This is a genomic window from Streptomyces sp. SID13726 (assembly GCF_010548375.1).
Lineage (GTDB): Bacteria > Actinomycetota > Actinomycetes > Streptomycetales > Streptomycetaceae > Streptomyces.
In genome coordinates, this window is the sequence record NZ_JAAGLY010000029.1 from 1 (window position 1) to 57,671 (window position 57,671).

A 57,671-nucleotide genomic window follows, 5' to 3' on the forward strand; every position below is an offset into this window, starting at 1 on the left:
GGGCAAGACGGCACACCTCCTCCAGCGGAAGATCGGCCCACTGACCGGTGAACAACGTGAACTGACGCGGCATATCCCGGAACCCTCCTCAGACAGCGATCGGTGTGTAGACGGAGTTCTTCTCGGCGCTCTCCTCCACCGCCGCCAGCACCCGCTGGACCTGAAGACCGTCGGCGAACGACGGACTCGGGTCAGTGCCGGACGCGATCGCGTGCACGAGGTCGCGGGCCTGGTGCACGAAGGTGTGTTCGTAACCGAGGCCGTGACCCGGCGGCCACCAGGCGTCGAGGTAGGGGTGGTCGGGCTCGGTGACGAGGATGCGGCGGAAGCCGGCGTGGGTGCCGGGTTCGGTGCCGTCGTGGAAGCTGAGTTCGTTGAGGCGCTCCAGGTCGAAGGCCAACGAGCCGCGGTCACCGTTGAGTTCGATGCGCAGGGAGTTCTTGCGGCCGGTGGCGTAGCGGGTGGCCTCGAAGGAGGCGAGGGCGCCGGAGGCGAGGCGGCCGGTGAAGAGGGCGGCGTCGTCCACGGTGACCTGGCCGGTACCGGCCTCGGAGACGGCGGACAGGCCCTTCACGGCACCGGCGAGCGGGCGTTCCCGTACGAAGGTCTCCGTCAGGGCGGAGACTCCGGCCAGCGGCTCTCCCGCGAGGTACTGCGCGAGATCGATGATGTGGGCGCCCAGGTCGCCGAGCGAGCCGGAGCCGGCCTGTTCCCTGCGCAGCCGCCAGGTCAGCGGGAACTCCGGGTCCACGAGCCAGTCCTGAAGGTACGTCACCCGGACGTGCCGCAGCTTGCCGAGCCGTCCCTCGGCCACCATCCGGCGGGCCAGCGCGGTGGCGGGCACCCGGCGGTAGTTGAAGCCCACCATCGCCAACTGGCCGCGCTGGTGCGCCTCTTCGGCGGCGAGGGCCATCCGCTCGGCCTCTTCGACGGTGTTGGCAAGGGGCTTCTCGCAGAGCACGTGCTTGCCCGCGGCCAGGGCGGCGACGGCGATCTCGGCGTGGCTGTCGCCGGGCGTGCAGATGTCGACGAGGTCGACGTCGTCCCGCTCGATCAGGGCCCGCCAGTCGGTCTCGGCGGCGGCCCAGCCGTGCCGGTCGGCGGCCCGGCGCACGGCGTCCGCGTCCCGTCCGCAGATCGCGGCGAGCACCGGACGGCGGGGCAGGTCGAAGACGCGTCCGACGGTCCGCCAGCCCTGGGAGTGGGCGGCGCCCATGAAGGCGTAACCGACCATGCCCACCCTCAGAGGCGCCTTCCCTGCCTCTTCTGACTGCTGCGGCTGTGCCATGCGCGATGTCCTCCTCGTCGTCGTGGCGCGGTGGGGGGTGCAGCCCGGTCCGTCGACGAACCGGGCTCCTGGGCCCTGCCCCGTGGACCGGCTCGGCCGCGGCGCACCGCCGCCCGTGGCCGGCCCGGTCCCGGTGACCGGCCCTGGATCGGTACGCCTCACTTGAAGCCGGTGGACATGTACTGGTCGACGTTGGTCTTGTCGACGACCGCCGAGTAGAGCGTCAGGGAGGCCGGGATCTCGAACTCGGCGAGGCCGCTGACCCCCTTGGCCTGGCCGAGGGCGCGGGCGAGGTCGATCGCCGAGGCGGCCATGGTCGGCGGGTAGAGGACGGTCGCCTTGAGGACGCCGTTGTCCTGCTTGATGGCCTGGAACGCGGACAGGGCGCCCGCGCCGCCGACCATCAGGAAGTCCTCGCGCCCGGCCTGGTCGATGGCGCGCAGCGCGCCCACGCCCTGGTCGTCGTCGTGGTTCCACAGGGCGTCGAAACTCGACTGGGCCTGGAGGAGCTGGGCCATCTTGGCCTGCCCGGACTCGACCGTGAACTCGGCGGCCTGGCGGGCCACCTTCTTGATGTTCGGGTAGTTCTTCAGGGCGTCGTCGAAGCCCTGGGTGCGCTGCTTGGTGAGCTCCAGGTTGTCGAGTCCCGCCAGTTCGATGACCTTGGCGTTCGACTTCCCCTTGAGCTTCTCGCCGATGTAGTGACCGGCGTTGAGGCCCATGCCGTAGTTGTCGCCGCCGATCCAGCAGCGGTACGCCTGCGGGGTGTTGAAGATCCGGTCGAGGTTGACCACCGGTATCCCGGCCCGCATGGCCTTGAGTCCGACCTGGGTGAGGGCCTTGCCGTCGGCGGGCAGGACGACCAGGACGTCGACCTTCTTGTTGATGAGGGTCTCGATCTGGCCGATCTGCTGGGCGGTGTCGTTGGAGCCCTCGGTGATCTCCAGCGTGACGTCCGAGTACTTCTTGGCCCGGTTCTTGGCGTTGTCGTTGATGGCGTTGAGCCAGCCGTGGTCGGCCTGCGGTCCGGCGAAGCCGATGGTGACGGCCTTGCCCGGCTTGTCCTCGGCGGCCGGCTGGTCGTTCGCGGCGGGCGCCTCGTCCTTGGAGTCGTTGCTGGTGCAACCGGCGAGAAGGGCCCCGGCCCCCACGGCGGCGGTTCCGAAGAGCAGTCCTCTACGGCTCGTAAGCTCAGGCATGTCCGTGAACCCTTTCCTCAGGTCGTGCTTGCGGTACGGCGCTGGACCAGCACGGCGGCGACGATGATCGCGCCCTTGGCGATCTGCTGGACGTCGCTCTGCAGGTTGTTCAGGGCGAAGATGTTGGTGATGGTGGTGAAGATCAGGACGCCGAGCACGGACCCTGTGATGGTGCCGCGCCCCCCGGTCAGCAGGGTTCCGCCGATGATCGCGGCGGCGATGGCGTCGAGCTCGTAGAGGTTGCCGTTGGTGTTCTGGCCGGAGCCGGACAGGATGATCAGCAGGAAAGCCGCGATGCCGCAGCACAGCCCGGACAGCAGATAGAGATAGAGCCGCTGCCGGCGTACGTCGATGCCGGCGAGGCGGGCGGCCTCCGCGTTGCCGCCGACCGCGACGGTGCGCCGGCCGAAGGTGGTGCGGTTGAGCACCAGCCAGCCGATGATCGTCACGACCGCGAAGACCATGACGAGCGGGGGTACTCCGAGGACGTAGGCGTCCCGCTCGCCCAGGTCGAGCACGGAGGGGATCGAGACGATCTGCGTCCGGCCGTCGGTGATCTGGAGCGCGAGTCCGCGGGCCGAGGCGAGCATCGCGAGGGTGGCGATGAAGGGGACCATCCCGCCGTACGCGATCAGCAGCCCGTTGACCAGGCCGCAGCCGACTCCGACGAGCACCGCGGTGAAGAGGATGCCCGCGAAGCCGTAGTCCTGGGTGGCGACGGTGGTGGCCCACACCGAGGCCAGGGCGACGATCGCGCCGACGGAGAGGTCGATGCCGCCGGAGGTGATGACGAAGGTCATGCCGACGGTGACGACACCGATCACCGAGGCCTGGGTGAGGACGAGTTGGAGGTTGCGGGTGTCGAGGAACTCGTCGGGCTTGGTGATGCCGCCGATGAGGATCAGTACGGCGAGCACACCGAGGAGGGACAGCGTGCGGACGTCGGCGCGGGCGAACACCCCTCGCCAGGCGGACGGTTCACTCACCGAAGGCACCTTGTCGGCGCTTCCCCTGGGCGGGGACACGGGCTGCGTCATGACGCCGGGCTTCCTTCCATGACGAGGTCGAGTACACGGTGTTCGTCGAGCTCACGGGCGGGCGCGGTGTGCACGACACGCCCCTCGCGGAGCACCAGGACGCGGTCGGCGAGGCCGAGCACCTCGGGGACCTCGCTGGAGACCAGCAGCACCGCGAGCCCTTCGTCGGCGAGGCGCCGGACGACCGCGTACAGCTCGGCGCGGGCGCCGACGTCGACACCCCGGGTGGGTTCGTCGAGCAGCAGGACCCGGCAGCCGCGGAGCAGCCAGCGGGCCAGGACGGCCTTCTGCTGGTTGCCGCCGGAGAGGGTGCGGATCGGCACGGAGGGGTTGTCGGGCCGCAGCGACAGCTCGCGGGTGGCGGTCCGGGCGGCGCCGAGTTCGGCGCCCCGGTCGATCCAACCGCCGCGCGAGAAGCGGGACATGGAGGAGACGGAGACGTTGCGGGTGACCGACTCCAGCATCAGCAGGGCCTGCGCCTTGCGCTCCTCGGGGGCGAGCCCGATGCCGGCCCGTACGGCGGCTCGGACGCTGCCGGGCTTCAACACCTTGCCGTCCACGACGACTTGGCCGCTGCTCGGCCTGCGGGCGCCGTAGACGGTCTCCAGGATCTCGGAGCGCCCCGAGCCGACGAGTCCGGCGAGACCGACGATCTCCCCCGGGTGGACCTCCAGGTCCAGGTGCTCGAACTCGCCCTGCCGGGCGAGGCCCTTGACCTCCAGGACCGGCGATCCACCGGGCGCCGAGACAGGCCGCTCGGGAAACACGTATTCCACGTTCCGTCCCGTCATCAGCGCCACGACCTCACGCGTCGGCGTCGACTTCGCGGGCAGCCCGACCGCGACTGCGCGTCCGTCCTTGAGGACCGTCACCCGGTCGCCGATCCGCCGGATCTCCTCAAGCCGGTGGGAGATGTAGACGACGGCGACACCGCCGGCGGTGAGGTCGCCGACGATCCGGAACAGGTTGTCGACCTCGTCCGGGTCGAGGGCGGCGGAGGGTTCGTCCATCACGATCAGCCGTACGTCGTGGGAGAGCGCCCGCGCCATGGACACGATCTGCTGCTGGGCCGCCGACAACTCCCCGACCAGGCGCGCCGGATCGATCTCCGGGTGCCCGAGTCGCTTCAGCAGCGCGGCCGTCGCGGCCCTGGCCGCCTTTCCCCGTACGACGAAGCCCGCGGCCGTGGGTTCATGGCCCAGGTGGACGTTCTCGGCGACGGACAGGTGCTCCACCAGGTCGAGTTCCTGGTAGATGGTGGCGATGCCGAGCCGCATGGCGGCGATCGGCGAGCGGAGTGCGGCCTCCTCGCCGCGCCAGCGGATGGTGCCGGTGTCGGGCTGGTGGGCACCGGCGAGGACCTTGATCAGGGTGGACTTGCCGGCCCCGTTCTGGCCGAGCAGACAGTGCACTTCACCGGCCTGGACGTCGAGGTCGACGCCGTCGAGGGCCCGGACTCCGGGGAACGACTTGGTGATGCCGGACATGCTGAGCAGCGGTGGTTCTGGTGCCATGAGGTCCCCTTGGCGGGCGTGCGGCCGGTTTCAGGGCAGGGCGAAGCAGGGCGCTGTGCGGGCGGGTCTCGGGAGAGCGGGTGCTTACAGCCGTGGGAGAGGCGGGTGCTTACGCGGGTGAGCCGTAGGAATGGCAGGTATCTACGCGGGTGAGCCGTAGGAATGGCGGGTGCCTACGCGGGCGAGCCGTAGGAATGGCGGGTGCTTACGCGGGTGAGAACAGGTGGTCGCTGATGAGCCGGGCCGCGCCGATCACTCCGGCGGTGGGGCCCAACTCCCCCAGAACGATGGGCAGGTTGCCGGTCGCGAGAGGCAGCGACTGGCGGTAGACCTGGGTGCGGATCGCGGCGAGCAGGGTGTGGCCGAGGCCGGTCACTCCGCCGCCGATCACCACCAGGCCCGGGTTGAAGAAGCTGACGAGTCCGGCGATGACCTGGCCGGTGCGGTTGCCGCCCTCGCGGATCAGGGTGAGCGCGGTGGCGTCGCCGGCGGCGGCCGCCGCAGCCACGTCGACGGCGGTCAGGGTGCCGTTCGCCGTCAGCAGTGCGGCGAGTTCGTCCGAGCGCCCCTGCTCGGCCGCCTCCACGGCGTCCCGGGCGAGGGCCGCCCCGCTGAAGTGGGCCTCCAGACAGCCCCGGTTGCCGCAGGCGCACGGACGGCCGTCGGGCACGGCCTGGATGTGCCCGATGTCGCCCGCGCTGCCGGTCACTCCGCGGTGCACGTCACCGCCGGCGACGATCCCGCAGCCGATACCGGTGCCGATCTTGACGCAGAGGAAGTCGCCCACGGAGCGTGCGACACCCGCGTGCATCTCCCCCATCGCCATCAGGTTCACGTCGTTGTCGACCATGACCGGACAGCCGAGTTCCTGACTGAGCGCCTCCCGCACGGGAAAACCGTCCCAGCCGGGCATGATCGGCGGAGCCACCGGGACACCCTCGGGAAAACGGACCGGTCCCGGGACGCCGATTCCGGCGCCGTCGAAACCCTCCGCGAGCCCGGAGGCCCTCAACTTCGCCGCCATGGACAGCACTTGCTCGAAGACCGCGACCGGGCCCTCGCGGACGTCCAGGGGTTGGTTGAGGTGTCCCAGGATCTCCAGTTCGGCGTTGGTGACGGCGACGTCGACCGAGGTCGCGCCGATGTCCACGCCGAGGAAACGCAAGGCGGGGGCGAGCCGGATGTTGTGGGAGCGGCGCCCGCCGCGGGAGGCGGCGAGTCCGTCGGCCACGATCAGGCCCGTCTCCAGGAGCCGGTCCACCTCCACGGCCAGCTTGGACCGTGACAGGTCGACCTGATCGCCCAGTTGCGCCCGGGAGTTGGGGCCTCCGTCGCGCAACAGCTTGAGCAGCCGGGCCTGATGCGCGTTCGCGGGTCGTGCCGTCATACGTCTCACGAGCCCCTCCCCGCCTCATTCGGCCACCAGTTTCCGGGCTTTCGAGGGGAACGTAGCAGTGGCCGCCGAACCTGGGAAGAAGCTGTGCAGAGATTACTGCCGACTTTCTCCACTCACAGGACAAAGAACGGTCGCCCTCTGGCGCCTGGACCCGCGCCCCCACAGGATGGGCGCTACAGCCGACGAGAGGGGGAGCACGTGTTTCTGGTGACGGGTGCGACGGGGAACGTGGGGGCCGAACTCGTGCGCGCGCTGGCCGAGTCCGGCGAGCGGGTGCGGGCGGTCAGCCGGTCCGGACGGAGCGACGGGTTACCGGCGGGCGTGGAGGCCGTGGCGGGCGATCTCAACCGGCCCGAGACGACCAAGGCCGCGCTGGACGGCGTACGGGGGCTGTTCCTGATGCCCGGTTACGGCGGGCAGCGGCAGATCCTGGCGGACGCGCGGGCCGCCGGGGTGGAGCGGGTCGCGCTGTTGTCCGGCAGGTCCGCGGGCTCGGGCGACCGGGAGAACGCGGTCGCCGGCTATCTCATCGACGCGGAGGACGCCGTACGCGAGTCGGGGCTGGACTGGACGGCCCTGCGGTGCACGAGCTTCATGTCCAACGCGCTGGAACTCGCGGACCAGATCCGCAAGGGCGACACGGTACGGGTGCCGTTCCCGGACGCGTACACCACCGACGTCGATCCCTACGACATCGCCCAGGTCGCCCAACGCGCCCTGGTGACCGGTGACTTCGCCAACCGGGTGCTCGACGTCACCGGCCCGGAGGCCCTGTTGCCCGCCGACCGGGTCCGCGTCCTGGGCGAGGTGCTGGGCCGGGACCTGCGGGCGGTCGGGCTCACGCCCGAGGAGGCGCGTGCCGATCTGGAGTCCCGTATGCCCAAGCCCTATGCGGACGCCTTCGTCAGCTTCTTCCTCGACGGCACGCTGGACGAGTCGGTGGTGCTGCCGACGGTGGAGGAGGTCACGGGCCGGGCGCCGCGCACCTTCACGCAGTGGGCGCGGGCCCGGGCGGACGCCTTCCGGTGAGGTGAAGGACGAGGTGAGGAGTGAGGTGAGGGCGAGGTGGAGCAGGGCGACTACGACCGCTGACGCGCGTGGTACGACGTCCGCGTGTGCTCGGTGTGCTCCCGCATGAGTTCCGTCGCCCGCCGCTGGTCCCGCTCGGCGATCGCGGCGATCAGGGCCCGGTGCTCGATCCAGGACTGGCTGCCGCGCCGGCGGGCGATCGGGGTGTAGTACCAGCGGACCCGGCGGTCGACCTGGGCCGCGAGTTCGGCGAGGACCGCGTTGCCGGCCAGCTCCATGATCTGGGCGTGGAAGCGGGCGTTCATGGCGACGGCGCCGTCGACGTCGTCGGCGGCCACGGCCTTCTCGCCCTCCGAGCACAGCTCCTCAAGGGCGGCGATACCGGCGCTGCCCGCGTTGGCGGCGGCGAGCCGGGCCGCCTCGGCCTCCAACAGGGTGCGCACGGTGAGGAGTTGGTCGGCCTCCTCCTCGGTGGGCTCGTGCACGAACGCGCCCTGCGCGGGCCGCAGATCCACCCACCCCTCGGTGTTCAGCCGCTGCAACGCCTCCCGCACCGGCTGCCGCGAGACCCCGAGATGCCCGGCGAGCTCACTCTCCACGAGATGCTGGCCGGGCTGGAGCGCACGGGTGGTGATGAGTTCCAGCAACGCCTCATAGACCCGGTCCCGCAACGGCCCGGGCCGTTCGAGCTTGGGTACGGCTCCCTGCGGCAGTCCTGTGGACAACATCGCGGTCCCCCTCCTCGGCGGCCCGTGCACAGCAACCGGAATCGATTGCTTTTTGTCTACAGTCTACGGCGCACAGAGGCCAGGGAAACAGGGAGTTGGGATCGTCACACCGCTCATCTCCGGCACAACTCAGGGGCAGCGCACGACCTGGCCCGCGTACGACAGGTTGCCGCCGAAGCCGAAGAGGAGGACCGGATCCCCGGTCGAGATCTCTCCCTGCTCCACCAGCTTCGAGAAGGCGAGCGGAATGCTGGCCGCCGAGGTGTTGCCGGAGTGCACCACGTCCCGCGCGACCACCGCGTTCACCGCGCCGATCTTCTCCGCGAGGGGCTCGATGATCCGCAGGTTGGCCTGGTGGAGCACGACCGCGGCGAGGTCGGCGGGGGTCAGCCCGGCGCGCTCGCAGGCCTGCCGGGCCAGCGGAGGCAGCCGGGTGGTGGCCCAGCGGTAGACGCTCTGCCCCTCCTGCGCGAACCGCGCCGGCTCGCCCTCGATCCGCACGGCGTGCCCCATCTCGGGCACCGACCCCCACAGCACCGGCGAGATCCCGGGGACGTCGGTCCCCTCGACGACCGCCGCGCCCGCCCCGTCCCCGACGAGCACACAGGTCGTGCGGTCGGTCCAGTCGCACACCGCGGACATCTTGTCGGCGCCGATCACCAGCGCCCGGGTCGCCGCGCCCGCCCGCACGGTGTGGTCGGCGGTCGCGAGCGCGTGGGTGAACCCGGCGCACACCACGTTGACGTCCATCGCGGCGGGCGAGGGGATGCCGAGCCGGGCGGCGACCCGGGCGGCCATGTTCGGGGACCGGTCCACGGCCGTGGAGGTGGCGACCAGGACCAGGTCGATGTCGGCGGGGGCGAGCCCGGCCGAGGCCAGCGCCTTGGCGGCGGCGTGCGAGGCGAGCTCGTCGACCGGTTCGTCGGGACCGGCGATGTGGCGGGTGCGGATGCCCACCCGGCTCCTGATCCACTCGTCGCTGGTGTCGACCAGTCCGGCGAGGTCCTCGTTGGTGAGCACCTCGGCCGGCTGGTAGTGGCCGACGGCGGCGATCCGCGAGCCGTTCATGGGGGGTCCCCCTCGTTGCCTTGGGTAGCGGGATCCACCAGTCTGATCAGTGACTCACGGGTACGCGGACACGTAAGGCCACAGGAAACGGGCGCCCGAGTTGTCGGCTTCCCTCAGACCCTCGGACGCCCGAACACCTGCCGAACGGTTACCCGGTGAACAACTGCGTCGCCTTCTGGACGAGCTCGTAGACCCCGTAGGCGAGCGGCGCGCCCACCCACACCCAGGCGAGGGCGATCAGCGGACGCCGGTCAGGCGGGCTCTGACTGCTGTCGGGCTGTGACATCGGCGGCCTCCTTCGGTGCGGGGATGTGGTGACGGGCGTTGACCGGGCGGACCAGCTCGTTGGCGACGAAGCCGACGACCAGCAAGCCGATCATGATCATGAAGGAGAGGCTGTAGAGGGCGGAGCCGCTCTTGCCCGCGTCCTCCTGCCGGTCGGCGATCCAGTTCACGATCAGCGGCCCGAGGACACCGGCCGTGGACCAAGCGGTGAGCAGCCGCCCGTGGATGGCGCCGACCTGATAGGTGCCGAAGAGGTCCTTCAGATAGGCGGGGATCGTGGCGAAGCCGCCGCCGTAGAACGAAAGGATCACCAGCGCGCACAGGATGAACAGCGGCTTGGAGGAGTCGCCGAACAGAGCGATGCACCCGTACATCACCGCGCCCACGCCCAGGTAGACGCGGTAGATGTTCTTCCGTCCGATCAGGTCGGACGTCGAGGACCAGCCGATGCGCCCGGCCATGTTCGCCGCCGAGAGCAGCGCCACGAATCCGGCCGCGGCCGACACCGAGACCGGGGTGGAGGTCTCCTTGAAGAAGTCCGTGATCATCGGGGCGGCCTTCTCCAGGATGCCGATGCCCGCGGTCACGTTCATGCAGAGCACGACCCACAGACACCAGAACTGGGGCGTGCGCACGGCGTTGCGCGCCGAGACCTGCGGTCCCTCGAAGGCGCTGGGGGCGCTCTCGACCGGCTTCTCGCTGCGCGGCACGCGCACCAGCAGGACGCCGAGGAGCATGAAGACGGCGTACGACAACCCGTGCACGAGGAAGGCCAGGGCGATCCCGGAGCTGTCGGAGCCGAAGGACTCCAGCATCTGCGCCGACCAGGGCGAGGCGATGAGCGCGCCGCCGCCGAAGCCCATGATCGCGATGCCGGTGGCCATGCCGGGCCGGTCGGGGAACCACTTGATGAGGGTGGAGACCGGGGATATGTAGCCGATGCCGAGTCCGATGCCGCCGACGAAGCCGTAGCCGAGGACGATCAGCCAGTACTGCTCGGTGGCCGCGCCCAGCGCGGACAGCAGGAAACCGGACGAGAAGCAGATCAGCGCCACGGTCATCGCCCAGCGCGGCCCGTTGCGCTCGACCAGCGTGCCGCCGAACGCGGCGGAGAGGCCGAGCATGACGATGCCGAGCTGGAAGGGCAGCGCGCTCTGGGTGCCGCTGAGGCCGAGCGCGGATTCGAGCGGCGGCTTGAACACGGACCAGGCGTAGGCCTGTCCGATGGAGAGGTGGACCGAGAGAGCGGCCGGGGGGACGAGCCAGCGGCTCCACCCCGGGGGCGCGACAGGGGGACTCATGATCCCGGACGGTAGGAACTAATGAGCGAGTTGAAAAGGCGGCGCGTCGACCGTATGCGATGAGCGGTATGCGAGACGCGACGAACGGTCGGACCGGCCGATGCCCAAGGCCGGTTCAGGTCTTGCGCGAACCCTTGCTGCCCCAACTCCCATACTGTAGACAATATTCCGTCGACAGATTCAGACAGAGTTCGACGGTCCATCAGAGTTCGACGTTCCATCTCCGCGGTATCCCTCGACCGAACGGAGCTCCCTCATATGAAAGTCGCAGTCCTCGGCGCCGGTGCCATCGGCGCCTACGTCGGCGCAGCGCTCCACCGCGCGGGCGCCGATGTGCATCTCATCGCCCGTGGACCGCATCTGGCGGCCATGAGGCAGCACGGTGTACGGGTGCTCAGCCCGCGCGGCGACTTCACCGCCCGCGCGCACGCCACCGACGACCCGGCCGGGATCGGCCCGGTCGACTACGTCTTCCTCGGCCTCAAGGCCAACTCGTACGCGGCGTGCGGGCCGCTGATCGAGCCTCTGCTCCACGACGGCACGGCGGTCGTGGCCGCCCAGAACGGCATTCCCTGGTGGTACTTCCACCGGCACGGCGGCCCTTACGACGGCCACCGCGTCGAGAGCGTGGACCCGGCCGGCGCGGTCAGTGCGGTGCTCGCGCCCTCCCGGGCCGTCGGCTGCGTGGTGTACGCGGCGACCGAACTGGCGGAGCCGGGAGTCGTACGCCATCTCGAAGGCACCCGGTTCTCCGTCGGCGAACCCGACCGCAGTGTCTCCCGGCGGTGTCTCGCGCTCAGCGAGGCCATGCGGGCGGGTGGCCTGAAGTGCCCGGTGGAGCCCGATCTGCGGGCCGACATCTGGATCAAGCTGCTCGGCAACATCTCGTTCAACCCGATCAGCGCGCTGGCCCGCGCCACCATGCGGCAGATGTGTCTGCACGGCGGCACCCGCAAGGTCATCGAGACCATGATGGCCGAGACGCTCGCGGTCGCCGCGGCCCTCGGCTGCGAGGTCGGCGTCTCCATCGAACGCCGTCTGGCCGGCGCCGAACGCGTCGGCGACCACCGCACCTCCACGCTCCAGGACCTGGAGCGCGGCAAGCCGCTCGAACTCGACGTGCTGCTCGCGGCCGTGGTCGAGCTGGCGGAGATCACCGGCGTCCAGGTGCCCACCCTGCGCACCGTGCACGCCATCTCGGACCTGCTCGCGCTGAGGAGTGCCGCATGACCCGCCCCGAGGAGCGCCGCATGAGGAAACGGCAACCGAAGACCTACACGAGGCTCACCCACCCGCTCGTCCGCGACTCCCGCGACGAGCCCTTCCGGCAGGCGAGTTGGGAGGAGGCCCTGGACCGGGCCGCCCGCGGCCTGGAGCGCAACCGCGGTGCCTTCGGGATGTTCTCCTGCGCCCGCGCGACCAACGAGATGAACTACGTGGCGCAGAAGTTCGCCCGGGTCGTCATGGGCACCAACAACGTCGACTCCTGCAACCGGACCTGTCACGCCCCGAGCGTCGCGGGCCTGTCCGCGGCCTTCGGATCGGGCGGCGGCACCTCCTCGTACGAGGAGATCGAGCACACCGACGTCATCGTCATGTGGGGCTCCAACGCCCGCTTCGCGCACCCGATCTTCTTCCAGCACGTCCTCAAGGGCATCCGCAACGGCGCCCGCATGTACGCCGTCGACCCGCGCCGCACCTCCACCGCCGAGTGGGCGGAGAGCTGGCTCGGGCTCAACGTCGGCACCGACATCCCGATGGCGCACGCGATCGGCCGCGAGATCATCCACGCGGGCCTGGCCAACGAGGCGTTCATCGAGCGGGCGACGAGCGGCTTCGAGGAGTACCGGGCCCTCGTCGAACCGTGGACGCTCTCGCTCGCCGAGAAGGTGACGGGCGTACCGGCCGCCGCCATCAGGGAGTTGGCGCACGCCTACGCCCGCGCCGAACGCGCCCAGCTGTGCTGGACCCTCGGCATCACCGAGCACCACAACGGCACCGACAACGTCCGGGCGCTGATCAACCTGTCGCTGCTGACCGGGCAGGTCGGCCGCTACGGCGCCGGGCTCCAGCCGCTGCGCGGCCAGAACAACGTGCAGGGCGGCGGCGACATGGGCGCGATCCCCAACCGGCTGCCCGGCTTCCAGGACATCCTCGACCCCGGCACCCGGCTGAAGTTCGAGTCGGCCTGGGACACCGTCATCCAGCCGCACTACGGGCTGACCCTGACGGAGATGTTCGAGGCGATGGGCGAGGGCACGCTCAAGGCCGTCTACTGCATCGGTGAGAACCCGGCGCAGTCGGAGGCGGACAGCGAGCAGGCCGTACGGCGCTTCCAGGCCCTGGACTTCCTCGTCGTCCAGGACATCTTCCTGACGAAGACGGCCCAGTTGGCGGACGTCGTGCTGCCCGCGACCGCCGGCTGGGCGGAGACCGAGGGCACCACCACCAACAGCGAGCGGCGGGTCCAGCGGGTACGCCGGGCCGTGACCCCGCCCGGCGAGGCGCGCGAGGACATCGACATCATCTGCGACCTCGCGGGACGGCTCGGCCACGCGTGGAAGTACGCCGACTCCGAGGCCGTGTGGAACGAACTGCGGTCGGTCTCCCCGGACCACTACGGGATGACGTACGCCCGTCTGGAGGAGGAGCAGGGCATCCAGTGGCCCTGCCCGGACCCGGAGCGGCTCGAACCGACCTATCTGCACGGCAGGTTGTGGGAGAAGGACCCGGCCAGGCGCGGGATGCCGGCGCCCTTCGGGATCGTCCAGCACGACCCGCCGGTCGACCTCACCGACGAGCGGTACCCCGTGCGGCTCACCACCGGGCGCCGGCTCGACTCCTACAACACCGGTGTGCAGAGCGGGGGTTTCGCCTCCCCGCTGCGGCGCGGCGAGTACATCGAGCTGTGCCCGGAGGACGCCGAGCGCTACGGGGTGGTGGTCGGCGAGGAGGTGCGGGTGTCGTCGCGGCGGGGCTCGGTGACGGCGCCCGTCTGGGTCGACACCGCGCTGCGGCCCGGGCTCGCCTTCATGACCATGCACTTCCCCGACGAGGTGGACACCAACCAGCTGACGATCGAGGCCAATTGCCCCATCGCGGGAACGGCGGAGTTCAAGGCGTCGGCGATCCGCATCGACAAGCTCCCCGTCGCGACCATCGTGAGGTGACGCAAGTGGACCTGCACTTCGGCGACAGCAAACCGACGGACGACGAACGGGCCGCCGTGGACGCCCTGTTGGGCCCCCCGGAGTCCTCCTGGGAGGGCGCGGACCGCTCCGACGCCGACCTGAGGTGGGCCCGCGGCGGCCGCGAGGCACGGGACCGCCGCGACCTGCTGTTGCCGGGGCTGCACGCGATCAACGACCGGATCGGCTGGATCAGCGAGGGCGCCCTCGACTACCTGTGCCGGCGGCTGACCGTGCCGCCGGCGGAGGCGTACGGGGTGGCCACCTTCTACGCGATGTTCTCGGTACGGCCCCGCCCCGCGACCGTCCTCCAGGTCTGCACCGACCTGGCGTGCGCGGCGGCGGGCGCCCCCGGACTCTGCGCCGGGATCGAGGCCCGCCTCGGCCCCGGTGTCTCCGTGGAGCGCAGCCCGTGCCTCGGCCTGTGCGAGCGGGCACCGGCCGCCCTCGTCGTCAGGGCGGGCGACCCGGTGCGTACGGCGGTCTCGGCACCGGCGACGGTGGAGCGGGCCGTGCTCGCCGCGAGCTCGCCCGACTCGGCGCCCGAGGAGCCGCCCGCGGCACTGGCGGTCCCGCAGGCGGGCCGGGACGGCCTGATGCTCCTCGGCCGTGTCGGCGTGGTCGACCCGTCCTCGCTCGACGACTACCGCTCCCACGGCGGCTACACCGCACTGCGCCGGGCCTTCGCGCTCGGTCCCGCCGGAGTCATCCGCGAGGTCACCGACTCCGGCCTGGTCGGGCGTGGCGGCGCCGCCTTCCCCACCGGCCGCAAATGGCAGGCCACGGCGTCCCAGCCCGACCACCCGCACTACCTGGTGTGCAACGCGGACGAATCCGAGCCGGGCACCTTCAAGGACCGGGTGATCATGGAGGGCGACCCGTACGCGCTGGTCGAGGCCATGACCATCGCCGCGTACGCGACCGGCGCGCACCGGGGCTACCTCTATCTGCGCGGTGAGTACCCGCGGGCGCTGCGCAGGCTGGAGCACGCGATCGCCCAGGCACGCGCGCGTGGCTTCCTCGGCGACGACGTCCTCGGCCAGGGCTACGCCTTCGACATCGAGATCCGGCGCGGTGCGGGCGCCTACATCTGCGGTGAGGAGACCGCCCTGTTCAACTCCATCGAGGGCTACCGGGGCGAACCGCGCTCGAAGCCGCCGTTCCCGGTGGAGAAGGGCCTGTTCGGAAAGCCCACGGTCGAGAACAACGTCGAGACGCTGATCAACGTACTGCCCATCCTCACCATGGGCGCACCCGCCTACGCGGCGATCGGCACCGGGAGGTCGACCGGGCCGAAGCTGTACTGCGTGTCGGGGAGCGTGGGCCGCCCCGGGATCTACGAGCTGCCGTTCGGCGCGACCCTGGGCGAGCTGCTCGACCTCGCCGAGGTCCGCGACGGGCTTCGCGCGGTGCTGCTCGGCGGGGCCGCCGGCGGTTTCGTCAGGCCCGACGAACTCGGCGTCCCGCTCACCTTCGAAGGCACCCGGGAGGCGGGCACCACGCTCGGCTCCGGGGTCGTCATGGCCTTCGACGACACCGTGCCGCTCCCCCGGCTGCTGCTGCGCATCGCCGAGTTCTTCCGGGACGAGTCGTGCGGGCAGTGCGTGCCGTGCCGGGTCGGGACCGTGCGCCAGGAGGAGGCGCTGCACCGGATCGCCGAGCGCACCGGGGCGGCGGCCGCCGACGACATCGCCCTGCTCAGGGAGGTCGGCCGCGCCATGCGGGACGCCTCGATCTGCGGTCTCGGGCAGACCGCGTGGAACGCCGTGGAATCCGCCATCGACCGTCTGGGGGCGTACGAATGACCGTGGTACCGCTGGGGATCCCGCGCCGGCTGCTGGAGTTCACCCTCGACGGGGAGCCCGCGCGCACGACCGAGGGCTCGACGATCCTCGACGCCTGCCGGGCCGCCGGGAAGGACATCCCGACGCTGTGCCAGGGCGACACCCTCACCCCGAAGAACGCCTGCCGGGTCTGTGTGGTGGAGGTGGAGGGGGCGCGCACCCTGGTCCCGGCCTGCTCCCGCAGGGCCGAGCCCGGAATGGAGGTGCGGACCGACACCGAGCGCGCCCGGCACAGCCGCAAGGTCGTCCTCGAACTGCTCGCCTCCTCGGTCGACCTGTCGACGACCCCGGGGGTCGCGGAGTGGATCAAGGAGTACGAGGCGAAACCGGACCGCTTCGGCCCGGACGCGGCCCGGCTGAACGAGGAGCCGAAGGTCGACAACGATCTGTACGTGCGCGACTACGACAAGTGCATCCTCTGCTACAAGTGCGTGGACGCCTGCGGGGACCAGTGGCAGAACAGCTTCGCGATCTCCGTCGCCGGCCGGGGCTTCGACGCCCGGATCGCCGTGGAGCACGACGCCCCGCTGACCGACTCGGCCTGCGTGTACTGCGGGAACTGCATCGAGGTGTGCCCGACGGGCGCGCTGTCGTTCAAGTCGGAGTTCGACATGCGGGCGGCGGGCAGCTGGGACGAGTCGGCGCAGACCGAGACGACCACGGTGTGCGCCTACTGCGGAGTGGGCTGCAACCTCACGCTCCATGTGCAGGACAATGAGATCGTGAAGGTCACCTCGCCGCACGACAACCCGGTGACCCACGGCAACCTCTGCATCAAGGGCCGCTTCGGCTACCAGCACGTACAGAACCGGGACTGAGACACATATGGGACGAGTCACGGAACGACGCAAGGTGATCCGCATCCGGGACGGGGCCGTGTCCTCGCGTCCGGACACGCTCGTCGCCGAGGAACCGCTGGAGATCCGGCTGAACGGCAAGCCGCTCGCGATCACCATGCGCACCCCGGGCGACGACTTCGCGCTGGCCGCCGGATTCCTGGTGAGCGAGGGGGTGCTGGGCGCCGCCCCGGAGCTCCAGAACATCGTCTACTGCGCGGGGGCGACGGTGGACGGCTCGAACACCTACAACATCGTGGACGTACGGACCGCCCCCGGTGTGGTGATCCCCGACATCACGCTGGAGCGGAACGTCTACACGACCTCGTCCTGCGGCCTGTGCGGCAAGGCCAGCCTCGACGCGGTGCGCACCACGGCCCGCTGGGAGATAGCCGACACTCCCCCGGTCCGGGTCGAGCCCGAACTGCTCGCGAGCCTCCCCGACCGGCTGCGCGCGGCCCAGCGGGTCTTCGACCGGACCGGGGGTCTGCACGCGGCCGCCCTGTTCACCGAGGACGGCGAACTGCTCGACATCCGCGAGGACGTGGGCCGGCACAACGCCGTCGACAAACTGGTCGGGCGGGCCCTCCAGAACGGCGACCTGCCGCTGTCCCGGACCATCCTCCTGGTCTCGGGGCGGGCCTCCTTCGAGCTGGCGCAGAAGGCCGTGATGGCCGGCATCCCGGTGCTCGCCGCCGTCTCGGCGCCGTCCTCGCTCGCGGTGGACCTGGCCGCCGAGACGGGACTGACGCTGGTGGGCTTCCTGCGGGGCAGCTCCATGAACGTGTACGCGGGCGAGAACCGCATCGCTCTGCGGGCCGCGGCCTCCCAGAGCTGACCGGCTCCCCGCGACACGGCGGCGGGGCCCCGACCGGCGGGGAGCGCCCCCTGCGCCATCGGGGCTCCGCTGGATCGTCCGGTCGCCCGCGGGGGTGCCTCAGCCGGTGCCGAAGCTCACCTCGGCCGCCGTCACCACGGTGCCCAGCCTCGGGAAGTCGAGCCGCACCGACGCCTCGTGCTCCGGTGCCGTGAGCGCCGTCATGGCGTCCTCCACGAAGACCAGGTCGTAGCCGAGATCGCCGGCCGCCCTGGCCGTGGACTCCACGCCCAGGTTGGTGGCGATGCCCGCGAACACCAGGGCGCCGACGCCCAGTTCGCGCAGCCGGGCGTCGAGATCGGTGTGCTGGAAGGCGCCGATGGTGCGCTTCACGATCTCGATGTCGCCGTCGTGCGCGAGTCCGGCCGCGAGGCCGCTGCCGGGCGGCTGTTCGGGGGTTCCCTGCCGTTCGACCCGGACGAGCACCACGGGGGCACCGGCGGAACGGAAGCGCGCCGCCAGTGTCTCGGCCGTCAGGAGCACGTCGGTGCCCTTGCGGGGCTCCAGGGGCAGGGCGACGATGCGGTCCATCAGATCCACCAGCACGAGGGCGGTGCGCGCGGGGTCCAGCGCCAGGGGTGCGGTCATGACGGAACGTTATCCGCCATCAGCCCTCCGTACCGGAGATCCGGATCAACAGGCCCGTGAAACGGTCGCGTTCGGCCGGTGAGAGCGGGGCGAGGAGTTCGTCGTTGGCCTCGCGGGCCGCCTTCTCGCAGCGCTTGAGGAGCCGGGCGCCCTCGCCGGTGAGGGACACGGCGTTCTTGCGGCGGTCGCGGGGGTCGGGTTCGCGTACGACGAGTCCGGCGGACTGGAGGTCGTTGAGGACGCCGACCAGGTCCTTGGGGTCGAGCCGGACCCCGCGGCCGAGGTCGGCCTGGGCGACGGGGGCGAGGTCGCGGACGGCGGAGAGCACCACGTGGTGCCACATCTTCATGCCCTCGGCGGCCAGCGCCTCGGCGACCAGGGCCTGGATGCGGGCGGCGGCCCGGCCGAGGAGCCAGCTGGGCAGGGAGCGGATCTCGGGGAGGGGTGCTTCGGCCATGCGGGCAGCCTATCCAAAAACCGTTGGACTTCCCAATGATTCCGAGGGTACGGTCGGGACCGTTGGGAGCACCAACGAATCCCCTGGAGGTGTGGCCGATGCGCCGCGTCCGCTACGAGTCAACCGGCGGCCCGCTGTTCCTGGAGGAGGCCCCCGTCCCCGAGCCGGGCCCCGGCGAACTCCTCGTGCGCTGCGAGGCGGTCGGCGTCACGCTGCCCGTGGTCCGCAAGGTCACCGAGTCCGCCGAACCGGTACCGCTCGGCGGCGAGATCGCCGGGGAGGTCGTGGCCTCGCGCGGTGACCGCCATCGGCCCGGCGACCGTGTCACGGGGCTGTGCTTCGGCCACGCCTACGCCGACTTCGCGCTGCTGCACGAGTCCATGGCCTCGCCCGTCCCGGCCGGCGCCTCGGCCGTAGACGCGGTCGCCCTGGTCCGCAGCGGCCTGGTCGCGCTCGGCGCACTGGAGGCCGCCCGCCCGGAGCCGGGAGAGACGGCCCTGATCACGGCCGCGGCGAGCGGCGTCGGCCACCTGGCCGTGCAGCTCGCCCGGGCCCGGGGCGGCGCGGCCCGGGTCGTGGGCGCGGTGTCCGACCCGGCCAAGGCGGACTTCGTGCGCGCTCTCGGCGCCGACGACACCGTCCTGTACGGGCAGGAGAGCTGGGGCGAGCCCGCGGACTACGCGCTCGACGCGGTCGGCGGCGAGCTGCTCGGGCCCGCCCTGGCCGCACTCGCCCCGGGCGGGCGGCTCGTGGCGTACAGCTCGGGCGGCGGGACCGTCCGGGCGTACGACCTTCTCGTCGGCGCGAAGACCGTGACGGGCTTTCAGATGGCGCGGATCGCCCGGGAGCGGCCGGAGCTGTACGAGCGGTGGCGCGCGGAGCTGTGGCGGATGTTCACGGAAGGCGCCCTACGGCCCGTCGTGCACGGCGAGTTCGCCCTGGAGGACGCGGCCGGGGCGCACGGAGTGATCGAGGCGCGGGGCAACCTCGGAAAAGTCGTACTCCATCCGTGACGGGACACGCGCGCGGTTCTTGTGGGGCGCGCGGGAGCCGAATTACCGTCCGTGACACGTAGGTCACATTTCCGGATGTACAGACAATTGAAGGGCAGGTTCGCCCGTGCCGTCGAGTCGCGCACGTCTGAGATCCACCCTGACCGCCGTGTTCACCGCCGCCGCACTGCTCGCTCTGCCGACGCCCGCGGGCGCCCGATCCAGCGGCGCGGCACCGGAGTTCGAGCAGCAGATCCTCTTCAAGGCGGACCGGGACCCGGGCTACGCCTGCTTCCGCATCCCGGCCGTCGTCAGGACCACGGCGGGCACGCTGCTCGCCTTCGCCGAGGGGCGGGTCCTCAACTGCGGGGACGCCACCGACATCGACATCGTCCTCAAGCGGTCCACCGACGGCGGCCGTACCTGGGGCCCGCTCCAGGTGGTCAGCGAGGGCGCCGGGGACACCCACGGCAATCCGGCGCCGGTCGTGGACCGGGAGACCGGGCGCATCCTGCTGGCCGAGACGTACAACACGGGCCGTACCGACAGCGGCAGCTGCACCGTGCCCTGTGACCGCACCCCGCACCTCCAGTACAGCGACGACGACGGCGTCACCTGGTCCGCGCCCCGCGACCTGAGCGCCGAGGCGATGCCGTCCACGTGGAACTCCTGGTACGCCACCGGCCCGGTGCACGGCATCCAGCTCGCCCGCGGCCGGTACGCGGGGCGGCTCGTGCTCGGGGTCAACGCCGAGACGTGGGACGGCACTCAGGTCAGCGCCAACCACGCGGCACTCGTCGTGAGCGACGACGGCGGGGAGCACTGGCGGGTCGGCGCCACCGACTCGTGGCCGATCGCCGCCGACGGCACCTTCCGGCAGAAGCCCTCCGAGGTGACGCTCGCCGAGCGCGCCGACGGGACCGTCCTGGTCAGCGGGCGCGAGCAGGACGGCACCGACCTGGGCCACCGCACCCAGGCCGTCAGCCTCGACGGCGGCGACAGCTTCGCCTCGCCGTTCACGGCCCTGCCCGACCTGTACGCCCCGCAGGTGCAGTGCGCCCTGCTGGATCTCGCCGACCGGCTCCTGCTGTCCTGCCCGGGCGATCCCGACCGCCGCAGGACGATGATGATCCGCTCCTCCTACGACGGCGGCCGCACCTGGGACAGCGTCGACCGCGGCACGGTCGTCACCACGGACTGGTCCGGCTACTCCGACATGGCGGCCATCGGCCAGGACACGGTGGGCCTGCTCTACGAGGGCGGAGCCGTCGACGCGCGCGACGAGATCCGCTTCGCCCGCTTCACCGAGGACTGGCTGACCCCACGCCGCGGCGCCGACCCGACCACCCCCGACCGCGCGCCCCTCGCCCCCGAGGCGGCGGTGCTCGGCGGCGCCCGGGAGACCACCGGCGTGCACGACGGGGCCCTGGAGTTCGACGGTGTCGACGACGCCGTACGGCTGCCGTACCGCGCTGAACTCCCGCTCGGCGCCAAGGACTTCACCGCCTCCCTGTGGTTCAGGTACACGGCGGTCGGCGGGGAGCAGCCGCTGCTGTGGATGGGCGGCATCGGCACCGGGCAGCCGCAGGTCTGGCTGCGCGGGGAGCCCGCGAGCGGACGGCTGCGCGGACTGATCACCGTGCGGGACGGCGCGACGGCCCTGCGGACGGCGTCCGTGAGCACCGACGGCGCCTACAACGACGGCCGGTGGCACCACGCGACCCTGCGCCGGGGCGGCGGGCGGCTGACACTCTTCGTCGACGGTACGGCGCTCAGTACGGCGGACGTGTCCGGCTCGGTCAGCCGCAACTCGCCGTTCGGCGTGCACATCGGGCAGCGCATGGACGGCCGGGCCTTCTTCACCGGCGCGGTCGACGACGTCCGGGTCTGGGACCGGGCCCTGACCGACGAGGAGATCGCCGACGCGAGCACCTCCGCGTGGGACACCGTCCTGTGGCTGCCCATGGACCGGGTGGACGAGAGCCGCTAACGTCCGCGCCGTGCCCGAGGACGGACAAGCACGGCAGCGGACGGGCACCGGCGTCGGCCTGCTGCTGACGCTGGTGCTCGCGGCCGCGCTGATCACCCTCGTGCCCGACGACGATGACCGGGGCGGCGGTTGCGAGCCGCGCACCGTCGCCTCCTGGTCCGCCGACGACCGTCTCACCACCGAGTTCGCCCGCTACGGCGACGACGCCTCCCGCACCGACGACTGGACCGGCGGCGACGGCACCCACTCGGTGCGGCTGCCGGACGGCCGGCTGCTGTGGCTGTTCTCCGACACCTACCTCGGCCAGGTGTACCGCCCGCCCAACCCGGTCGGCGAGTCGTACGCCTGGCGGGACACCACCGCGCCCCTGGTGCGCAACTCGGCGGTGCTGATGCGCGACGGCCGCCTGGAGTCCACCCTCCCCGCACCCCTCTTCGCCGACCCCGCCCCGAACCAGTGGCGCTGGCCGGTCGCCGCCCGGGTCGAACCCCGCTCCCCCGGCTCCCGCGAACAGGTCGTACGGGTGCTGCTGTGGGTGCGGACGGCGGGCCGGGCCCCCTGGATCTACGGCGTCCCGACCGCGACCGAGGTCGCCACGCTCTCCCTGCCCGACCTGCGCGTCGAGTCGGTCACGAGGGTCCTGGACGAGCAGCGGGTCCAGGACCCGTCCCGGCGCGTGCTGTTCGGGACCACGCTGGTCGAGGACGGGGAGTGGACGTATGTCTTCGGGGGCGACGACGGCCAGGCCGCGTCCCGGCCCGCGTCCTCCGCCTATGTGGCACGGGTGCCGGTGGGCGGGCTCGGGGAGCCGGGCGCCTGGGAGTACTGGGACGGCTCCGACTGGACGACCGGCGCCCGCCCGCGCCCGGTGCTCGGGGACGGGCGGCGCACCGGGGTGGGCAGCGCCTTCTCGGTCGTACGGCGGGACGGCACGTACGTGCTGTTCACGATGGCCGCCGGGACCAAGGGGCTGGCGGCCGTGACCTCTTACTGGGCGTGCTCCCCCACCGGGCCCTGGCACGGCCCGGCGAAGGACTTCACGCCGTCGCTGCCGGCCGGCCAGGTCGCCGCCTACAACCCGCAGGTGCATCCCGCCACTTCCGGCGACGGGGAGCGGCTGGTGCTGAGCTACGACGTCAACTGGCTGGACGCGGCCGGTGCTTCGGCGCAGCTCAACCGGAACGTGTCGCTGTACCGACCGCGGTTCGTGACGCTTCGGCTGGCTCCGGCGCGGTGACGTCCTCGTCGGCGGGGACGGGGTCGTGGGAGCGGCGCTTGGCGATCACCGCGCACACCATCAGCTGCATCTGGTGGAAGAGCATCAGCGGCAGCACGGCGAGCGAGGCGTGCGCGCCGAACAGGACGCTGGCCATGGGCAGTCCGGAGGCGAGGGACTTCTTCGAGCCGGCGAACTGGATGGCGATGCGGTCCTCGCGGCCGAACCTCAGCGCCTTGCCGCCGTACCAGGTGAGCAGGAGCATCACGGCGAGCAGGACGGCCTCGACGACCAGCAGTCCGCCGAGCCGCAAGGGGCTCACCTGGTGCCAGATGCCCTGGACCATGCCTTCGCTGAACGCGGTGTAGACGACCAGCAGGATCGAGCCCCGGTCGACGAGGCCGAGGACCTTCTTGTGCCGGGTGATGAAGGCGCCGATCCAGCGGCGCGTCAACTGCCCGGCCAGGAACGGCACGAGGAGCTGGAGCACGATCTCCAGGAGCGAGTCGGCCGAGAAGCCCCCGCCGCTGCTGCCGAGCAACGCGGCGGCGAGGAGCGGGGTGATGACGATGCCGACCAGCGAGGAGAAGGAGCCCGCGCAGATCGCGGCGGGTACGTTGCCGCGGGCCATCGAGGTGAAGGCGATGGACGACTGGATGGTGGAGGGGACCAGGGTGAGGAAGAGCAGGCCCTGGTAGAGCGGGTGGGTCAGGAGGACCGGGACGAGTCCGCGGGCGGCGAGGCCCAGCAGCGGGAAGATCACGAACGTACAGGCGAGGACCGTGACGTGCAGCCGCCAGTGCTTGAGGCCGTCCATCGCCTCACGGGTGGAGAGGCGGGCGCCGTACAGGAAGAAGAGGAAGGCGATCGCCGCCGTGGAGGCTCCGGAGGCCACGTCCGCGGAGGTCCCGTGTGCCGGTACGAGGGCCGCCAGGCCGACGGTCCCGAGCAACAGCAGGATGTACGGGTCGACCGGCATCCAGGCCGGCCATTGCAGGCGCTTCACGGTGCTCCACTTGCTCTCGTGCTCGAAGGCGGTACGGGTTCCCCCAAGGCTCGGGGTCCCCTCTCCATCGTCCTCTTCCACCTCTTGATCGGGAATCCGGCATACCACTCTGACTGTCATCACGTTCCGCGATAACCTGGGGCGATGTACGACCCGTCCCAGCTGCGTACGTTCCTCGCGGTGGCGCAGACCCTGAGCTTCACTCAGGCCGCCCGGCGGCTCGGGCTGCGCCAGTCGACCGTGAGCCAGCACGTCCGGCGCCTGGAGGACGCCGCCGGACGGCAGTTGTTCAGCCGGGACACCCACTCCGTGGAGCTGACGGAGGACGGCGAGGCGATGCTCGGGTTCGCCCGCCGGATCCTGGAGGTGCACGACCAGGCGACGGCGTTCTTCACGGGGACGCGGGTGCGGGGGCGGCTGCGGTTCGGGGCCTCGGAGGACTTCGTGCTGACGCGGCTGCCGGAGATCCTGGAGGGATTCCGCTACGACCATCCCGAGGTCGACCTGGAGCTGACCGTCGAGCTGTCGGGGACGCTGCACGAGCAACTGGCCGCCGGGAAGCTGGATCTGGTGCTGGCCAAGCGGCGCCCCGAGGATCCCCGGGGCGAACTGGTGTGGCACGACCGGCTGGTGTGGATCGGGGCCGAGCGGCTGCGCCTGGACCCGGACCGCGCGGTGCCGTTGATCGTCTATCCGCCGCCGGGGATCACCCGGGCGCTCGCCCTGGAGGCGCTGGAGCGGCAGGGGCGGGAGTGGCGGATCGTCTGCACCAGCGGGAGTCTGAACGGGCTGATCGCGGCGGCCCGTGCGGGGCTCGGGGTGATGGCGCACTCCCGGGGGCTGGTGCCGCCGGGGCTGGTGCGGATGCCGGACCGGTCCGGGCTGCCGGAGCTGGGGCGGGTGGACTTCGTGCTGGTGCACGGGGCCCGGCGGACCGCGGCGCAGGGGGCGGCGGACGCGCTGGCCTCCGCGATCCTGGCGGGCGGGGACCGGTTGCACCGGGGGTGAGGTCAGCGCGGGGCGCGCTGGTACGTCAGCTGCTTCACCCGGCGCAGGAAAGGCGTGGCCTCCACATGGCGGACGCCCTCCAGCCAGCCCAGCGGCCCGCTCAGGTAGGCGTACAGCGCGGCGGTGTCCTTCACCACCACCGTCACCACGATGTTGGAGACACCGGCCGTGGCACTCGCGAAGGCGATCTCGTCGTGCTCCGCGAGGGCCCGCCCGACGGGCTCCAGGGCACCGGGCTCCGTCGTGATCCACAGGGCGGCCCCGCGTCCGTATCCCAGCGTCTCGGAGTTGTACTCGATGTCGATGTACACCGCCCCCGAGGCGAGCAGTGCCGTGAGCCGGCGCCTGACCGCGGACTCGGACCGGCCGGTGGCACGCTGGAGTTCGGGGAGGCCGGCCCGGCCGTCGCGCTCCAGGACGGCCAGCAGGGGCTCGTCGTCCGGGTCGATCCGGGCCGGTCCGTCCACCGGGCCCAGGTCGGGGTGCAGGGCGGCGATCTCCTCGGGCGTGAGCGCGTGGAACTTCTGGAGCCACCCGGCCGGGCCGCCGTAGAAACGGTGCAGGAGCTGGTGGGCGCGGATCTCCACGACGCTGGGGGTGCGCGGGAGCCTGCCGAGGAGCAGTTCGTCGTGCTCGCCGGGGCTGCGGGGGCGGGTCATGCAGACGATCTCGGTGCCGCCGGAGGCGAGTCCGATCCAGCCCGTGTCGGGGCGCTTGGCCAGGGCGTCCGAGATGGCCGTGGCGCTGTCGGGGGCGCAGCGCACCCGCAGCATCCACTGGTCCCGGCCGAGCGCCTGGGCGTCCCGCAGCAGGACGACCCGCAGCCCGCCCTCGGCGCACAGCCGCCGGTAGCGGCGCGCGACGGTCTGGTCGGAGACCCCGAGCACCGCGCCGATCCGGCTGAAGGAGGCCCGTCCGTTGACCTCCAGGGCGTGCAGCAACCGGAGGTCAAGTTCGTCGAAGACGTCGGATTCCATCGTCAGCACGCCTGCTCCTGTCGGACTACGGCGACCGGGGCCGGGTTTCCGTTGTGATCGGCCGCGTGGTGGTCATCGTACGGAGACAAGACGCATCCGACACACAGGGAGTTGAGGACATGCGTACGTGGGGACCGCTGACGGCGGTGTGTCTGGGCACGTTCATGCTGCTGCTGGACGTGACGATCGTGGTGGTGGCGCTGCCGGACATGGCGGCGGCGCTGCACGCGTCGCTGAGCGAGTTGCAGTGGGTGGTCGACGGGTACGCGCTCGCGCTGGCCGCGCTGCTGCTGGGCGCGGGGGCCGCCGCCGACATTCTCGGGCGGCGCCGGGTGCATGTGGCGGGTGTGGTGCTGTTCGCGGTGGCGTCGCTGCTGTGCGGGCTGGCGCCGGGGCCGGGGACGCTGGTGGCGGCGCGGGCGGTGCAGGGGATCGGCGCTGCGGCGATGCTCGCGACGACGCTGCCGCTGCTCGGCTCGGTCTACCAGGGGCGGCAGCGGTCGGCGGCGCTCGGGGTGTGGGGCGCGGTCAGCGGCGGGGCGGCGGCGGTCGGGCCGGTGCTCGGCGGGCTGCTCGCCGAGGGGCCGGGCTGGCGGTGGATCTTCTTCGTGAACCTGCCGGTGAGCGTGGTCGCGGTGTGGCTGACGCTGAAGGCCGTACCGGAGTCGCGGGGGCCGCGCGGGATGCGCGTCGACTGGCTGGGGACGCTCGCCTTCGCGGGGTTCGCGGGCGGCACGACCTACGCCGTGGTGCGGGCCGGCGAGGACGGCTGGACGGCGACCGCCACGCTCTCCTCGTTCGGGCTCGCGGCGCTCGCCCTGGTGGCCTTCGTCGTGGTGGAGCGCCGGGTCGCGCATCCGCTGCTCGATCTGTCGCTGCTGCGCAAGCCGGCCTTCGTGGGCGTGATGGCGGGGGCGCTGGCCTTCAACGGCGTGGCGTTCGGGGTGCTGGCGTACACCTCCATCTGGATGCAGACGCTGCTCGGGATGAGTCCGGTGCGCGGCGGCCTGGCGCTGCTGCCGCTCTGCCTGGCCTCGGTGGTGGTCGCGATCCTCGGCGGGAAGCTGCTGCACGGCGTGCCGGCCCGGCTGCTCATCGGGGGCGGGCTGCTGCTGGTCGGCTCGGGCTCCTTCTGTCAGGCCGTCCTCGGGGCGGGTTCGACCTGGACGGCGCTCGTGCCGGGTCTCGTCCTGGTCGGGGTGGGCACCGGGCTGGTGTCCCCGGCGATCGCAGGTGCCGCGCTGGCGGCGGTGCCGGCCGAGCGGTCGGGCATGGCCGGCGGGGCGGTGAACACGTTCCGGCAGCTCGGGTACGCGCTCGGGGTCGCCGTCTGCGGCACCGTACTGACGTCCCGGATGCGGGACGCCCTGCCGCACGACGCGGCGCACACCCTGGCGGGCGGCGGGGCGGCGGCCCTGCGCGGCACGTTCGGCGAGCACGCGCTGCGGGCCGCGTTCGCCTCGGGACTGAACTCCACGTTCACCGTGCTGGGCGCGGCCGGGGTCGCGGCGGCGGCGCTGGTGCTCGCCCTGGTCCGGGCGGAGCGCGCGCCCCGGAGCGGAGTGACGAATGCCGGGCCCGCCACGCTGGAGGAAGGGAGCACGGCGCCCCGGGGATAACCGTTTCACCAGCGTCGCGAAGCGGAGTGGGGTCGTACAGATTCGGTGGAGATTACGCTGCCGAAACTTACTCAACCGTCAGTTTTCTGTCCGACCCTTCCCTATGTGGGCGCATTTTCCCGTACTGACCTGGCCGGACGTGAGCGTCGCTCGGCTTCGGCCCCCCTCCCGTCGGTTCCGTCGGTGGGGTAGCTTTCACGGCGCTGTGCGGAGCGTCACTGAGCGCCAGGGAGAGCGGGGAGCGGGGTTTGCGCGAGTTCACCAACCCTCCGTTGGCGTTGGCACCCCCGGTGGGCGGACTGGCCGACGTCGTCTTCGAGCATGCCCGGAACGACCCGCTGCACATCTCCCTCGGCCGCAAGGACGAGCACGGACAGTGGCGGGACGTGACGTCCGCGGAGTTCCGTGACGAGGTGATGGCCCTGGCCAAGGGTCTGCTCGCGCAGGGCATCCGGTTCGGCGACCGGGTCGCCATCATGTCCCGCACCCGCTACGAGTGGACGCTGTTCGACTTCGCGCTGTGGACCATCGGCGCGCAGGTGGTGCCGGTCTACCCCACCTCCTCCGCCGAGCAGTGCTTCTGGGCGCTGTACGACGCCGAGTGCACGGCCGCGGTCGTGGAGCACGAGGACCACGCGATGACGATCGCCACCGTCATCGACCGGCTGCCGCATCTGCACCGGCTCTGGCAGCTGGACTCGGGAGCGGTGCAGGAGCTGTACGACGCCGGCACCCCCATCGAGGACGAGGTGGTGCACCGCCACCGGCAGGCGGTCACCCCCGACTCGACGGCGACGATCATCTACACCTCGGGCACCACCGGCCGCCCCAAGGGCTGTGTGATCACGCACGGCAACTTCATGTACGAGGCGGACACCGTCATCGACCGCTGGGAGCCGGTGTTCCACTCCAAGAAGGGCGACGAGGCGGCGACCTTGCTCTTCCTGCCGCTCGCGCATGTCTTCGGGCGGATGGTGCAGGTGGCGGCGATCCGCGGCGGGGTCCGCTTCGGCCACCAGCCGCAGATGAACGCCGCCGCCCTGCTCCCCGACCTGGCCGCGTTCAAGCCCACCTTCTTCCTCGGGGTGCCGTACATCTTCGAGAAGGTCTTCAACGCCTCCCGCCGCAAGGCCGAGAAGGAGGGCAAGGCCGGGCCGTTCGAGAAGGCGGTGGACGTGGCGGTGAAGTACGCCGACGCCATGGAGGCCAGGGCCTGGGGTGTGGGTCCCGGTCCGTCGGCCGGGCTGCGGATGCAGCACCAGCTCTTCGACAAGCTCGTCTACTCCAAGATGCGCGCGGCGATGGGCGGGCGGATCCGGCAGGCGATGACCGGCGGCTCGGCCATGGACCGCAAGCTGGGGCTGTTCTTCGCGGGCGCGGGCGTGCACATCTACGAGGGGTACGGCCTCACCGAGTCGACGGCGGCGGCGACCGCCAACCCGCCCGAGCGCACCCGCTACGGCACGGTCGGGCAGCCCATCCCTGGCATGACCGTGCACATCGCGGACGACGGCGAGATCTGGCTGTACGGCGACAACATCTTCCAGGGCTATCTCAACAACGAGAAGGCCACCGACGAGACCCTGCACGACGGCTGGCTGGCCACCGGTGACCTGGGCTCGCTCGACGAGGACGGCTATCTCACCATCACCGGCCGCAAGAAGGAGATCCTCGTCACCTCCGGCGGCAAGAGCGTCTCGCCCGGGGTGCTGGAGGAGCGGGTGCGCGACCATCCGCTGGTCGCGCAGTGCATCGTCGTGGGCAACGACCGCCCGTACGTCGCCGCCCTGGTCACCCTGGAGCAGGAGGCCGTGGAGCACTGGCTGGCGATGCGGGACAAACCGCGGATGCCCGCGGCCCAGCTGGTGCGCGACGCCGACCTGGAGACCGAGGTGCGGCGCGCGGTGGTCGCCGCCAACACCCTGGTCTCACAGGCCGAGTCGATCCGCACCTTCCGTATCCTGGCCCAGCCCTTCACCGAGGAGCACGGGCTGCTGACCCCGTCCCTGAAGCTGAAGCGCAAGGCGATCGAGGCGGCGTACGCCAACGAGGTCGAGGCCCTCTACCGGGCCTGAGCGCCGGCTCACACCAGCTGGTAGCCGCGCAGGTTCGTCAGCAGGAGATAGGTGTCCTGGAGGGACCCCGAGGTGTCGCCGAGCGAGCGGTAGATGCCCCATTTCGGGCGCACCCGGTCGGCCAGGAAGGTGTCGACCCCGGTCTTCGAGGCGTCGACCACCGTGGCGCCGCCGGACTTGAGGATCCAGCGCACCGAGCCCGCCGTACCGTTGCCGACCTTGATCTGGAAGTCGACGTCGGTCCATTTGTCGTGCAGCGGGTCGAGGCTCGTGCGGCCCACCAGGGTGTCGCTGTCGAACAGCTTCAGTTCGATGGTCTGCGCTCCGTTCACCCGGCGCAGGGACTGCACGACGATCGGCGAGGAGCCGGTGCCGGGCTGTTTCATCTGCATGATGTGGGTGAAGCTGGTGGTCGCCTTCAGCGAGCTGGGGATGTACATCGAGTACGTGACCCGCCAGGTCTGGCCTTGTGTCCACTTGAGGTAGCTGCTGCCGCTGGTGCGCAGCCCGGTGACCTCCTGGCGCTGGCGGTCGGTCGAGGTGTCGCGGTCGGCCATGTGCATGTTGAAGCGCCAGTTGCCGCCGGTCGCGTAGATGTGCGGCTGTCCGCCGGGGTGGGAGTCGGCGCGGTCGTCCTCGACGGTCTCGAAGGCACCGAGTCCGTCGCCGCTCGCGGAGGGCGCCCACTTCTGCTGCCAGGAGGCGGCGTGGGCGGTGGTGGCGCCGGGGAGTCCGGCCACGGCTCCCGCCGCACCGGCGAGCGCGGCGCCCAGCAGGGCCCTTCTGGATGCGTTCATGACAAATCTCACCTCACGGGTAGGCGTTCACATGCATACACGATGTTCAGTGACGCAATCCAGGGTCGCCGCAGGGCAGTTGGCGGTCAATGGTCCGAACCAAAGAGACCGGACTGATTTCCCGGTCAGGAATGCATCACGGCTCGTGATCGTTGACGATGGGAGTACCACCTGACGACAACCGTAAGGATCAAGAGCTCGTGAGCAGCAAGGTCCCCCCGATCATCCTCAACAACGGCGTGGAGATGCCCCAGCTGGGCTTCGGCGTCTGGCAGGTGCCGGACGACGAGGCGGAGCGGGCGGTCGCCATCGCGCTGGAGTCCGGGTACCGCAGCATCGACACAGCGGCGATCTACGGCAACGAAGTGGGCACCGGCAAGGCGATCGCGGCCTCCGGCGTGGCCCGTGAGGACATCTTCGTCACCACCAAGCTCTGGAACTCCGACCAGGGCTACGACGCCACCCTGCGCGCCTTCGACACCTCGCTGGAGAAGCTCGGCCTGGACTACGTGGACCTGTACCTGATCCACTGGCCGACCCCCTCCCGCGACCTGTACGTCGACTCCTACAAGGCGTTCGAGAAGCTGCACGCCGACGGCCGGATCAAGGCCATCGGCGTCTCCAACTTCGAACCCGACCACCTGGAGCGGCTGATCTCCGAGACGTCCGTCATTCCGGCCGTCGACCAGATCGAACTGCACCCGCAGCTCCAGCAGCACGCGGCCCGCGAGTACCACGCGGAGCAGGGCATCGCGACCGAGGCCTGGTCGCCGCTCGGCTCCGGCAAGGGCCTCCTGGAGGTCCCGGCCGTCGTGGCCGTCGCCCAGAAGCACGGCCGCACCCCGGCCCAGGTCGTGCTGCGCTGGCACCTCCAGCTCGGCAATGTCGTGATCCCGAAGTCCGTGACGCCGTCGCGGATCAAGGAGAACATCGAGGTGTTCGACTTCAGCCTCGACACCGAGGACCTGGCGGCGATCAGCGCGCTGAACGAGGACCGGCGTCTCGGCCCGGACCCCTCGACGTTCAACGCCGCCTGACGGCACCGCGGTCCGGCCGGTGGTGAGCCCCTGTCGCGAGGGGGTTCACCACCGGCCGCCGTGTGTCAGACAGGCTGCCCGATCAGGCGTACGACCACGGTGTTGATGTCGACGCCCTCCGGCTGCCGTACGGCCCACATCACCGAGTCGGCGATCTGGTCTGCGGTGAGCAGGTGGCCGGGCGGCAGGCTGCCGTAGCCGTCCCAGAACGGCGTCTCCACGCGTCCCGGGGCGACCAGGGTGACCCCGACGCCGAACTCCGTTACCTCGCGCCGGGCGTTCTCGGCGAGGCCGGTCACCGCCCATTTCGTCGCCCCGTAGATGTTGCCGGGCCCGTGGACGAACCCGGCGACGCTGCCGATCAGCACGATCCGGCCGCGGGTCTCCTTGAGCGCGTCGATCGAGGCGCGGATGAGGAGGGCGGGGCCGAGGACGTTGGTCAGCACCATCTCGCTCCAGCCCGCCGGGTCACCCCCGGCGACGGTGTCGTGCGTGGCGAAGCCCGCGTTGGCGACGACGGTGTCCAGTCGCCCGAACTCCTTGAGCGTGCCGTCGACGGCGGCCTTGACGTCCGCGTACTCGGCGGCGTTGCCGACGAACGTCAACAGGCCGTCCGGGTCGTCGAGTTCCTCGGCGAAGGCCCGCAGCCGGGCCTCACCGCGGCCGGTGACGGCCACCCGGTGGCCCGCGTCGAGCAGTTGCCGCGCGACCGCGGCGCCGATACCGCTGCCGCCGCCGGTGATGAGCGCGACCGGTGCTTCGGACATGGCTTCCCCCTGTGTTCCGCTGAGTTCTCGCGTCCGCTGAGTTCTCGCGTCCGCTGTGTTCGTGTGGATGCCGGGGAGTACATCAGTTGGAGCATTCTCGAAGTCAAGTGCCGCACGTCCGGCGGTAGTCGGCCGAGGGGAAGTAGCGCCGCTACCCCGTCTCGCCGAGCCCCGTCGACACCGTCCCGCCGCCGCGTATGGACTCTGCGTCGGCAACCTCAACCGACCCGAACCGCCGTATGCACGGTATGAACCGCCAGCACGAACAGATCTCCCCGCCGATGCACACTCGCCGCGTCCTCAGGGTCGAGCAACCGATCCAGCACCTCCCGGTCCCCCGCCTCCAGTTCCTCCCCGAACACATCCCGCAACCGCCCCAACGAAGCCGCGATGTACGCCCGGGCCCGATCAGTCGTAGGCGCCGGAAGATCCAGCAGGAAACTACGTGTCCCGGTGTGCCGAAGCCCCGCCGCGGCCATCAGCCCCGGCCAGTCCTCCACCTCGGAGACGGAGTCCGGCAACCCCGACCGCATCTCGGCGAACCACTTCTCCTCCAGCGCGTCGAGCCGCGCCTGGAACCCCGGCCGCCCGATCCCGATGTCCCGCGGCAGGAACCGCGCGGGCAGCCCGCCCTCCATCAACGCCAGCGTGCCACCGCGCGCCAGCCGCGAGGCGAACGCGGCGATCCCGGCCCGCTGGTCGCCGAGGTGGTGCAGGCTCCGGCTGGCCCAGAGCAGATCGACGGGGTAGTCCAAGTCGTCGAGGACACCCGGCAGTTCACCGGCGAGCGTGCCGAACCGGTCGGCGACACCGAGCCGTTCGGCACGGGCCTGGGCCCGCTCCAGGAGCGGTTCGGCGCCGTCGACGGCGACCACGCGGGCCCCGGGGAACGCCTCGGCGAGCAGACACGACAGCACCCCCGGGCCGCTGCCCGCGTCGACGATCATCCCCGGCTCGGTCTGCTTGTGCCCGAGCCAGGCGAGGGCCCGTTCGTACAGGGGCGTGAACAGCTCGGCCTGGGTCTCCAGGTGCGTGGCCATCCGGGCCCAGTCGATGTCGGTGTGGTCGTGGTGGTGGTGCCCGTGGCCGTCACCGTGCCCGTGGCCGTCACCGTGCCCGTGGCCGTCACCGTGGTCGTGGTCGTCGTGTCCGTGTGTGCCGTGATCGTGCGCCATGCTGGTCAGCCTCTCGTCGGGATGCGGCCAGCGTGCGCCGACGCACCGGGAAGAGGCCAGCGGTGTTGCCATGACGGCAAAAATCAGCGGCAAAAGCGCAAGCCGGACCGGACGGCAAAGCGGACGTAAAGAAAATGGGATGCGCCCACCCGGGCGACTCCTCCACGATGACCCCATGGACGACGAACTGGTGGAGCGCTTCCTTGAAGACGGCTTCGTGAAGATCGAGGGCGCCTTCCCACCGCGCGTCGCCCAGCACTGCGCGTCGCTGCTGTGGCGGGAGACGGGGTACGACCCCGAGGACCCGGCCACCTGGAAGGACCCGGTGGTACGGGTGCCCGGAATGGCCCAGGGGCCGTTCGCCGCGGCCGCCAACTCCCCTGCCCTGCATGAGGCGTTCGACCTGCTGGTGGGCGAGAATCGCTGGCAGCCCCGCTATTCGCTGGGCACCTTCCCGCTGCGCTTCCCGCACGAGGAGGAACCCGACGACGCGGGCTGGCACATCGAGGGCAGCTATCTCCCCGAGGACGCCCAGCCCGGGATGTACCACACCAATCTGCGCTCCAAGGACCGCGCCCTGCTGATGCTGTTCCTCTTCACCGAGGTCACCGAGGCGAACGCCCCGACCCGCATCAGAGTCGGCTCCCATCTCGACGTACCGCCGATCCTGGAGCCGTACGGCGAACAGGGCGCGTCCTTCCTGGAGTTGGGACCGCAGGTGGACAAGGCCTCGGCTCATCGGGAACTCGCCCACGCGACCGGCAGCCCGGGCGACGTCTACCTCTGCCACCCCTTCCTGGTCCACGCGGCCCAACCCCACCACGGCACGACCCCACGCTTCATGGCCCAACCTCCACTGCTCCCGGCAGTTCCCTACGAGCTGGACAGAGCAGACGGCGACTACTCGGCGGTGGAGTTCGCGATCCGCCGGGGCCTGGCCAAGGAGAACTGACCGGACCCCGGCGGTTTTCAGGGGCGCGGGGAACTGCGCGACCAGCCACGACGGACCCGCGGCCCGAAATCGCACAGCACCCCGCGGTCACTCAGAGCGCCGGATACGCGTTCTGCATCAACTGCTGGAACTGCGCGGAGAACCAGTGCCCGGACAGCGGCGCGTTGGGCAGCGCCCCGGACATGCTGTTCCCGTTCCGGGGGTTCCCGGTGTACGTCGGGTCGCACATCCGGTCGAACCCCTTGCCCTCGTCGTTCGGGATCGCGGAGCTGGACCCGTCCGACTCCCCCGGCGGCTTCATCCACACATACGCGTCGATGCCCGCGGCGGGACTGGCCTTCGGCCGCTCACCGAGACCGGCCCCGGACTGGTTGCACCAGTTCCCGACATGGATGCGCCGGTCGTAGCGACCGCCGTTGACATAGGTGTCGACGTCGGTCATGGCGCCGGGCCCGGACGGCCGCGCGCTGCCGCCCCAGCCGTTGCGGGAGGTGTCGATCAGCATGCCGATACCGGAGTTGAAGCCCGTGGAGACGAGCTGGTTGCGGAAGGCCTGCGCGAAGGACAGCTCGTCGACGTACCGGTTCCAGTCGACCCACTTCGACTCACGGACCGACTTTCCGGCCACGGACTCGTTGATGGTGAAGTTGTTCTCCTTCAGGGCGCTGTAGTTGGCCGTGTTGGCGATGAACCCGTGGACGTCGTCGACGGTCGCGCCCTCGGCGGTGGCCGCCTGCTTCATGATGGTGGCGCTGGCGGCGAAGTTGTCGTCCCAGCCGATCCAGCCGTGGTGGCCGGCGTCGATGTAGTTGTAGACGTTGGGGATCGCGCCGAGCTTGTTCAGCGCGTAGCCGACGCCCTTCACGTAGTTGCCGTTGGCCAGCATGGTGTCGCAGGCGGCGGTGGCGGTGGGCCGACTGCCCGTGTTCGTCACGAGGTTGGGCAGCGAGTCGATCTCGATGGTGGTGACGATCCGCAGCGAGCTGTACTTGCTGTCGGCGAGGATCGCGGCGATCGGGTCGATGAACTGGGTCTTGTACTTGTCGATCTCAGTCGGGCCGAGCTCGCCGTTGGAGGCGAGGGCCGCGCAGTCACGGCCGGGCAGGTCGTAGATCACCAGCTGGATGACCTCTTCGCCGGAGCCCTTCTGCGCGAGGGCCGCGTCGAGGTGGGCGCGCAGCCCCATGCCGCCGTTGACGCCGTTGATGGCGGCGATCCGGTCGAGCCAGACGCCGGTGGGCTGGTTGGAGATCCGGCTGCCACCGGTCTCGGCGGCGGCCTTCGCGGACCACTCGGGGTTCACGTACACCTTGGCGCCGGCGTACGGGTTGTCGACCTTGGTGCCGCCCCCGGGGTCCGGCGGGTCGGTCGGGCCGCTGCCGCCGTCGTCGACGTTGCAGGTCACGCCGTCGAGGGTGAAGGTCGTCGGCAGGGCATTGGTGCCGCTATAGGTCCCGTTGAAGCCGAAGCTGACCGAACCGCCGGTGGCGAGCGTGCCGTTGTAGGTCTCATTGGTCGCGGTGACGGTCGTACCGCTCTGGCTGATCTTGGAGTTCCAGAAACTGGAGACCTTCTGGTTTCCGGCGTACGACCACTTCAGCGCCCAACTCGACTTGGCGGCGCTGTTGTTGGTGATCGTGACGGCGGTGGTGAAGCCGGTGTCCCACTGATTCTGCACCTTGTAGTCCACGGTGCAGGGGATCGCGGCGATGCCGACGTCCGCGGGGGCCACGGCGAGGGCGGTCCCGGAGGCCCCGGCGACGAGCGCCAGGGCAGCGAGGAGCGCGGTTCTCGTACGACTCATGAGTGCGGGTTTCCTTCTCGGTCGCGGGTGTTGTCCGTCAAGCGGGTGCTGTGAGCTGGAGAGCAGGTGCTGTGCTTCGGAGCGAGTGCTGTGCGTCGGAGCGGGTGCTATCCGTTCAGGGCGCGCAGATGGTCACGCAGCCCGGTGCCGAACGCTGTGGGTGTGCCGTCGTAGCCGCTGATCAGGGCGGGCCCGGAGGAGCAGTCCCAGGTGTTCCAGGTCCAGCCCAGATACGACAGGCCGCGGGCGTCGAACCACTTCATGACCTGGTCGATGAATCCGTGTGAGCAGGTGTTCTCGCCGATCTCCCCGGCCACCAGGGGAACTTGGGCGGCCACCGGGGCGAGCGAGGAGTTCCAGCAGCTCTCGTTCGAGCAGGTGTTGAAGTTGTACACGTGCCAGGCGGCGGCGAGATTGCCCGCCGGGTCGGCCGGCTTGTACGTCAGCCACTGGCTGAGGTCGTTCGAGTACGCGATCCCGCCGGCCAGGATCAGGTTGGTGGCGCCGGTGCCCCGGACGCTGTCGACGAGGTCCTGCATGCCGGCGACCTGGTATCCGATGCCGGGGCAGGTGCCGCCGTCCCGCCAGCACTGCCACGCCTGGGTGGTCGTGGAGGTCGCGCGGTCCGGGTAGGGCTCGTTGAACAGGTCGAAGACGACGGTGCGGTCGCTCTTGAAGGTGTTCGCCACCGACGCCCAGAAGGCGGGCGTGTACTGCATGTCGGGCATCGGCTTCTGGCAACTGGCGTGCACGTCGGAGCAGCCGGCGGAGTTGCCGGTGTACTGCCCGTAGGTCCAGTGCAGTTCGACCACGGGTGTCATGCCGTGCGCTTTGACCTTGTCGACCAGGCCCTTGACCGCGTTGATGTAATTCGCCCCGGCGTAGGCCGGGTTGATGTTGGACAGGCCGAGCCAGCACTCCTCGTTGAGGGGGATGCGGACCGTGTTGGCCTTCCAGTCGGCGATCGCCTTCACGGAGGCGTCGTCGACCGGCCCGTCGAAGATGCCCCGGCCCTGGACGCACATGAACTCGCCACCGGACCGGTTCACGCCGAGCAGCCGGCGGGTGGCGCCGCCGGAGTCCACGAGCTTGTTGCCGGACACGCGCAGCGCGGGGGCCGTGCCGTCACCGGGGTCCGACGGCGGGTCCGTGGGCTCCGGTGTGGGTTCGGCCGCCGTGTTGCAGGCGGTGCCGTTGAGCTTGAACGAGGTCGGTACGGCGTTGCTCCCCGACCAGGACGCGATGAATCCGGCGCTGACGCTCGCGCCGCTGCCCAACGAACCGTTGTAGCTCTCGTTGGCCGCGGTGACCGTCGTACCGGACTGGGACCACTTCGCGTTCCAGCCCTGGGTGAGCCTCTGACCGCCGGCGAAGTCGAAGGCGAGGCTCCAACTGCTCACGGCAGCGGTGTTGTTGGTGACCTTCACGGTGCCCTGGAAGCCGCTGTCCCACTGGCTGGTGACGGTGTACTCCACCGAGCACGCGGGGGCGGCGCCGGACGCCGTGACCGCCGGAACCGTCACGGACCCGAGAAGGGCGACCGCACCGGCAACGGCTAAAAGTACTGAACGCGGGGGGTGTCGCATGAGCGACTCCTTGCAGATCAGCGTGTCCGTGACGGACGCGTCGACTGATGGAATCGCTCCCACTGGTGTCAAGGAAGGTAGCGCCAAGTGACGGCAAAGAACAGAGGGGTCACTTGACTTTCCTTCAGCCGCGTTCGTCGAATCTTTTCGACTCTTCAAGAGCCTTGACCACTTGAACCCTCGTCCTCACTATGGGAGCGCTCCCACTGGTTCAAGCCTTGACTTCTCCGAGCCGCACAAGGAGGAACCAGCAATGCCCCCCACCAGGAGACGCCGGGCCGTCCGGCGAATATGGACCGCTGTCGTGGCGGCCCTCGCCCTCCCGTTCGCGATGCTGAGTGCGGCTTCAACTCCCGCACAGGCAGCGGCAGTTCAGTGCAGTGTCGACTACAAGACCAACGACTGGGGCTCCGGTTTCACCGCGGATCTGACGATCACCAACCGCGGCACGGACGCCATCAACGGCTGGACGCTGACGTACGCCTACACGGGCAACCAGAAGCTCAGCAACGGCTGGAACGGCACCTGGTCGCAGTCCGGCCAGACGGTCACCGTCAACAGCGCCACGTACAACGCGAACATCGCGGCGGGCGCGGCCGTCTCCACCGGGGCGCAGTTCACCTACAGCGGCACCAACGCGGCCCCGGCCAACTTCGCGATCAACGGCACGAGTTGCACCGGCGCCCACCAGCCGCCGATCACCGTGCTGACCAGCCCGGCCGCGGGCGCGGTCTACACCCAGGGCGACGCGGTCCCGCTCGCGGCGACAGCGGCCGCCGCGGACGGCGCCACGATCAGCAAGATGGAGTTCTACGACAACACCACGCTGCTCGGCACGGACACGACGGCGCCGTACTCGCTCTCGGTCTCAAGCTTGACCGTGGGCAGTCATTCGCTCCTCGCGAAGGCGTACGACAGCCTGGGCGCCTCCGGTGAGTCGACGCCGGTCGGCATCACGGTCGCCTCGGGTCCCGCGGTCGTCGCCTCGGCCACTCAACTCGCCGTCCAGCAGGGCAAGACGGGCACGTACACCGTGAAGCTGTCGACGCAGCCCTCGGCCAACGTGACGGTCGCGACCGCCCGCACGAGCGGCAACTCGGGTCTGACGGTGACCGGTGGGGCCTCGCTCACCTTCACCCCGTCGAACTGGAACACCGCGCAGACGGTCACCATCACCGGCAACGCCTCCGGCACCGGCGCGGCGACCTTCGAGTCGACGGCGACCGGTCACGCCAAGGCCGCGGTGACGGTCACCCAGATCGCGGCGACGGGCACGTACAACGCCCGCTTCCTGGATCTGTACGGCAAGATCACCAACCCGGCGAACGGCTACTTCTCCCCCGAGGGCATCCCCTACCACTCGGTCGAGACACTGATCGTCGAGGCGCCCGACCACGGCCACGAGACCACCTCGGAGGCGTACAGCTACCTCCTGTGGCTCCAGGCCATGTACGGCAAGGTGACCGGCGACTGGTCCAAGTTCAACGGCGCCTGGGACATCATGGAGAAGTACATGATCCCCACCCACGCCGACCAGCCGACCAACTCCTTCTACAACGCCTCCAAGCCGGCGACCTACGCGCCCGAGCTGGACACCCCGAACGAGTACCCGGCGAAGCTGGACACCGGGGTGTCGGTCGGCGCGGACCCGATCGCGGGCGAGCTGAAGAGCGCGTACGGCACGGACGACGTCTACGGCATGCACTGGCTCCAGGACGTCGACAACGTGTACGGCTACGGCAACTCGCCGGGCAAGTGCGAGGCCGGACCCACGGACACCGGACCGTCGTACATCAACACCTTCCAGCGCGGTGCGCAGGAGTCGGTGTGGGAGACGGTGCCGCAGCCGACCTGTGACCAGTTCAAGTACGGCGGCAAGAACGGGTACTTGGACCTCTTCACCGGTGACGCCTCCTACGCGAAGCAGTGGAAGTTCACCAACGCCCCGGACGCCGACGCGCGCGCGGTGCAGGCCGCGTACTGGGCCGACACCTGGGCCAAGGCGCAGGGCAAGGGCGCCGATGTCTCCGCGACCGTGGGCAAGGCCGCGAAGATGGGCGACTATCTGCGCTACGCCATGTACGACAAGTACTTCAAGAAGATCGGCAACTGTGTCGGTCCGACCGCCTGCGCGGCCGGCAGCGGCAAGAACTCCTCGCACTACCTGCTCTCCTGGTACTACGCCTGGGGCGGTGCCACCGACACCTCGGCGGGCTGGGCCTGGCGCATCGGCTCCAGCCACACGCACGGCGGCTACCAGAACCCGATGGCCGCGTACGCGCTGAGTTCCTACGCCGACCTGAAGCCCAAGTCGGCGACGGGCGCGGCGGACTGGAACACCTCGCTGACCCGGCAGCTGGAGTTCTACCGCTGGCTGCAGTCCGACGAGGGTGCCATCGCGGGCGGTGCGACGAACAGCTGGGCGGGCCGCTACGCGACTCCCCCGGCCGGTACGTCGACCTTCTACGGCATGTACTACGACCAGCAGCCCGTCTACCACGACCCGCCGTCCAACCAGTGGTTCGGCTTCCAGGCGTGGTCGATGGAGCGGGTGGCCGAGTACTACCAGCAGACGGGGAACGCGCAGGCCAAGACGGTCCTCGACAAGTGGGTCAAGTGGGCTCTGTCCAAGACCACGATCAACCCGGACGGCACGTACCAGATCCCGTCGACGCTTCAGTGGTCGGGCCAGCCCGACACCTGGAACGCGTCAAGTCCGGGCGCCAACAGCGGACTTCACGTCACCGTCGCCGACTACACGAACGACGTCGGTGTGACGGCCGCGTACGCCAAGACGCTGACGTACTACGCGGACCGGTCCGGGGACTCGGCCGCCGCCACGACCGCGAAGGCGCTGCTGGACGGCATGTGGAACAACTACCAGGACGCGCTGGGGATCGCCGTCCCGGAGAACCGGGCGGACTACAACCGTTTCGACGACTCGGTGTACGTGCCGAGCGGGTGGACCGGGACCATGCCGAACGGTGACGCGATCAACTCGTCGTCGACCTTCGACTCCCTCCGGTCGTTCTACGAGGACGATCCCGCCTGGTCGAAGATCGAGGCGTATCTCGCGGGCGGTGCGGTGCCGTCGTTCACGTATCACCGGTTCTGGGCTCAGGCGGACATCGCCTTGGCCATGGGTTCGTACGCGGAGCTTCTGGAATAGCCCCCGCCGGGCGCTCCGCGGGTGGGGCCGTGTTCTGGCTGCGGGTCCGTTGTGGCTGGTCGCGCCCACGCGGCGGAGCCGCAAATGGATACAGCCCCGCGCCCCTGGAGGACGCGACAGTGCACGGCCCTCCCCGGAACCGCCTGAAAGCCTCCGCGTACGAGGCCCCGTCACCTGACGGCGGGGCCGAACTGCCGGGCGGCCCCCTCCCGCACTGGGGGTCGCCCGGCACCTCTCGCACCGTACGGAAAGCGCTTACCCCCCACGCTCTCTCCCCCTTTCCGGAAAGGACTCCCCCCGTGCGAAGAACCCGCATTCTCACGGCCGTGCTCGCGCTCGCGGCCGGGCTGCTCGCCGGTACCCCGCCGGCGCTGGCGGCCGACGGCACCGCGAAGGTCGCGCTCGCCGCCGACACGTACACGTGGAAAAACGCCCGGATCGACGGGGGCGGATTCGTCCCCGGGATCGTGTTCAACCGCAAGGAGAAGAACCTGGCGTACGCCCGCACGGACATCGGCGGGGCCTATCGCTGGCAGGAGTCGTCGAAGACCTGGACGCCGCTGCTGGACTCGGTCGGCTGGGACGACTGGGGGCACACGGGTGTCGTCGGTCTGGCCTCGGACTCCGTGGACCCGAACAAGGTGTACGCGGCCGTCGGGACGTACACGAACAGCTGGGACCCGAAGAACGGCGCGGTCATGCGGTCGTCGAACCGGGGGGCGAGCTGGCAGCGGACCGACCTGCCCTTCAAGCTCGGCGGGAACATGCCGGGGCGGGGCATGGGCGAGCGGCTGGCGATCGACCCGAACAAGAACAGCGTGCTGTATCTGGGGGCGCCCAGCGGCAAGGGGCTGTGGCGGTCGACCGACTCAGGGGTCAGCTGGGCGCAGGTGGCGAACTTCCCCAACGTCGGCAACTACCAGCAGGATCCGAGCGACACCAGCGGCTACGCCAGTGACAACCAGGGCGTCGTCTGGGTCACCTTCGACGAGCGGACGGGCACGTCCGGGAGCGCGACGCAGACGGTGTACGTCGGGGTCGCCGACCTCCAGAACTCGGTGTACCGGTCGACGGACGGCGGCGCGACCTGGAGCCGGCTCGCCGGGCAGCCGACGGGGTACCTCGCACACAAGGGCGTGCTGGACCCGGTCAACGGCTATCTGTATCTCTCCTACAGCGACAAGGGCGGGCCGTACGACGGCGGCAAGGGCCAGTTGTGGCGGTACGCGACGGCGACCGGGACCTGGACGAACATCAGCCCGGTCGCGGAGGCGGACACCTACTACGGCTTCAGCGGGCTGACGGTGGACCGGCAGAAGCCCGGCACGGTCATGGCCACCGCGTACAGCTCCTGGTGGCCGGACACCCAGATCTTCCGCTCCACGGACAGCGGGGCGACCTGGACGAAGGCGTGGGACTACACGTCGTACCCCAACCGCGCCAACCGCTACACGATGGACGTCTCGTCGTCGCCCTGGCTGACCTGGGGCGCGAACCCGTCGCCGCCCGAGCAGACGCCCAAACTCGGGTGGATGACCGAGGCGTTGGAGATCGACCCGTTCAACTCCGACCGGATGATGTACGGGACGGGGGCGACCGTCTACGGCACCGAGAACCTCACGAACTGGGACTCCGGCGGCCAGTTCACCATCAAGCCGATGGTGCAGGGCCTGGAGGAGACGGCGGTCAACGACCTGGCGTCACCGCCCTCGGGGGCCCCGCTGCTGAGCGCCCTCGGTGACGTGGGCGGGTTCCGGCACACGGACCTCGCCAAGGTCCCGTCGATGATGTTCACTTCACCGAACTTCACCACGACGACCAGTCTCGACTTCGCCGAGACCAACTCCAACACGGTGGTCCGGGTGGGCGATCTGGACTCGGGGCCGCACATCGCCTTCTCGACGGACAACGGGGCCAACTGGTTCGCGGGGACGGACCCCTCGGGCGTGAGCGGCGGCGGCACGGTGGCCGCGGCTTCCGACGGCAGCCGGTTCGTGTGGAGTCCGGCCGGCACGGGGGTGCAGTACGCGACGGGGTTCGGCTCGTCGTGGTCGGCGTCGAGCGGGATACCGGCGGGCGCGATCGTGGAGTCGGACCGGGTGGACCCGGGGACCTTCTACGGCTTCAAGTCCGGGAAGTTCTACGTCAGTACGAACGGCGGCGCGAGCTTCACGGCGTCGGCGGCGACGGGGTTGCCGAGCGGTGACAGCGTCCGCTTCAAGGCGCTGCCCGGGGTGAAGGGCGATGTGTGGCTGGCGGGCGGGGCTTCCGACGGGGCGTACGGGCTGTGGCACTCCACGGACTCCGGTGCGAGCTGGACGAAGCTGTCGAACGTCGACCAGGCCGACTCGATCGGCTTCGGGAAGGCGGCGACGGGGGCGTCGTACCAGGCGCTCTACACCAGCGCGAAGATCGGCGGGGTCCGTGGCATCTTCCGCTCCACGGACAAGGGCGCGACCTGGGCCCGCATCAACGACGACGCCCACCAGTGGGGTTGGACCGGCGCGGCCATCACGGGCGACCCCCGCGTCTACGGCCGTGTGTACGTCTCGACGAACGGCCGGGGTGTCGTCTACGGCGACAGCTCCGACACGAGCGGCGGCGGAGGCGGCGGCACCGACCCGACGGACCCGCCTCCCACGGGTGCCTGCGCGGTCACCTACAAGATCACCAACCAGTGGACCGGCGGCTTCCAGGCCGACGTCCAGCTGACCAACACGGGCTCAAGTCCCTGGAACGGCTGGTCACTTGCCTGGTCCTTCCCCAACGGCCAGACGATCAGCCAGACCTGGAACGCGGAGACCTCGCAGTCGGGTGCGGCGGCGACGGCCAAGAACGTCACCTGGAACGCCAACGTGGCGGCGGGCTCGTCGGTGGGCTTCGGGTTCACGGGGAGTTGGTCGGGGACGAACGGGAAGCCAGCGGTGTTCAAGGTGGGCGATCAGAGCTGCACGGTGAGCTGAACCGCGCGCGAAGACGCCCCGCCCGGGATCACCGGGCGGGGCCTCCCCGTGTCCGCGTCAGGGTGTGTACACCGTCGGCCGAGGCGCCGTAGGCATCCCGTTGCCGATGAAGAAGCTCGGGTGCGGGGGCTGGTTGTAGGCGGTGTTCTGCCAGGCCAGGCCGGTGCGGTACATCGTGTCGTGGAGGAGGGTGGTGATCTTCGTCGTCGTCTCGACGGGGGTCGAGTAGATCCTGAGGGCCGTGTTGTCGGAGGTGGGCCAGACGGCCTCCTCGCGCCAGTCGCCGAGGATGTCGCCGGAGAGGGACGGGGTGGCCTTGGTGCTGTTGTTGGAGTGGACGCCGGAGGCGGTCAGGAGACGGGTGTCCGAGGAGGTGCCGTACTTGTCGATGTGGGTGCCGTCGAGGAGTTCGCGGACCGGGTCGCCGTCCCACCAGGACAGGAAGTTGACGGAGGACGGCTCGCGGCCCTTCGTGGCGCCCGCCTCGTCGCGGATCGAGGAGTCGGAGGCGGACCAGACCTCGGCGCCGTCGTTCCCGGCCCAGATGTCACCGGCGACTCCGCGGCCGTTGTCGCAGCACGCGGCCAGTTTCCAATTGACCGTGCCGTTCGCCGGGTTGATGTACAGCTCCGCCGGCTGGGACGTCGACTCCGAGACCTTGAAGTACTCCAGGCCCGCGTGGGCGGGGTCGAGGTCGCCGAGGTGCTGGGCGTCGCCGTGGCCCGTCCTCGTGGTCCACAGCCCGTTGCCGTTGTCGTCGACCGCCATCGCGCCGTAGACGATCTCGTCCTTGCCGTCGTTGTCCACGTCCCCGACGGACAGACTGTGCGAGCCCTGGCCGTCGTACCCCTTGCCGCTGTTCGTCGAGGAGTTGGTGTCGAAGGTCCAGCGGCGGGTGAAGGTGCCGTTCCGCCAGTCCCAGGCCGCGATCACCGTGCGGGTGTAGTAGCCGCGGGCCATGATCAGGGACGGCCGGGCCCCGTCCAGGTACGCCGTGCCCGCCAGGAAGCGGTCGACGCGGTTGCCGTACGAGTCGCCCCACGACGACACCGTGCCGCGCGCCGGGACGTAGTCCACGCTCTGCATCGCCTTGCCGGTCTGGCCGTTGAACATGGTCAGGTACTCGGGGCCGGACAGGACATAGCCGCTGGAGTTGCGGTAGTCGGCCGAGGAGCTGCCGATCACCGCGCCCGTCCCGTCGACCGTGCCGTCGGCCGTCTTCATGGCGATCTCGGCCTTGCCGTCGCCGTCGTAGTCGTACGCCTGGAACTGCGTGTAGTGCGCGCCGGAGCGGATGTTGCGGCCCAGGTCGATGCGCCAGAGGCGGGTGCCGTCGAGCTTGACGCCGTCGAGGATCGTGTTGCCGGTGTAGCCGGACTGGGAGTTGTCCTTCTGGTTGGTCGGCTGCCACTTGAGGACGAAGTCCAGTGCCCCGTCGCCGTCGAGGTCGGCGACGGAGGCGTCGTTGGCCTCGTAGGTGTAGGCCACCCCGTCGGGGGTCGTGCCGCCGGACGGCGGGCTGATCGGAACGTCCTTGTATCCGGTGCGGAGTTGGACCGCGTGGACCGAGTCGGCCTGCTCGACCCCGCCGACGATCGCGCGGACCGTGTAGTCGGCCTGGGCGGGCGCGCCGGAGTGGAAGTAGTTCGTGGAGCCGCTGACCGGGGTCGAGTTGACCTTCGTACCGGCGCGGTAGACGTTGAACGAGACGTCGTTGGGGTCGGTGCCGAGCCAGCGCCAGCTGACCAGGTTGCCGGCGTCGGTGTGGACGCTGACGACGCCCCGGTCGAGCTTCTCGACCTGGCGGGCGGTGGCCGCCTCGGCCGTGCCGGGCGACAACGCGGTCAGACCGGCGGCCACCAGGGCCGCGACGGCGGTCGTCGCCGAGAGCAGGACTCGGCGTCTGCGGTGCGGGTGCGGGTGCTGCACGGGGTGAACCTCCGAAGCAGAGAGGACGGACGGGTTCCGCCCACTCAGTCGCCGCTCGGGGAGGGCGAGTTGCCGTATCTTTCGGCCAGTTCGGCGATCGTTCGGGCCATCAGTCCGCGCAGCTCGGCGGGTTCCAGGACCTCGATGTCCGTGCCCAGGCGCAGGAATTCGCCATGCGCCCGCGCCACGGACTCGATGGGGACACGGGCCACGCTCCAGCCGTCGGGGTCCGTGCGCTCCACGGCCGCCTCCGGCAGCCGCACGTCCGGGGCGAGGCGTACGACCGCCTCGCCCCGGTGGAGCCGGTCGTGGAAGTCCCTCTGGTAGGCCGTCCAGTACGCGGCCAGGTCGAAGCCCTCGGGGCGGCCGAACTCCTCGCCGCAGGAGGTGAGTTCGAGGATCTGGTCGACCCGGAAGGTGCGCGGTCCCGGGCCCGCGACGACGTACCACCGCCCCGCCTTCAGGACCAGTCCGTACGGCTCCAACCGCCGCCGTACATCGGTCGGTTCGGCCCAGCGGCGGTACAGCACCTCCAGCACCCGGCTGTTCCACACCGCGTCCGCCACGGCCGGCAGGAACGGCGCCTCCTCGGTCCGCGCGTACCACCCGGGGGCGTCCAGGTGGAAGCGTCCGCTGATCCGGTCGGCGTGTACCCGCAGCTCCACCGGCAGCGCGGCCCGCACCTTCAGCTGGGCGGCGGCGAGGACCGAGCCGAGGCCCAGCTCGGCGGCGGCCCCGGGGGCCCCGGCGAGGAACAGGGCCTCCGCCTCGTCCGCGGTGAGGCCGGTCAGCCGGGTGCGGTAGCCGTCGAGCAGGCGGTAGCCGCCGGCGTGGCCCGCGTCGCCGTAGAGCGGGACGCCCGCCGCGCCCAGCGCCTCGACGTCCCGGTAGACGGTGCGCACGGACACCTCCAGCTCCTCGGCGAGCTGGGCGGCGGTCATCCGGCCCCGGGTCTGGAGCAGGAGGAGGATCGAGACGAGTCGGCCGGCCTTCACCGCTCCAGAATCCCAGACTCCACTGACAGAAGATGTCAGTGGAGCGGGCCTAGCGTCCCGCCATGGGCTTCACCGAGAAACTTCTGACCGTGCCCCCTCCTATCGAGGTCGCCGGGCGGCACATCAAGCGCTACCACGTCACCGCCGACCCGGCCGGCATCGCGCCCGACGTCGAGAAGGCGGCGTACGAGATCCTTCCGGAGCTGCTGCCGGAGCCGGACGGCACCCCGGCCGCGACTTTCGTCGTCCTGCACCGCGGCAACGACGACGGCGCCTACCTGAACGCGTACAGCTGGGTCTGGGACAACGTCCTGCACTTCCGGGGCGCGTCGGCGGGCCAGCCGGTGCTGGGCTGCCCCGACACCGACCCGACCCACTTCGTCCGGCCCGAACTGCCCTGGATCGGCTGCGTGTTCGAGCTGCCGCCGATCCTGCACGAGCGGAACGCCTGGGTACGGCACCTGCTCACACCCGAAGTCCCGGACCTCGCCGCCTACTTGGCCGACTCCCTGCCCGCGGGGACCACTGGAGAGCGCTCATGAGCAGCCCGCACGACTTCGACTTCTTCCACGGGGAGTGGGCGGTGACGAACCGGCGCCGCACCGACTTCCTCGACCCGGACAGCGGTTGGGAGGAGTTCGCGGCCACGAGCCGCTGCTGGCCGCTGTTCGACGGGGCCGCGAACGTCGACGAGATCGACATGCCGTATCTCGGCGCGCAGGGCGCGACCCTGCGGCTCTTCGACCGGGAGACCGGGCAGTGGTCGCTGAACTGGGCGGCGAGCCGCAGCGGAAAGCTGTTCCCGCCGGTGGTCGGGCGGTTCGAGGGCGGACGCGGTGAGTTCCACGGTGACGACACCCACGACGGCAAGGAGGTGCGGGTGCGGTTCGTGTGGGCCGGCATGTCCGCCGAGAGGGCCCACTGGGAGCAGGCCTTCTCCGTCGACGGCGGGGCGACCTGGGTGACCAACTGGACCATGGACTTCAGCCGGCCTTCCGGAACGCCCTGACCCTGAACACCGGTTCGGCGCGCGGGAGTTCCTGGTCCGCGAGGGCCTCGACGCGGGCGGCGAACCGTTCGGTGAGCGGGTCGCCGGGCGGCAGCCGGGTGAACCAGCCGCGGCGCAGGTCGGCGGCCGTACGCCGGGGGCTGCGGCCCTGACCGCGGCCCGGGAAGCGGGCCCGCCCGGCCGGGCGCAGGCCGTGCGCGGCGGCGTACGACTCCACGAGCGGCGCCGCGTCGGGGGCCGGGCGGCGCGGGCGTGCGGCGAGCACCTCGTCGATGTCGCTGCCGACGTCGTGGGCGGCGGCCTTGTCGACGGTGGTGACGTACACCCCGCCGGGTCTCAGCACCCGGGCGCACTCGGCGACCACGGCCCGGACGTCCTCGGGCCGGTCCAGGAGGTGCAGCAGCCAGACACTGGTGACGGCGTCGAAGGTGCCGTCGGGGAACGGCAGTGCGCGGCTGTCGGCGAGGACGACAGTGCCGGGCAGCCGTACGGCGGCCACGCGGGCCATGCCGTACGTCAGGTCGGCGCCGGTCACCCGGATCGCGGGCCGGGCGGCGGCGAGCCTGCGGGTGACGATCCCGGTGCCGCAGGCCACGTCGAGGAGGCGCCCGGTGCCGGACGGGATCAGGCCGAGCAGGGCGTCGGCAGCGGCGGCGGCCCTGGGTTCGCCGCCGCGGGTGGCGTCGTAGGCGTCGGCCTCCTTGTCGTAGTCGAGCACCGGCTCACTGGGCTCCGTGACCGGCGGCGAGCGCCTCCACCCGCTGCGCGAGCTCGAAGTCCTTCTCGGTGACGCTGCCGCCCGCGCTGTGCGTGTGCACGGACAGCGCGACCGTGTTGTAGCCGAGGGTGAGGTCGGAGTGGTGGTCGAGCTCCTCCTGGACCTGGGCGATGTGCACGACCATCGCGGTCGCGGCGAAGTGGTTGCCGAGGCGGTACGAGCGGGTGAGCCGGCCGTCGTCGACGGACCAGCCCGGCAGTTCCGCGAGCCGGTCCTCGATCTCCTTCTGGGACAGCGGTTGGACGGGCATGGCCTCGTTCCTCCCTGCGGGTCGGGGTGTCTTCAGAGTCCCACAGCGGTGCCGCCGCGGCCCTGGTCAGGAGGGTTCCCGCTGGTCAGGCGCGGACACCTTCGGCGGCAAGGTCATCGGCGAGCACGGCGATCCTGGCCCGGCCCTCGACCTGCCGGACCCACGCGTGCGGCAGGCCGACGTCGCCGTGCAGGGCGCCGAGGAGGTTGCCGCAGACGGAGCCGGTGGAGTCGCTGTCCCCGGAGTGGTTGACGGACAGCAGCAGCGCCTGTTCGACGCTGCCGGCGGCCAGTGCGCTGTAGACGCCGACGGCGAGCGCCTGCTCGGCGACCCAGCCCGCGCCCAGGGACTCGACCTTCTGCGGGGTCGGCGGCTTCCCGGCGGCCAGGTCGACAGCCTGTTCGAGGGCGGACATCGTCTCCTCGTGGCCGGGGTGGCGGGCCATCCCGTGCCGTCCGTGCATCTGACAGATCCGGTCCAGGGAGGTGAACTCGATCGGATAGCCGAGGGGCGTCCCCCAGTGCGCCGTCCAGCAGACAGCCCCGCACCCTGGCGCGGTGGACCGCCGCGCTCTCGCTCGCCCACGGCCCGTTCATGCGCCCGCTCCTCGACTACGGTCGTACGTATGACCAGTGTCCCGTCAGGTGAAGCCCCTCCCGCCGCCGCCCAGGGAGCGGGCCCCCTCCTGCGCGCCTGGCGTGAGCAACGGCGGGTCAGCCAGCTGGAGTTGGCGCTGCGGGCGGACTCGTCGGCGCGGCACATCAGCTTCGTCGAGACGGGCCGGTCCCGCCCGAGCGAGGAGATGGTGCTGCGGCTCGCCGAGCATCTGGAGGTCCCGGTGCGGGAACGCAACGCGCTGCTGCTCGCCGCCGGTTACGCACCGCGGTTCCCGGAGACCCCGCTGGACGCCCCGGCGCTGGACGCGGTGCGCGAGGGGATCGAGCGGCTGATCCAGGGGTACGAGCCCTACCCCGCGCTGGTCTTCGACGCCTCGTACCACGTCGTGGCCGCGAACCGGGGCATCATGATGCTCCTCGACGGCATCCCGGAGTCCCTGCTCCGGCCCCCGATCAACACCATGCGGCTCACCCTGCACCCGGAGGGCCTCGCACCGCGCATCCGCAACCTGCGGGAGTGGCGCGGTCACCTGCTTGAGCAGATGGAGCGGCAGATCGCCCTGGGCCGGTCGGATCAACTGCGGGAGCTGTACGAGGAGGTGGCGGCCTATCCGGTGCCGGACCCCGGGGACACGGACCGCGAACCGGACGGGCCCGCGCCGTACTTCGCGCTGCCGATGCGGATCGAGCACGAGGGCCGGACCCTGTCGTTCGTCTCGTCGACCTCCACCTTCAACACCCCGATGGACGTGACCGTCGCCGAGCTGGCCATCGAGACGTTCCTCCCGGCCGACCCGGCGACGGTCAAGTACCTTCATTCACTGCTGCCCTGACGCTCCCTCAGGGCGATGTACTGGACCAGTGCGAAACCGGCGACGACGGCCGCCTGGAGCACGGTCCACACGGCACCGGCCGTGCTCGGGGACAGCCACAGGCCGAGGGCGGCACAACTGAGCACGGCCCAGGCGAGGTTGACCTCGACGACAGCGCGTACGGCGAGCGCCGGCGGACGGCCGCGCGAGGCGAGGACGCCGACGCCGACGCCGTACGACAGGAGGAGGAGTCCGAGTCCGAGCAGCAGCCCGGAGCCGACGCCCAGGAACCGGCCGGCCGGCCCGGACAGGGTGAGATACGCGAGGCCGTTGGCCCCGGTCACCGCCGCGTCCAGGGCGAGGAAGCGGCGCAGCATGGTGTGCGGGTCGGTGGTCCGGGCGAGCGCGGCGAGCTGGGTCGCGGACATGACGAATCACCCTCCGTCGAGGTCGGAAGTCACGGTCAGGAGCCGAGGCCCGGGGGCCCACGGCGGAACGGGGAGAGGGGCGGCGGGAGCGGGTTCCGGGCCGGAGTACGCCGGCCCGGAACCCCTGGTCACCACCCTCCCGCCCGCCCGCGCCGGCGTCGATTACCCGGGAGGTAAGGAAGGAAGCGGTCGTGACCGGTGAGACCGCAACCGGAACATGGCACACTGCACGAAGCTTCGACGCGTAGGGGAGGCGTGGCGTGAGTGAGCGGCGACCTGCGCCGACCGTGGGCCAGGTGGTGCTCGGCAGACGGCTTCAGGAACTGCGGGAGGCGGCCGGCCTCAGACGTGAGGAGGCCGCGCAGGTACTGCGGGTGGCCCCGGCGACCGTACGGCGGATGGAGATGGCCGAGGTCGCGCTGAAGATCCCGTACGTCCAGGTGCTCCTGGAGACGTACGGCGTCCCCGCGGACCAGGTGACCTCGTTCGTGGACCTGGCCGAGGAGGCGAACCGGCCGGGCTGGTGGCAGCGGTTCCACGACGTGCTGCCCGAGTGGTTCAGCATGTACGTGAGCCTGGAGGGCGCCGCCCGGATCATCCGTTCCTACGAGCCGCACTTCGTGCCCGGTCTGCTCCAGACCGAGGACTACGCGCGTGCCGTGATGGAGGCCGGGACGATCGGCCAGGCCGGCCCGGAGGCGCTGGAGCGGCACGTGTCCCTGCGCATGGCCCGGCAGAAGCTCCTCGACCGCCCGAACCCGCCCCACCTGTGGGCGATCATGGACGAGACGGTGCTGCGCCGCCCGGTGAGCATCCGTACCGAGGTGATGCGCGACCAGCTGGACAAGCTGCTGGAGTTCGCCGAGCGCGACCGGGTCACGCTCCAGGTGTGCGAGTTCGAGGAGGGCCCGCACCCGGGGACGTACGCGCCCTTCTCGCTGTTCCGCTTCGCCGAGCCGGAGCTGCCCGACCTGGTCTTCACCGAGTACCTGACCGGTGCGCTGTACCTCGACTCCCGCCAGGAGGTCGCCACGCATCTGGAGGTCCTGGACCACATGTCGGCGCGGGCCGCGTCGGCCGAGCGCACGAAGAAGCTGCTGCGGGAGCGCCGCGAGGACTTCTGAGCACGGACATCGCCACACAGGGGAGAAGACACCGTATGACCGGATCCGACGCGTCCAGAATCGACACGAGCCGCCCGCACCCGGCGCGGGTCTACGACTGGTGGCTGGGCGGCAAGGACAACTACCCCGTGGACGAGGCGCTGGCGCGCCGGATCCTGGAGGTGGACGGCACGGTGCTGCGCGGGGCGCGCGCCAACCGCCGCTTCATGACCCGGGCTGTGCGCACCGCGGCGGAGGCCGGGATCCGCCAGTTCCTGGACATCGGCACCGGCATCCCCACCGAGCCCAACCTGCACCAGGTCGCGCAGTCCGTCGCCCCCGAGGCCAAGGTGGTGTACGCGGACAACGACCCGATCGTGCTGCGGCACGCGCAGGCGCTGCTGCACGGCTCCGCCGAGGGCACCACGGACTACGTCGAGGCCGACGTCCGTGACGTCGAGGCCCTGCTGGCCCGGGCGCGCGAGTCCCTGGACTTCACTCAGCCGATCGCGCTGTCCCTGGTCGCGCTCACCCACTACCTGGACGATGACGTGTACGCGCTCGTCGAGCGGTACGTCGACACCCTCCCCCCGGGCAGCTTCCTGATCCTCTCGCAGGTCACCCCCGATCTGAGCCCCGCGGCCATCGAGAAGGCCGCCCAGCAGTTCCGCAACAGCGGCACCCCCTTCTTCCCCCGCTCCCTCGCCGAGTTCTCCCGCTTCTTCGACGGTCTGGAGCTGCTGGGCCCGGGTGTCATCCCCGTCTACGGCTGGCGGCCCGAGCCGGAGGACGTGGCGGCCCAGGCGGAGGGCATCGTGCCGGTGTACGCGGGGGTCGCGCGCAAGGTCTGACCCGTACGGGTGCCGTGAACGGGTGCGCTCCCGCGCCCCGCCCTAGGTTCGAAGGAGCCACGGGCAAGCAAGGGAGCGCACGTGACCGACACCGAGATACCGCCGACCGAGCCCGGCACGGCGCTGCTGCGGGCAGGGCGGTTCTTCCGGCGGGGCACGGCCGCGCCCGACCTGCACAGCATCGGGCTGACCGGCGGGCGGGAGGCGGACGCCTTCTACCGGGACCGCTGGAGCCACGACAAGGTCGTGAACTCCACGCACGGCGTTAACTGCACCGGCTCGTGCCGCTGGAAGGTGTACGTCAAGGACGGCATCATCACCTGGGAGACCCAGGAGACGGACTACCCCTCGGTGGGCCCCGACCGCCCCGAGTACGAGCCCCGCGGCTGCCCGCGCGGCGCCGCCTTCTCCTGGTACACCTACTCCCCCACCCGGGTCCGCTACCCCTACATCCGGGGCGTCCTGCTCGACCTGTACCGCGAGGCGCTCGCCCGCACCGGCGACCCGGTCCTGGCCTGGGCGGACATCCAGGCCGACCCCGAGCGCCGCCGCCGCTACCAACAGGCCCGTGGCAAAGGCGGGTTGGTCCGGGCGACCTGGGACGAGGCGGTCGAGATCGTCGCCGCCGCGCACGTCCACACCATCAAGGAGTACGGCCCCGACCGCATCGCCGGCTTCTCCCCCATCCCCGCGATGTCGATGGTGTCGCACGCGGCGGGCGCCCGCTTCCACTCCCTGATCGGCGCCCCGATGCTGTCGTTCTACGACTGGTACGCCGACCTCCCCGTCGCCTCCCCGCAGGTCTTCGGCGACCAGACCGACGTGCCGGAGTCGGGCGACTGGTGGGACGCGGCCTATCTGATGATGTGGGGCTCGAACGTCCCGGTGACCCGCACCCCGGACGCGCACTGGATGGCGGAGGCCCGCTACCGGGGCCAGAAGGTCGTGGTGGTCGCCCCCGACTACGCGGACAACGCCAAGTTCGCCGACGAGTGGCTGCACCCGCATCCCGGAACGGACGGCGCCCTCGCCCTCGCGATGGGCCACGTCGTCCTCAAGGAGTTCTTCGTCGACCGCGAGACGCCGTTCTTCACGGACTACGTACGGAAGTTCACCGACCTGCCCTTCCTGGTCACCCTCACCGAACGCGACGGCGCCTACGTCCCCTCGAAGTTCCTGCGCGCCTCGGACCTCGGCCAGGAGAGCGAGGGCGCCGACTGGAAGACGGTCGTCCTGGACGCGGCGAGCGGTCGCGCGGTCGCCCCGAACGGCTCTCTCGGCTTCCGCTGGACGGAGTCGGGCAAAGGCCGCTGGAACCTCGAACTCGGGCCGATCGAGCCGCAGTTGAGTCTCTACGGCCATGAGGCGTCCGGCAGTGTCGAGGTACTGCTCCCCCGCTTCGACACCGAGGGCGGCGAGCACGGCCAGGGACGCGGCGAGGTGCTGCGGCGCGGGGTGCCGGCGACCCGCCTCGGGGGCACCCTCGTCACCACCGTCTTCGACCTGCTGCTGGCGCAGTACGGCGTCGGGCGCCCCGACCTCCCCGGCGACTGGCCCGCCTCCTACGACGATCCCTCCGCTCCGGGCACCCCGGCCTGGCAGGAGACGCACACCTCCGTCCCGGCCGCCAAGTGCGTGAAGATCGCCAGGGAGTTCGCGCGGACCGCGGAGCGCTCCAAGGGCCGCTGCATGATCCTGATGGGCGCCGGGACCAACCACTGGTTCCACTCCGAGACGATCTACCGCGCCTTCCTCGCCCTGCTCCAGCTCACCGGCTGCCAGGGCCGCAACGGCGGCGGCTGGGCGCACTACGTCGGCCAGGAGAAGTGCCGCCCGGTGACCGGCTGGGCGACCCTCGCGGCCGCCTCGGACTGGTCCCGGCCGCCCCGGCAGATGATCGGCACCGCGTACTGGTTCCTCAACACCGACCAGTGGCGCTATGACCGCTTCACCGCGGACGTGCTGTCCTCACCGCTCGGCGAGGGCCGGTTCGAGGGGCTGACGGGCGCCGACTGCCTTGCCCTGTCGGCCCGTTCGGGCTGGATGCCGTCCTATCCGACCTTCGACCGCAACCCGCTGGAGCTGGGCGCGGTCTTCGGTGACCCGGTGGCGAAGGCGGTGGCCGAACTCCGGGCCGGTTCCCTGAAGTTCGCGTGCGAGGACCCGGACGCGCCGGAGAACTGGCCCCGGGTGCTGACCCTTTGGCGGGCGAACCTGCTCGGCTCGTCGGCGAAGGGGGCGGAGTACTTCACGAAGCATCTGCTGGGCACGCACTCCTCGCTCAACGCCGAGGAAGCCTCTGAAGGTGAGCGTCCCCGGGATGTCGTCTGGCACGACGAGGCCCCCGAGGGAAAACTCGACCTGCTCCTCTCGCTGGACTTCCGGCAGACCTCCTCGACCCTGCTCTCGGACGTCGTCCTCCCTGCTGCGACCTGGTACGAGAAGCACGACCTGTCCTCCACCGACATGCACCCCTACGTGCACTCCTTCACCCCGGCCGTGGACCCGCCCTGGCAGGCCCGCACCGACTTCGACACGTTCAAGGCGCTGGCCGACCGGCTCAGCGAGATGGCGGTCGTGCACCTGGGCGTCCGCAAGGACCTGGTGGCGACGCCGTTGCAGCACGACACCCCGGGCGAGACCGCACAGCCGGGCGGGGTCGTACGGGACTGGAGGCGCGGGGAGTGCGAGCCGGTGCCCGGGCGGACCATGCCGAACCTCACGGTCGTGGAGCGGGACTACACGGCGATCGGGACGAAGTTCCGGTCGCTGGGTCCCCTGGTGGAACAACTCGGGCTGCCCGCCAAGGGGATCGCGCTGAGACCTGACGAAGAGGTGGAGCACCTGCGGGAGTTGAACGGCACCTCACCGGAAGGCCGTCCACTGCTGGACACCGCGGTCAAGGCGGCCAACACCATCCTCGCCCTGTCCGGCACCACCAACGGCCGCCTCGCCACCCAGGGTTTCCACACCCTGGAGGAGCGCACCGGGCAGGAGATGGCCCACCTGGCCGCCGAGCACGAGGGCAAGCGGGTCACCTACGCGGACACGCAGGCGGCTCCGGTGCCGGTGATCACCTCGCCCGAGTGGTCGGGCAGCGAGTCGGGCGGCCGGCGGTACACGGCCTTCACGCTCAACACCGAGCATCTGAAGCCCTGGCACACGCTCACCGGGCGCCAGCACTTCTTCCTGGACCACGACTGGATCCACGAACTGGGCGAGGCACTGCCCGTGTACCGGCCGCCGCTCGACATGAACCGGCTGTTCGGCGAACCGCGGCTCGGCCCCGACGGACAGCGGGAGGTGACGGTCCGTTACCTCACCCCGCACAACAAGTGGTCCATCCACTCCGAGTACCAGGACAACCTGTTCATGCTGGCCCTGTCCCGGGGCGGCCAGAGCATCTGGATGTCCCCGCAGGACGCGTCGGCGATCGGCGTCGAGGACAACGACTGGATCGAGGCGGTCAACCGCAACGGCGTGGTCGTGGCCCGCGCGATCGTCTCGCATCGGATGCCGGCCGGCACGGTCTACATGCACCACGCGCAGGAGCGCACGGTCAATGTGCCGCTCGCCGAGACCACCGGCAGGCGCGGCGGCATCCACAACTCGCTCACCCGCCTCATCCTCAAGCCGTCCCATCTCATCGGCGGCTACGCCCAGTTGTCGTGGGCCTTCAACTACCTGGGCCCGACGGGCAACCAGCGCGACGAGGTGACGGTCATCCGCCGCCGCAGCCAGGAGGTCGAGTACTGATGCGAGCGATGGCCCAGATCGCGATGGTGATGAACCTCGACAAGTGCATCGGCTGTCACACCTGCTCGGTCACCTGCAAGCAGGCGTGGACCAACCGCCGGGGCATGGAGTACGTCTGGTTCAACAACGTGGAGACCCGGCCAGGACAGGGGTATCCGCGCCGGTACGAGGACCAGGACAAGTGGCGCGGTGGCTGGGAGCTGAACAAGCGGGGCGCCCTCAAGCTGAAGGCGGGCGGCCGGCTCCACAAGCTCCTCGGCATCTTCTCCAACCCCAAGCTGCCGGAGATCAAGGACTACTACGAACCCTGGACCTACGACTACAAGAACCTCACCGACGCCCCGCTCGGCGACGACTACCCGGTCGCACGGCCCGTCTCGCAGATCGACGGCAAGCCGATGAAGATCGAGTGGTCCTCGAACTGGGACGACAACCTCGCGGGCGCCCCGGCCTACGGCGACCTGGACCCGATGGTGGAGCGGACCCGCCAACAGGCCTCGGACAAGGTGAAGTTCGAGTTCGAGCAGTCCTTCATGTTCTATCTGCCGCGCATCTGCGAGCACTGCCTCAACCCGTCCTGCGTGGCGTCCTGTCCCTCCGGCGCGATGTACAAGCGGGCCGAGGACGGCATCGTGCTGGTCGACCAGGACCAGTGCCGGGGCTGGCGGATGTGCGTGACGGGATGCCCGTACAAGAAGGTCTACTTCAACCACCGCACGGGCAAGGCAGAGAAGTGCACGATGTGCTACCCGCGCGTCGAGGTCGGGCTCCCGACGGTGTGCTCGGAGACGTGCGTGGGACGGCTGCGCTATCTCGGAGTCGTCCTCTACGACGCCGACAAGGTGACCGCCGCGGCCTCCGTCAAGGACGAGAAGGCGCTGTACGAAGCCCAGTTGGGGGTGTTCCTCGACCCGGACGACCCCGCCGTGCAGCGGGCCGCCGAGGAGGCGGGGATCCCGTACGACTGGATGGAGGCGGCCCGCCGCTCCCCGGTCCGGGCGCTGATCAGCGAGTACAAGGTGGCGCTGCCGCTGCATCCCGAGTACCGGACCATGCCGATGGTCTGGTACATCCCACCGCTGTCGCCGGTCGTGGACGCGCTGTCGGAGACCGGGCACGACGGGGAGGACGCGGGGAACCTGTTCGGCGCGATCGACACGCTGCGGATTCCGCTGGAGTACCTGGCGGAGATGTTCACCGCGGGTGATGTCGGGCCGGTGCGGGCCTCGTTGGAGAAGCTCGCCGCGATGCGCGCCCATATGCGGGCGATCAACCTCGGCGAGGAGCCGGACGCGTCCGTGGCGTCCGCCGTCGGCATGTCGCCCGGTGAGATCGAGGCGATGTACCGGCTGCTGGCGATCGCCAAGTACGAGGA

At 70.8% G+C, this 57,671-nt stretch carries 46 protein-coding genes and 1 pseudogene (1 of these 47 running past the window's edge); 23 read left to right on the top strand and 24 right to left on the bottom strand.

All coding sequences use genetic code 11. The features are described from left to right. Positions 1-88 precede the first annotated feature (88 nt). The 5 genes from G3I78_RS41035 to G3I78_RS41055 all read right to left on the bottom strand — a co-directional run bounded on the left by G3I78_RS41035 (position 89) and on the right by G3I78_RS41055 (position 6,425). Positions 89-1,288 carry a Gfo/Idh/MocA family oxidoreductase gene (locus tag G3I78_RS41035; RefSeq protein WP_164434482.1) on the bottom strand — a complete coding sequence of 400 codons (1,200 nt, stop codon included), beginning with the start codon at positions 1,286-1,288 and terminating at the stop codon, positions 89-91. A gap of 158 nt (positions 1,289-1,446) precedes the next feature. Beyond that, a complete protein-coding gene (locus G3I78_RS41040; protein ID WP_164434484.1) occupies positions 1,447-2,487 on the bottom strand; it encodes a substrate-binding domain-containing protein in 1,041 nt (346 codons plus the stop codon). 17 nt (positions 2,488-2,504) lie between these two features. Then, positions 2,505-3,524 carry an ABC transporter permease gene (locus G3I78_RS41045; protein ID WP_164434492.1) on the bottom strand — a complete coding sequence of 340 codons (1,020 nt, stop codon included), beginning with the start codon at positions 3,522-3,524 and terminating at the stop codon, positions 2,505-2,507. Further along, positions 3,521-5,038: a sugar ABC transporter ATP-binding protein gene (locus tag G3I78_RS41050; protein WP_164434494.1), complete on the bottom strand. Its 1,518-nt coding sequence runs from the start codon at positions 5,036-5,038 to the stop codon at positions 3,521-3,523. Before G3I78_RS41050 ends, G3I78_RS41045 begins: the two co-directional genes overlap by 4 nt. A gap of 205 nt (positions 5,039-5,243) precedes the next feature. Next, positions 5,244-6,425 carry an ROK family transcriptional regulator gene (locus tag G3I78_RS41055; protein ID WP_164434496.1) on the bottom strand — a complete coding sequence of 394 codons (1,182 nt, stop codon included), beginning with the start codon at positions 6,423-6,425 and terminating at the stop codon, positions 5,244-5,246. 216 nt (positions 6,426-6,641) lie between these two features. Here G3I78_RS41055 and G3I78_RS41060 point away from each other — a divergent pair, with 216 nt between their 5' ends. After that, a complete protein-coding gene (locus G3I78_RS41060) occupies positions 6,642-7,463 on the top strand; it encodes an NAD(P)H-binding protein (RefSeq protein WP_343243972.1) in 822 nt (273 codons plus the stop codon). 50 nt (positions 7,464-7,513) lie between these two features. On the opposite strand, the gene G3I78_RS41065 is transcribed toward G3I78_RS41060, so the two are convergent. The 4 genes from G3I78_RS41065 to G3I78_RS41075 form a co-directional block, all read right to left on the bottom strand. After that, positions 7,514-8,191: a GntR family transcriptional regulator gene (locus G3I78_RS41065; protein ID WP_164434499.1), complete on the bottom strand. Its 678-nt coding sequence runs from the start codon at positions 8,189-8,191 to the stop codon at positions 7,514-7,516. Between the two features lie 129 nt (positions 8,192-8,320). Continuing rightward, a complete protein-coding gene (locus G3I78_RS41070) occupies positions 8,321-9,259 on the bottom strand; it encodes a beta-ketoacyl-ACP synthase III (RefSeq protein WP_164434501.1) in 939 nt (312 codons plus the stop codon). A 148-nt stretch (positions 9,260-9,407) separates the two neighbouring features. After that, on the bottom strand, positions 9,408-9,545 hold the full coding sequence (locus tag G3I78_RS51385; RefSeq protein ID WP_203616212.1) for a hypothetical protein: 138 nt from the start codon (positions 9,543-9,545) through the stop codon (positions 9,408-9,410). Then, positions 9,511-10,845, bottom strand: a complete 1,335-nt coding sequence (locus tag G3I78_RS41075) for an OFA family MFS transporter (protein ID WP_164434503.1) — start codon at positions 10,843-10,845, stop codon at positions 9,511-9,513. The genes G3I78_RS51385 and G3I78_RS41075 overlap by 35 nt, the downstream gene beginning before the upstream one ends. Before the next feature lie 258 nt (positions 10,846-11,103). On the opposite strand from G3I78_RS41075, the gene G3I78_RS41080 reads away from it, so the two are divergent. From G3I78_RS41080 to fdhD, 5 genes are read left to right on the top strand one after another with little or no spacing between them, the layout of a single operon-like run. Continuing rightward, the gene (locus G3I78_RS41080) at positions 11,104-12,075 is read left to right on the top strand and encodes a 2-dehydropantoate 2-reductase (protein WP_164434505.1); all 972 of its coding nucleotides are present in this window, start codon (positions 11,104-11,106) and stop codon (positions 12,073-12,075) included. Positions 12,076-12,095: 20 nt separating this feature from the next. Beyond that, on the top strand, positions 12,096-14,015 hold the full coding sequence (locus G3I78_RS41085; protein ID WP_164434649.1) for a molybdopterin-dependent oxidoreductase: 1,920 nt from the start codon (positions 12,096-12,098) through the stop codon (positions 14,013-14,015). Between the two features lie 5 nt (positions 14,016-14,020). Continuing rightward, complete coding sequence (locus G3I78_RS41090) at positions 14,021-15,838, top strand: NADH-ubiquinone oxidoreductase-F iron-sulfur binding region domain-containing protein (protein WP_164434651.1); 1,818 nt, start codon at positions 14,021-14,023, stop codon at positions 15,836-15,838. After that, complete coding sequence (locus G3I78_RS41095; RefSeq protein ID WP_164434507.1) at positions 15,835-16,695, top strand: 2Fe-2S iron-sulfur cluster-binding protein; 861 nt, start codon at positions 15,835-15,837, stop codon at positions 16,693-16,695. Before G3I78_RS41090 ends, G3I78_RS41095 begins: the two co-directional genes overlap by 4 nt. Before the next feature lie 7 nt (positions 16,696-16,702). Beyond that, positions 16,703-17,551, top strand: a complete 849-nt coding sequence (fdhD, locus tag G3I78_RS41100; RefSeq protein ID WP_164434508.1) for a formate dehydrogenase accessory sulfurtransferase FdhD — start codon at positions 16,703-16,705, stop codon at positions 17,549-17,551. A 99-nt stretch (positions 17,552-17,650) separates the two neighbouring features. Here the strand turns inward: fdhD and G3I78_RS41105 are convergent, their stop codons facing one another. Continuing rightward, a complete protein-coding gene (locus G3I78_RS41105) occupies positions 17,651-18,178 on the bottom strand; it encodes an isochorismatase family protein (RefSeq protein ID WP_164434510.1) in 528 nt (175 codons plus the stop codon). A 19-nt stretch (positions 18,179-18,197) separates the two neighbouring features. Then, the gene (locus G3I78_RS41110) at positions 18,198-18,635 is read right to left on the bottom strand and encodes a MarR family transcriptional regulator (protein ID WP_164434512.1); all 438 of its coding nucleotides are present in this window, start codon (positions 18,633-18,635) and stop codon (positions 18,198-18,200) included. Between the two features lie 98 nt (positions 18,636-18,733). Here G3I78_RS41110 and G3I78_RS41115 point away from each other — a divergent pair, with 98 nt between their 5' ends. The 3 genes from G3I78_RS41115 (at position 18,734) to G3I78_RS41125 (ending at position 22,854) form a co-directional block, all read left to right on the top strand. Then, positions 18,734-19,648 carry a zinc-binding dehydrogenase gene (locus G3I78_RS41115; RefSeq protein ID WP_164434514.1) on the top strand — a complete coding sequence of 305 codons (915 nt, stop codon included), beginning with the start codon at positions 18,734-18,736 and terminating at the stop codon, positions 19,646-19,648. Positions 19,649-19,754: 106 nt separating this feature from the next. Then, positions 19,755-21,617 (top strand): sialidase family protein, encoded by a 1,863-nt coding sequence (locus tag G3I78_RS41120; RefSeq protein WP_164434516.1) that lies wholly within the window; start codon positions 19,755-19,757, stop codon positions 21,615-21,617. Positions 21,618-21,627: 10 nt separating this feature from the next. Then, positions 21,628-22,854 (top strand): DUF4185 domain-containing protein, encoded by a 1,227-nt coding sequence (locus G3I78_RS41125; RefSeq protein WP_164434518.1) that lies wholly within the window; start codon positions 21,628-21,630, stop codon positions 22,852-22,854. Here G3I78_RS41125 and G3I78_RS41130 read toward each other — a convergent pair. After that, positions 22,790-23,812: a bile acid:sodium symporter family protein gene (locus G3I78_RS41130; protein ID WP_164434653.1), complete on the bottom strand. Its 1,023-nt coding sequence runs from the start codon at positions 23,810-23,812 to the stop codon at positions 22,790-22,792. The genes G3I78_RS41125 and G3I78_RS41130 overlap by 65 nt on opposite strands. Before the next feature lie 171 nt (positions 23,813-23,983). On the opposite strand from G3I78_RS41130, the gene G3I78_RS41135 reads away from it, so the two are divergent. Then, on the top strand, positions 23,984-24,847 hold the full coding sequence (locus tag G3I78_RS41135; RefSeq protein ID WP_164434520.1) for a LysR substrate-binding domain-containing protein: 864 nt from the start codon (positions 23,984-23,986) through the stop codon (positions 24,845-24,847). A 2-nt stretch (positions 24,848-24,849) separates the two neighbouring features. On the opposite strand, the gene G3I78_RS41140 is transcribed toward G3I78_RS41135, so the two are convergent. Next, a complete protein-coding gene (locus G3I78_RS41140; protein ID WP_203616220.1) occupies positions 24,850-25,824 on the bottom strand; it encodes an AsnC family transcriptional regulator in 975 nt (324 codons plus the stop codon). Positions 25,825-25,943: 119 nt separating this feature from the next. Between G3I78_RS41140 and G3I78_RS41145 the strand changes: the two genes are divergently transcribed. Both G3I78_RS41145 and G3I78_RS41150 read left to right on the top strand, forming a co-directional pair. Further along, positions 25,944-27,443 (top strand): MFS transporter, encoded by a 1,500-nt coding sequence (locus tag G3I78_RS41145; RefSeq protein WP_164434522.1) that lies wholly within the window; start codon positions 25,944-25,946, stop codon positions 27,441-27,443. A 248-nt stretch (positions 27,444-27,691) separates the two neighbouring features. Beyond that, positions 27,692-29,518: an AMP-dependent synthetase/ligase gene (locus tag G3I78_RS41150; RefSeq protein WP_164434524.1), complete on the top strand. Its 1,827-nt coding sequence runs from the start codon at positions 27,692-27,694 to the stop codon at positions 29,516-29,518. An 8-nt stretch (positions 29,519-29,526) separates the two neighbouring features. Here the strand turns inward: G3I78_RS41150 and G3I78_RS41155 are convergent, their stop codons facing one another. Continuing rightward, positions 29,527-30,315, bottom strand: coding sequence for a heparin lyase I family protein (locus tag G3I78_RS41155; RefSeq protein WP_164434526.1), 789 nt, complete (start codon positions 30,313-30,315; stop codon positions 29,527-29,529). Between the two features lie 200 nt (positions 30,316-30,515). Here G3I78_RS41155 and G3I78_RS41160 point away from each other — a divergent pair, with 200 nt between their 5' ends. Beyond that, entirely contained in the window at positions 30,516-31,352 is an 837-nt protein-coding gene (locus G3I78_RS41160; protein ID WP_164434528.1) for an aldo/keto reductase, read from the top strand. Positions 31,353-31,417: 65 nt separating this feature from the next. On the opposite strand, the gene G3I78_RS41165 is transcribed toward G3I78_RS41160, so the two are convergent. Then, positions 31,418-32,119 carry an SDR family NAD(P)-dependent oxidoreductase gene (locus G3I78_RS41165; protein ID WP_164434530.1) on the bottom strand — a complete coding sequence of 234 codons (702 nt, stop codon included), beginning with the start codon at positions 32,117-32,119 and terminating at the stop codon, positions 31,418-31,420. 218 nt (positions 32,120-32,337) lie between these two features. Then, entirely contained in the window at positions 32,338-33,294 is a 957-nt protein-coding gene (locus tag G3I78_RS41170; protein WP_164434532.1) for a class I SAM-dependent methyltransferase, read from the bottom strand. Between the two features lie 139 nt (positions 33,295-33,433). Here G3I78_RS41170 and G3I78_RS41175 point away from each other — a divergent pair, with 139 nt between their 5' ends. Beyond that, positions 33,434-34,246, top strand: a complete 813-nt coding sequence (locus G3I78_RS41175) for a phytanoyl-CoA dioxygenase family protein (protein WP_164434534.1) — start codon at positions 33,434-33,436, stop codon at positions 34,244-34,246. Between the two features lie 91 nt (positions 34,247-34,337). Here G3I78_RS41175 and G3I78_RS41180 read toward each other — a convergent pair whose 3' ends face one another. Together G3I78_RS41180 and G3I78_RS41185 are read right to left on the bottom strand one after the other, a co-directional pair. Then, complete coding sequence (locus G3I78_RS41180) at positions 34,338-36,050, bottom strand: glycoside hydrolase family 6 protein (RefSeq protein WP_164434536.1); 1,713 nt, start codon at positions 36,048-36,050, stop codon at positions 34,338-34,340. A 107-nt stretch (positions 36,051-36,157) separates the two neighbouring features. After that, on the bottom strand, positions 36,158-37,636 hold the full coding sequence (locus G3I78_RS41185; RefSeq protein WP_203616213.1) for a cellulase family glycosylhydrolase: 1,479 nt from the start codon (positions 37,634-37,636) through the stop codon (positions 36,158-36,160). Positions 37,637-37,889: 253 nt separating this feature from the next. On the opposite strand from G3I78_RS41185, the gene G3I78_RS41190 reads away from it, so the two are divergent. Both G3I78_RS41190 and G3I78_RS41195 read left to right on the top strand, forming a co-directional pair. Next, entirely contained in the window at positions 37,890-40,805 is a 2,916-nt protein-coding gene (locus G3I78_RS41190; protein ID WP_164434540.1) for a glycoside hydrolase family 48 protein, read from the top strand. 299 nt (positions 40,806-41,104) lie between these two features. Beyond that, positions 41,105-43,768, top strand: a complete 2,664-nt coding sequence (locus G3I78_RS41195; protein WP_164434542.1) for a cellulose binding domain-containing protein — start codon at positions 41,105-41,107, stop codon at positions 43,766-43,768. A gap of 57 nt (positions 43,769-43,825) precedes the next feature. Here the strand turns inward: G3I78_RS41195 and G3I78_RS41200 are convergent, their stop codons facing one another. Together G3I78_RS41200 and G3I78_RS41205 are read right to left on the bottom strand one after the other, a co-directional pair. Further along, positions 43,826-45,697: a rhamnogalacturonan lyase gene (locus G3I78_RS41200; RefSeq protein ID WP_164434544.1), complete on the bottom strand. Its 1,872-nt coding sequence runs from the start codon at positions 45,695-45,697 to the stop codon at positions 43,826-43,828. Positions 45,698-45,741: 44 nt separating this feature from the next. After that, positions 45,742-46,692 carry a YafY family protein gene (locus tag G3I78_RS41205; RefSeq protein ID WP_164434546.1) on the bottom strand — a complete coding sequence of 317 codons (951 nt, stop codon included), beginning with the start codon at positions 46,690-46,692 and terminating at the stop codon, positions 45,742-45,744. 62 nt (positions 46,693-46,754) lie between these two features. On the opposite strand from G3I78_RS41205, the gene G3I78_RS41210 reads away from it, so the two are divergent. Both G3I78_RS41210 and G3I78_RS41215 read left to right on the top strand, forming a co-directional pair. Then, a complete protein-coding gene (locus G3I78_RS41210; protein WP_164434548.1) occupies positions 46,755-47,234 on the top strand; it encodes a hypothetical protein in 480 nt (159 codons plus the stop codon). Continuing rightward, positions 47,231-47,701, top strand: a complete 471-nt coding sequence (locus G3I78_RS41215; protein ID WP_164434550.1) for a hypothetical protein — start codon at positions 47,231-47,233, stop codon at positions 47,699-47,701. Before G3I78_RS41210 ends, G3I78_RS41215 begins: the two co-directional genes overlap by 4 nt. Here the strand turns inward: G3I78_RS41215 and G3I78_RS41220 are convergent. From G3I78_RS41220 to G3I78_RS41230, 3 genes and pseudogenes are all read right to left on the bottom strand, one after another. Next, the gene (locus tag G3I78_RS41220) at positions 47,676-48,419 is read right to left on the bottom strand and encodes a class I SAM-dependent methyltransferase (protein WP_164434551.1); all 744 of its coding nucleotides are present in this window, start codon (positions 48,417-48,419) and stop codon (positions 47,676-47,678) included. The genes G3I78_RS41215 and G3I78_RS41220 overlap by 26 nt on opposite strands. 4 nt (positions 48,420-48,423) lie before the next feature. Next, positions 48,424-48,729, bottom strand: coding sequence for a 4a-hydroxytetrahydrobiopterin dehydratase (locus tag G3I78_RS41225; RefSeq protein ID WP_164434554.1), 306 nt, complete (start codon positions 48,727-48,729; stop codon positions 48,424-48,426). 85 nt (positions 48,730-48,814) lie between these two features. Beyond that, a pseudogene (locus tag G3I78_RS41230) lies at positions 48,815-49,174 on the bottom strand (ADP-ribosylglycohydrolase family protein); the annotation flags it as partial. Positions 49,175-49,354: 180 nt separating this feature from the next. Between G3I78_RS41230 and G3I78_RS41235 the strand changes: the two are divergent. Continuing rightward, positions 49,355-50,179 (top strand): helix-turn-helix transcriptional regulator, encoded by an 825-nt coding sequence (locus G3I78_RS41235; RefSeq protein WP_164434558.1) that lies wholly within the window; start codon positions 49,355-49,357, stop codon positions 50,177-50,179. On the opposite strand, the gene G3I78_RS41240 is transcribed toward G3I78_RS41235, so the two are convergent. Continuing rightward, positions 50,161-50,586 (bottom strand): hypothetical protein, encoded by a 426-nt coding sequence (locus G3I78_RS41240; RefSeq protein WP_164434560.1) that lies wholly within the window; start codon positions 50,584-50,586, stop codon positions 50,161-50,163. The genes G3I78_RS41235 and G3I78_RS41240 overlap by 19 nt on opposite strands. Before the next feature lie 260 nt (positions 50,587-50,846). On the opposite strand from G3I78_RS41240, the gene G3I78_RS41245 reads away from it, so the two are divergent. The 4 genes from G3I78_RS41245 to narH form a co-directional block, all read left to right on the top strand. Beyond that, the gene (locus G3I78_RS41245) at positions 50,847-51,710 is read left to right on the top strand and encodes a helix-turn-helix transcriptional regulator (RefSeq protein WP_164434562.1); all 864 of its coding nucleotides are present in this window, start codon (positions 50,847-50,849) and stop codon (positions 51,708-51,710) included. 35 nt (positions 51,711-51,745) lie between these two features. After that, a complete protein-coding gene (locus G3I78_RS41250) occupies positions 51,746-52,540 on the top strand; it encodes an SAM-dependent methyltransferase (protein ID WP_164434564.1) in 795 nt (264 codons plus the stop codon). A gap of 81 nt (positions 52,541-52,621) precedes the next feature. Continuing rightward, positions 52,622-56,296, top strand: a complete 3,675-nt coding sequence (locus G3I78_RS41255; RefSeq protein WP_164434565.1) for a nitrate reductase subunit alpha — start codon at positions 52,622-52,624, stop codon at positions 56,294-56,296. Beyond that, positions 56,296-57,671: the 5' portion of a nitrate reductase subunit beta gene (narH, locus tag G3I78_RS41260; RefSeq protein WP_164434567.1), read on the top strand. It continues 229 nt past the right edge of the window; only the first 1,376 of its 1,605 coding nucleotides appear in the window; the start codon lies at positions 56,296-56,298; its stop codon lies off the right edge, out of view. Before G3I78_RS41255 ends, narH begins: the two co-directional genes overlap by 1 nt.

Coding starts and splice junctions, on each gene's coding strand:
- G3I78_RS41035 (WP_164434482.1), bottom strand. CDS start 1,288: ATGGCACAGCCGCAGCAGTCAGAAGAGGCAGGGAAGGCGCCTCTGAGG.
- G3I78_RS41040 (WP_164434484.1), bottom strand. CDS start 2,487: ATGCCTGAGCTTACGAGCCGTAGAGGACTGCTCTTCGGAACCGCCGCC.
- G3I78_RS41045 (WP_164434492.1), bottom strand. CDS start 3,524: ATGACGCAGCCCGTGTCCCCGCCCAGGGGAAGCGCCGACAAGGTGCCT.
- G3I78_RS41050 (WP_164434494.1), bottom strand. CDS start 5,038: ATGGCACCAGAACCACCGCTGCTCAGCATGTCCGGCATCACCAAGTCG.
- G3I78_RS41055 (WP_164434496.1), bottom strand. CDS start 6,425: ATGACGGCACGACCCGCGAACGCGCATCAGGCCCGGCTGCTCAAGCTG.
- G3I78_RS41065 (WP_164434499.1), bottom strand. CDS start 8,191: ATGTTGTCCACAGGACTGCCGCAGGGAGCCGTACCCAAGCTCGAACGG.
- G3I78_RS41070 (WP_164434501.1), bottom strand. CDS start 9,259: ATGAACGGCTCGCGGATCGCCGCCGTCGGCCACTACCAGCCGGCCGAG.
- G3I78_RS51385 (WP_203616212.1), bottom strand. CDS start 9,545: ATGTCACAGCCCGACAGCAGTCAGAGCCCGCCTGACCGGCGTCCGCTG.
- G3I78_RS41075 (WP_164434503.1), bottom strand. CDS start 10,845: ATGAGTCCCCCTGTCGCGCCCCCGGGGTGGAGCCGCTGGCTCGTCCCC.
- G3I78_RS41080 (WP_164434505.1), top strand. CDS start 11,104: ATGAAAGTCGCAGTCCTCGGCGCCGGTGCCATCGGCGCCTACGTCGGC.
- G3I78_RS41085 (WP_164434649.1), top strand. CDS start 12,096: ATGAGGAAACGGCAACCGAAGACCTACACGAGGCTCACCCACCCGCTC.
- G3I78_RS41095 (WP_164434507.1), top strand. CDS start 15,835: ATGACCGTGGTACCGCTGGGGATCCCGCGCCGGCTGCTGGAGTTCACC.
- fdhD (WP_164434508.1), top strand. CDS start 16,703: ATGGGACGAGTCACGGAACGACGCAAGGTGATCCGCATCCGGGACGGG.
- G3I78_RS41105 (WP_164434510.1), bottom strand. CDS start 18,178: ATGACCGCACCCCTGGCGCTGGACCCCGCGCGCACCGCCCTCGTGCTG.
- G3I78_RS41110 (WP_164434512.1), bottom strand. CDS start 18,635: ATGGCCGAAGCACCCCTCCCCGAGATCCGCTCCCTGCCCAGCTGGCTC.
- G3I78_RS41115 (WP_164434514.1), top strand. CDS start 18,734: ATGCGCCGCGTCCGCTACGAGTCAACCGGCGGCCCGCTGTTCCTGGAG.
- G3I78_RS41130 (WP_164434653.1), bottom strand. CDS start 23,812: ATGCCGGTCGACCCGTACATCCTGCTGTTGCTCGGGACCGTCGGCCTG.
- G3I78_RS41135 (WP_164434520.1), top strand. CDS start 23,984: ATGTACGACCCGTCCCAGCTGCGTACGTTCCTCGCGGTGGCGCAGACC.
- G3I78_RS41140 (WP_203616220.1), bottom strand. CDS start 25,824: ATGGAATCCGACGTCTTCGACGAACTTGACCTCCGGTTGCTGCACGCC.
- G3I78_RS41145 (WP_164434522.1), top strand. CDS start 25,944: ATGCGTACGTGGGGACCGCTGACGGCGGTGTGTCTGGGCACGTTCATG.
- G3I78_RS41155 (WP_164434526.1), bottom strand. CDS start 30,315: ATGAACGCATCCAGAAGGGCCCTGCTGGGCGCCGCGCTCGCCGGTGCG.
- G3I78_RS41165 (WP_164434530.1), bottom strand. CDS start 32,119: ATGTCCGAAGCACCGGTCGCGCTCATCACCGGCGGCGGCAGCGGTATC.
- G3I78_RS41170 (WP_164434532.1), bottom strand. CDS start 33,294: ATGGCGCACGATCACGGCACACACGGACACGACGACCACGACCACGGT.
- G3I78_RS41175 (WP_164434534.1), top strand. CDS start 33,434: ATGCGCCCACCCGGGCGACTCCTCCACGATGACCCCATGGACGACGAA.
- G3I78_RS41180 (WP_164434536.1), bottom strand. CDS start 36,050: ATGAGTCGTACGAGAACCGCGCTCCTCGCTGCCCTGGCGCTCGTCGCC.
- G3I78_RS41185 (WP_203616213.1), bottom strand. CDS start 37,636: ATGCGACACCCCCCGCGTTCAGTACTTTTAGCCGTTGCCGGTGCGGTC.
- G3I78_RS41190 (WP_164434540.1), top strand. CDS start 37,890: ATGCCCCCCACCAGGAGACGCCGGGCCGTCCGGCGAATATGGACCGCT.
- G3I78_RS41210 (WP_164434548.1), top strand. CDS start 46,755: ATGGGCTTCACCGAGAAACTTCTGACCGTGCCCCCTCCTATCGAGGTC.
- G3I78_RS41215 (WP_164434550.1), top strand. CDS start 47,231: ATGAGCAGCCCGCACGACTTCGACTTCTTCCACGGGGAGTGGGCGGTG.
- G3I78_RS41225 (WP_164434554.1), bottom strand. CDS start 48,729: ATGCCCGTCCAACCGCTGTCCCAGAAGGAGATCGAGGACCGGCTCGCG.
- G3I78_RS41235 (WP_164434558.1), top strand. CDS start 49,355: ATGACCAGTGTCCCGTCAGGTGAAGCCCCTCCCGCCGCCGCCCAGGGA.
- G3I78_RS41240 (WP_164434560.1), bottom strand. CDS start 50,586: ATGTCCGCGACCCAGCTCGCCGCGCTCGCCCGGACCACCGACCCGCAC.
- G3I78_RS41250 (WP_164434564.1), top strand. CDS start 51,746: ATGACCGGATCCGACGCGTCCAGAATCGACACGAGCCGCCCGCACCCG.